The 53,678-nt window shown below is 60.3% G+C and carries 49 protein-coding genes and 2 pseudogenes (1 of these 51 cut by a window edge); 20 read left to right on the top strand and 31 right to left on the bottom strand.

Annotated elements, in window-relative coordinates; all coding sequences use genetic code 11:
- A pseudogene (locus tag B0G75_RS19815) lies at positions 1–193 on the top strand (hypothetical protein); the annotation flags it as partial.
- Positions 190–981 carry a DUF2182 domain-containing protein gene (locus B0G75_RS19810; RefSeq protein WP_106309087.1) on the top strand — a complete coding sequence of 264 codons (792 nt, stop codon included), beginning with the start codon at positions 190–192 and terminating at the stop codon, positions 979–981. The pseudogene B0G75_RS19815 and the gene B0G75_RS19810, both read left to right, overlap by 4 nt.
- Before the next feature lie 417 nt (positions 982–1,398).
- Here B0G75_RS19810 and B0G75_RS19805 read toward each other — a convergent pair whose 3' ends face one another.
- A complete protein-coding gene (locus B0G75_RS19805) occupies positions 1,399–2,322 on the bottom strand; it encodes a helix-turn-helix transcriptional regulator (protein ID WP_106309083.1) in 924 nt (307 codons plus the stop codon).
- A gap of 214 nt (positions 2,323–2,536) precedes the next feature.
- Here B0G75_RS19805 and B0G75_RS19800 point away from each other — a divergent pair, with 214 nt between their 5' ends.
- The 11 genes from B0G75_RS19800 (at position 2,537) to B0G75_RS19750 (ending at position 13,298) form a co-directional block, all read left to right on the top strand.
- Complete coding sequence (locus B0G75_RS19800) at positions 2,537–3,691, top strand: ABC transporter substrate-binding protein (protein ID WP_106309080.1); 1,155 nt, start codon at positions 2,537–2,539, stop codon at positions 3,689–3,691.
- Positions 3,688–5,241 (top strand): sugar ABC transporter ATP-binding protein, encoded by a 1,554-nt coding sequence (locus B0G75_RS19795; protein WP_106309077.1) that lies wholly within the window; start codon positions 3,688–3,690, stop codon positions 5,239–5,241. Before B0G75_RS19800 ends, B0G75_RS19795 begins: the two co-directional genes overlap by 4 nt.
- A complete protein-coding gene (locus B0G75_RS19790; protein ID WP_106309074.1) occupies positions 5,225–6,208 on the top strand; it encodes an ABC transporter permease in 984 nt (327 codons plus the stop codon). The genes B0G75_RS19795 and B0G75_RS19790 overlap by 17 nt, the downstream gene beginning before the upstream one ends.
- Positions 6,205–7,173, top strand: coding sequence for an ABC transporter permease (locus B0G75_RS19785; RefSeq protein WP_106309071.1), 969 nt, complete (start codon positions 6,205–6,207; stop codon positions 7,171–7,173). Before B0G75_RS19790 ends, B0G75_RS19785 begins: the two co-directional genes overlap by 4 nt.
- 60 nt (positions 7,174–7,233) lie before the next feature.
- Positions 7,234–8,304 carry a 2,3-butanediol dehydrogenase gene (locus B0G75_RS19780; RefSeq protein WP_106309068.1) on the top strand — a complete coding sequence of 357 codons (1,071 nt, stop codon included), beginning with the start codon at positions 7,234–7,236 and terminating at the stop codon, positions 8,302–8,304.
- A gap of 17 nt (positions 8,305–8,321) precedes the next feature.
- Positions 8,322–9,227 (top strand): NAD(P)-dependent oxidoreductase, encoded by a 906-nt coding sequence (locus tag B0G75_RS19775; RefSeq protein ID WP_106309065.1) that lies wholly within the window; start codon positions 8,322–8,324, stop codon positions 9,225–9,227.
- A 34-nt stretch (positions 9,228–9,261) separates the two neighbouring features.
- Positions 9,262–9,546: a YciI family protein gene (locus B0G75_RS19770; RefSeq protein ID WP_106309062.1), complete on the top strand. Its 285-nt coding sequence runs from the start codon at positions 9,262–9,264 to the stop codon at positions 9,544–9,546.
- A gap of 27 nt (positions 9,547–9,573) precedes the next feature.
- The gene (locus tag B0G75_RS19765) at positions 9,574–10,434 is read left to right on the top strand and encodes an intradiol ring-cleavage dioxygenase (protein WP_106309059.1); all 861 of its coding nucleotides are present in this window, start codon (positions 9,574–9,576) and stop codon (positions 10,432–10,434) included.
- Positions 10,431–11,525, top strand: coding sequence for a maleylacetate reductase (locus B0G75_RS19760; protein WP_106309056.1), 1,095 nt, complete (start codon positions 10,431–10,433; stop codon positions 11,523–11,525). Before B0G75_RS19765 ends, B0G75_RS19760 begins: the two co-directional genes overlap by 4 nt.
- A 106-nt stretch (positions 11,526–11,631) precedes the next feature.
- Complete coding sequence (locus B0G75_RS19755) at positions 11,632–12,702, top strand: SDR family oxidoreductase (RefSeq protein WP_106309053.1); 1,071 nt, start codon at positions 11,632–11,634, stop codon at positions 12,700–12,702.
- Positions 12,703–12,929: 227 nt separating this feature from the next.
- Entirely contained in the window at positions 12,930–13,298 is a 369-nt protein-coding gene (locus B0G75_RS19750) for a hypothetical protein (protein WP_106309050.1), read from the top strand.
- A 210-nt stretch (positions 13,299–13,508) separates the two neighbouring features.
- On the opposite strand, the gene B0G75_RS19745 is transcribed toward B0G75_RS19750, so the two are convergent.
- A complete protein-coding gene (locus tag B0G75_RS19745; RefSeq protein ID WP_106309047.1) occupies positions 13,509–14,798 on the bottom strand; it encodes an MFS transporter in 1,290 nt (429 codons plus the stop codon).
- Between the two features lie 48 nt (positions 14,799–14,846).
- Positions 14,847–16,274, bottom strand: a complete 1,428-nt coding sequence (locus B0G75_RS19740) for a M20 family metallopeptidase (RefSeq protein WP_106309204.1) — start codon at positions 16,272–16,274, stop codon at positions 14,847–14,849.
- A 134-nt stretch (positions 16,275–16,408) separates the two neighbouring features.
- Between B0G75_RS19740 and B0G75_RS19735 the strand changes: the two genes are divergently transcribed.
- Entirely contained in the window at positions 16,409–17,305 is an 897-nt protein-coding gene (locus B0G75_RS19735; RefSeq protein WP_106309045.1) for a LysR family transcriptional regulator, read from the top strand.
- A gap of 49 nt (positions 17,306–17,354) precedes the next feature.
- Here B0G75_RS19735 and B0G75_RS19730 read toward each other — a convergent pair whose 3' ends face one another.
- The 4 genes and pseudogenes from B0G75_RS19730 to B0G75_RS19715 all read right to left on the bottom strand — a co-directional run bounded on the left by B0G75_RS19730 (position 17,355) and on the right by B0G75_RS19715 (position 21,362).
- Positions 17,355–17,816 (bottom strand): hypothetical protein, encoded by a 462-nt coding sequence (locus B0G75_RS19730; protein WP_106309042.1) that lies wholly within the window; start codon positions 17,814–17,816, stop codon positions 17,355–17,357.
- Between the two features lie 54 nt (positions 17,817–17,870).
- Positions 17,871–18,636: pseudogene (locus B0G75_RS19725) on the bottom strand (pyridoxal-phosphate dependent enzyme).
- 717 nt (positions 18,637–19,353) lie between these two features.
- A complete protein-coding gene (locus B0G75_RS19720; RefSeq protein ID WP_106309039.1) occupies positions 19,354–20,031 on the bottom strand; it encodes a carbonic anhydrase in 678 nt (225 codons plus the stop codon).
- Between the two features lie 17 nt (positions 20,032–20,048).
- Positions 20,049–21,362, bottom strand: coding sequence for a DUF2254 domain-containing protein (locus B0G75_RS19715; protein WP_106309036.1), 1,314 nt, complete (start codon positions 21,360–21,362; stop codon positions 20,049–20,051).
- A gap of 688 nt (positions 21,363–22,050) precedes the next feature.
- Here B0G75_RS19715 and B0G75_RS19710 point away from each other — a divergent pair.
- Together B0G75_RS19710 and B0G75_RS19705 are read left to right on the top strand one after the other, a co-directional pair.
- On the top strand, positions 22,051–23,022 hold the full coding sequence (locus tag B0G75_RS19710) for a hypothetical protein (RefSeq protein WP_106309033.1): 972 nt from the start codon (positions 22,051–22,053) through the stop codon (positions 23,020–23,022).
- 181 nt (positions 23,023–23,203) lie between these two features.
- On the top strand, positions 23,204–23,476 hold the full coding sequence (locus tag B0G75_RS19705; RefSeq protein ID WP_106309030.1) for a hypothetical protein: 273 nt from the start codon (positions 23,204–23,206) through the stop codon (positions 23,474–23,476).
- Positions 23,477–23,654: 178 nt separating this feature from the next.
- Here the strand turns inward: B0G75_RS19705 and B0G75_RS19700 are convergent, their stop codons facing one another.
- From B0G75_RS19700 to B0G75_RS19685, 4 genes are all read right to left on the bottom strand, one after another.
- Positions 23,655–24,053: an RT0821/Lpp0805 family surface protein gene (locus tag B0G75_RS19700; protein WP_106309028.1), complete on the bottom strand. Its 399-nt coding sequence runs from the start codon at positions 24,051–24,053 to the stop codon at positions 23,655–23,657.
- Positions 24,054–24,087: 34 nt separating this feature from the next.
- A complete protein-coding gene (locus B0G75_RS19695; RefSeq protein WP_106309201.1) occupies positions 24,088–25,812 on the bottom strand; it encodes a SulP family inorganic anion transporter in 1,725 nt (574 codons plus the stop codon).
- Between the two features lie 276 nt (positions 25,813–26,088).
- On the bottom strand, positions 26,089–27,048 hold the full coding sequence (locus B0G75_RS19690) for a DUF2950 domain-containing protein (RefSeq protein ID WP_106309198.1): 960 nt from the start codon (positions 27,046–27,048) through the stop codon (positions 26,089–26,091).
- 9 nt (positions 27,049–27,057) lie between these two features.
- Positions 27,058–28,434, bottom strand: coding sequence for a DUF3300 domain-containing protein (locus tag B0G75_RS19685; RefSeq protein ID WP_258194572.1), 1,377 nt, complete (start codon positions 28,432–28,434; stop codon positions 27,058–27,060).
- Positions 28,435–28,828: 394 nt separating this feature from the next.
- Between B0G75_RS19685 and B0G75_RS19680 the strand changes: the two genes are divergently transcribed.
- Both B0G75_RS19680 and B0G75_RS19675 read left to right on the top strand, forming a co-directional pair.
- Positions 28,829–29,239, top strand: coding sequence for a glycine zipper family protein (locus B0G75_RS19680; protein ID WP_258194571.1), 411 nt, complete (start codon positions 28,829–28,831; stop codon positions 29,237–29,239).
- Positions 29,240–29,336: 97 nt separating this feature from the next.
- Positions 29,337–29,921 carry a hypothetical protein gene (locus B0G75_RS19675; protein ID WP_106309192.1) on the top strand — a complete coding sequence of 195 codons (585 nt, stop codon included), beginning with the start codon at positions 29,337–29,339 and terminating at the stop codon, positions 29,919–29,921.
- Between the two features lie 240 nt (positions 29,922–30,161).
- Here B0G75_RS19675 and B0G75_RS19670 read toward each other — a convergent pair whose 3' ends face one another.
- The 13 genes from B0G75_RS19670 to B0G75_RS19610 all read right to left on the bottom strand — a co-directional run bounded on the left by B0G75_RS19670 (position 30,162) and on the right by B0G75_RS19610 (position 45,664).
- Complete coding sequence (locus tag B0G75_RS19670; protein WP_106309022.1) at positions 30,162–30,419, bottom strand: RNA-binding protein; 258 nt, start codon at positions 30,417–30,419, stop codon at positions 30,162–30,164.
- Between the two features lie 73 nt (positions 30,420–30,492).
- On the bottom strand, positions 30,493–31,080 hold the full coding sequence (locus B0G75_RS19665; protein WP_106309019.1) for a membrane integrity-associated transporter subunit PqiC: 588 nt from the start codon (positions 31,078–31,080) through the stop codon (positions 30,493–30,495).
- Positions 31,077–32,696 (bottom strand): intermembrane transport protein PqiB, encoded by a 1,620-nt coding sequence (locus tag B0G75_RS19660; RefSeq protein WP_106309016.1) that lies wholly within the window; start codon positions 32,694–32,696, stop codon positions 31,077–31,079. The genes B0G75_RS19665 and B0G75_RS19660 overlap by 4 nt, the downstream gene beginning before the upstream one ends.
- Positions 32,680–33,963: a paraquat-inducible protein A gene (locus tag B0G75_RS19655; RefSeq protein ID WP_106309013.1), complete on the bottom strand. Its 1,284-nt coding sequence runs from the start codon at positions 33,961–33,963 to the stop codon at positions 32,680–32,682. The genes B0G75_RS19660 and B0G75_RS19655 overlap by 17 nt, the downstream gene beginning before the upstream one ends.
- Positions 33,960–35,486, bottom strand: coding sequence for an efflux transporter outer membrane subunit (locus tag B0G75_RS19650; RefSeq protein WP_106309010.1), 1,527 nt, complete (start codon positions 35,484–35,486; stop codon positions 33,960–33,962). The genes B0G75_RS19655 and B0G75_RS19650 overlap by 4 nt, the downstream gene beginning before the upstream one ends.
- A gap of 1 nt (position 35,487) precedes the next feature.
- Positions 35,488–38,706 (bottom strand): efflux RND transporter permease subunit, encoded by a 3,219-nt coding sequence (locus B0G75_RS19645; protein ID WP_106309007.1) that lies wholly within the window; start codon positions 38,704–38,706, stop codon positions 35,488–35,490.
- Positions 38,707–38,719: 13 nt separating this feature from the next.
- Positions 38,720–39,937 carry an efflux RND transporter periplasmic adaptor subunit gene (locus B0G75_RS19640; protein ID WP_258194577.1) on the bottom strand — a complete coding sequence of 406 codons (1,218 nt, stop codon included), beginning with the start codon at positions 39,935–39,937 and terminating at the stop codon, positions 38,720–38,722.
- Between the two features lie 117 nt (positions 39,938–40,054).
- Entirely contained in the window at positions 40,055–40,459 is a 405-nt protein-coding gene (locus tag B0G75_RS19635) for a hypothetical protein (protein WP_258194570.1), read from the bottom strand.
- A 215-nt stretch (positions 40,460–40,674) separates the two neighbouring features.
- Positions 40,675–41,052 carry a response regulator transcription factor gene (locus tag B0G75_RS19630; protein WP_106309002.1) on the bottom strand — a complete coding sequence of 126 codons (378 nt, stop codon included), beginning with the start codon at positions 41,050–41,052 and terminating at the stop codon, positions 40,675–40,677.
- A gap of 165 nt (positions 41,053–41,217) precedes the next feature.
- Positions 41,218–41,841, bottom strand: coding sequence for a response regulator transcription factor (locus tag B0G75_RS19625; RefSeq protein WP_106308999.1), 624 nt, complete (start codon positions 41,839–41,841; stop codon positions 41,218–41,220).
- Entirely contained in the window at positions 41,838–43,292 is a 1,455-nt protein-coding gene (locus B0G75_RS19620; protein WP_106308996.1) for a sensor histidine kinase, read from the bottom strand. Before B0G75_RS19620 ends, B0G75_RS19625 begins: the two co-directional genes overlap by 4 nt.
- A 697-nt stretch (positions 43,293–43,989) precedes the next feature.
- Positions 43,990–44,577 carry a YSC84-related protein gene (locus B0G75_RS19615; protein ID WP_106308993.1) on the bottom strand — a complete coding sequence of 196 codons (588 nt, stop codon included), beginning with the start codon at positions 44,575–44,577 and terminating at the stop codon, positions 43,990–43,992.
- 406 nt (positions 44,578–44,983) lie between these two features.
- On the bottom strand, positions 44,984–45,664 hold the full coding sequence (locus B0G75_RS19610; protein ID WP_106309186.1) for a hypothetical protein: 681 nt from the start codon (positions 45,662–45,664) through the stop codon (positions 44,984–44,986).
- Positions 45,665–46,049: 385 nt separating this feature from the next.
- Between B0G75_RS19610 and ppk2 the strand changes: the two genes are divergently transcribed.
- A complete protein-coding gene (gene ppk2, locus B0G75_RS19605; RefSeq protein WP_106308990.1) occupies positions 46,050–46,865 on the top strand; it encodes a polyphosphate kinase 2 in 816 nt (271 codons plus the stop codon).
- Between the two features lie 359 nt (positions 46,866–47,224).
- On the opposite strand, the gene B0G75_RS19600 is transcribed toward ppk2, so the two are convergent.
- The 5 genes from B0G75_RS19600 to B0G75_RS19580 form a co-directional block, all read right to left on the bottom strand.
- Positions 47,225–47,863, bottom strand: coding sequence for an alkyl hydroperoxide reductase (locus B0G75_RS19600; protein WP_106308987.1), 639 nt, complete (start codon positions 47,861–47,863; stop codon positions 47,225–47,227).
- A gap of 287 nt (positions 47,864–48,150) precedes the next feature.
- Entirely contained in the window at positions 48,151–48,459 is a 309-nt protein-coding gene (locus B0G75_RS19595) for a DUF4148 domain-containing protein (RefSeq protein ID WP_106308983.1), read from the bottom strand.
- Positions 48,460–48,709: 250 nt separating this feature from the next.
- Positions 48,710–50,083 carry an alkaline phosphatase family protein gene (locus tag B0G75_RS19590; protein WP_106308980.1) on the bottom strand — a complete coding sequence of 458 codons (1,374 nt, stop codon included), beginning with the start codon at positions 50,081–50,083 and terminating at the stop codon, positions 48,710–48,712.
- A gap of 223 nt (positions 50,084–50,306) precedes the next feature.
- Positions 50,307–50,759 (bottom strand): hypothetical protein, encoded by a 453-nt coding sequence (locus tag B0G75_RS19585; RefSeq protein WP_146142526.1) that lies wholly within the window; start codon positions 50,757–50,759, stop codon positions 50,307–50,309.
- The gene (locus tag B0G75_RS19580; RefSeq protein WP_219908288.1) at positions 50,756–51,157 is read right to left on the bottom strand and encodes a hypothetical protein; all 402 of its coding nucleotides are present in this window, start codon (positions 51,155–51,157) and stop codon (positions 50,756–50,758) included. The genes B0G75_RS19585 and B0G75_RS19580 overlap by 4 nt, the downstream gene beginning before the upstream one ends.
- Positions 51,158–51,605: 448 nt before the next feature.
- On the opposite strand from B0G75_RS19580, the gene B0G75_RS19575 reads away from it, so the two are divergent.
- Positions 51,606–52,331: a DeoR/GlpR family DNA-binding transcription regulator gene (locus B0G75_RS19575; RefSeq protein WP_106308974.1), complete on the top strand. Its 726-nt coding sequence runs from the start codon at positions 51,606–51,608 to the stop codon at positions 52,329–52,331.
- Between the two features lie 66 nt (positions 52,332–52,397).
- Here the strand turns inward: B0G75_RS19575 and B0G75_RS19570 are convergent, their stop codons facing one another.
- Positions 52,398–53,456 carry an ABC transporter permease gene (locus tag B0G75_RS19570; RefSeq protein WP_106308971.1) on the bottom strand — a complete coding sequence of 353 codons (1,059 nt, stop codon included), beginning with the start codon at positions 53,454–53,456 and terminating at the stop codon, positions 52,398–52,400.
- Between the two features lie 15 nt (positions 53,457–53,471).
- Positions 53,472–53,678: the end of a sugar ABC transporter ATP-binding protein gene (locus tag B0G75_RS19565; protein WP_106308968.1), read on the bottom strand. Its footprint extends 1,365 nt past the window's final position; 207 of the gene's 1,572 nt are visible here — the last part of the coding sequence; the start codon falls outside the window, past its right edge; its stop codon occupies positions 53,472–53,474.

Here is a 53,678-nt window from a genome sequence, read left to right as displayed (position 1 = left end):
TCCAGTGACGGGCGACGAGCACCGCGTCCGAATCGACCTGCCTCACGGGTTCGAATACGAACTTGCCGAGATCGGCTCCGGCACCAGCCGCTCGCGCGGAAACATCGCACTGGATCTCAAGGGGACTTATGCGCAGTTCGCGCGACTGCACTTGAATAACAAAGGGCCGATCCGGCATCGCGCTGCCGCATGAGCAGCGTCGGAAATGCCCTGGGACGTGAGCGCGTGATCACCGCGCTCGGCATCGTCGCCGTCGTCGCGCTTTCGTGGGCCTACTTGTGGACAGGCGCCGGAATCGGCATGTCCGCGCTTGAGATGACGGCCGTCGCGCTGTTCCCTCATCGACTGGCAGACGGCGGCGGGGGAATGGATCCGTCGCTGCCGACCGTGATCCTGATGTGGTGGGTGATGATGATCGCAATGATGACGCCCAGCGCGGCGCCGCTGGTCCTGCTATATCGACGCGTATTGCGGCACCACGCCGCCACGGAGGCCAGCTCGGCCGTCCCGTCGTTGTTTCTCCTGGCCGGTTACCTGACCGCATGGCTGGCATTCTCAATCTGCGCGGCATCGCTCCAGAAGGTGCTGCAACCGACCGGCCTCATTTCTGAAATGATGTTGTGGTCGAAGAGCGCGCTCCTATCCGCGATCGTTCTGGCCTCGGCGGGCGTCTACCAGTTCTCGCCGCTCAAGCGCGCCTGCCTGACGCAGTGCCGTTCACCAGTCAATTTCCTCACCGCGCACTGGCGTCCTGGCGTCGCAGGCAGCTTCCTGCTCGGGATGCGCCATGGAATTTACTGCGTGGGCTGCTGTTGGCTGCTAATGGCATTGTTGTTCGTCGGCGGCATCATGAATCTCATCTGGATCGCTGCGCTGGCGCTAATCGTTTTCGTGGAGAAAATCCTGCCCGGCGGTGAGCGGGTCGGCCGCGTGCTGGGCGTCGTGCTGATCGCCTGGGCAGGCGTCACCATGCTGATGTGATTGGTTTTTTTCTTTACACCCGGCCGTTTGAATGACCGAACAACTGCATCCGTTAGTAAATCAGCGCCCCTTAGCAAAGAAACCTCATTGTGAATACCCATACGTGCTGGCGCCGCTTTGGCGCGGTATGTAAATCGGTCCTCTGCCAGCCGCGGTGTCAGGTGCCCTACACAAGCCCGGTCTGGGCACGTCCGAAGAATGGTGCGGCGCCGGTTTGACGAAGCTCGGAGCTGAGAACTTTCGTCCGATTTGTGAACGGCCCCGCGGACCTGTTAATGGCTCGTCGCCGCGGTACTTCGCTGGCGACAGGACGCCAGGCGTCGATATTGCAGCGTACGCAAGCGACGATGGGACGGTAGGCATGTAACGTGGCAGCTCAACGGGGGGACTTCGAGCTCATTGGCCGCGTCCAATCGTTCAATAGGGCGCCTTTTTCGGCGGCCGCGCAACCGGTTTGCGGAAGGTTTCCAGGACCGTTGTTGCTTCGAAGGACTTCGTAGCTGAGCGTGTGCTCTTCATCAGCGCCTCGATGCGTTCTGCGGTATCCGTAGATGGTGCAGGGGTGTACACCATGATGCGAGTACCCGGAGCATCGGGCACCTCGAGCGACAGTGCATCCAGCTCAAGTACGCCCGCAACGGGATGCTCGATCACCTTTCGCCAGTCGCTGCGCTTGAGCACGTCGTGCTCCGCCCACCATTTGCAAAACTCGGAGTCGGTGTCATTCAGCTCCTCGACGAGATCTCGAAGGAATACTTCGCCGGAGGGACGGAGAATGTAGTCTCCGCGGAACTGTGCGAGAACGCATTTCGCATAGGCGTCCCATCCTCGAAATAGCTTACGGGCACCTTCCGCATGGAAGGTGAACCATAGGAGATTGCAACGCCCCGCCGGCAGATTTCTGAAGTCAGTGAACACTTTAGTTGCCGCCTCGTTCCACGTGACATAGTTCCAGTTCCCATCGACGACATAAGCCGGCATGTTGCCTAATTGCTTCAGCATCCGGCGCACGGTGTCGGTCACGTTCTGCGCGATCGGATAAGGCCCCGGCGGTGTGTAATGGTTCGCAAGTTCAAAGAGGTGTGTCCGTTCGTGCGGAGAGAGTTTCAATGCATTAGCTATGCTCTCAACGGTTCGAAACGACACGTTTACTTCGCGGCCTTGTTCGAGCCATGCGTACCACGTGACGCTGATGCCTGCCTTCTCCGCAACCTCTTCACGACGAAGCCCCGGGGTTTTCCGTCGTGGTCCGGATGGGAAATCGATGTCTTCCGGACGCAGGCGAGCTCGACGGGTCCGCAAGAAATCAGCCAGTTCGTTTAACCGCTGCTGCTTTTCCACCGATTCGTCTCCTTGAGTTTTCCTATTCCTGTTACTGCCATTACTAGTAATGGCAATTGCTAGTTTAGCGAAACGAACCGTGTCACTCTGAGCCCGTCGCTGGCGTTCACCATCCGGTGTTCGGTGAAACGATTATATGTCGTGATCCGAATGAAGACGAAAGGCCCGTGCATGAACGACCGGCAGGACGACAAAAACATTCACGGAGACATAAATGTATTTTTCGTTTCGCCTGATCCGCTCAACCGGGCTTGTCCTCGCTGCTGCAGTGATGATTCCGTCCATGAACGCACGCGCGGACTACGCAGGAGCTGCGCGAACCTTCCTTTTCAACCCCGCCGTTCAGATTCCTTTCTCCGACACCGCTAAATTCAAAAAGAAGCCGCCCTATGTGATCGGCTTCGCCAACGCGGGGCTTGGCGACAGTTGGCGCGTAGTCATGCAGCACTCGCTGATGAAGGCGGCGGCGGATCACGCCGATGTCATCAAGCAGGTCATCATCACTAACGGCAACATGGACGACGCGAAGCAGGCCGCAGACATCCAGGACCTGATATCGCGCGGTGTCGACTTGCTGATAGTCAGCGCGAACACCCAGAGGGCGCTTGATCCTGTCGTCTCGCGCGCGATGAAGCAGGGCATTCCCGTCGTGATGGTCGACCGCCGGATCTCTTCGGATAACTTTGTCTCCTTCGTGACCGGCTCGGATGCCATGATGGGGCGCGTGTGGGCGCAATGGATCGTCGAGAAGCTGCATGGCAAGGGCAACGTCGTCATGCTTGCGGGACAGGCGGGTTCGAGCGTCAGTGCCGACCGCGAGGCTGCGGCGCGGCAGGTGTTCTCGCAGTATCCCGACATCAAGGTACTCGATACGGTCTACTCGGACTGGAGCCCTGTCAAGGCCAAGCAGCAGATGCAGGCGATGATCGCCAAGTACGGACACACCATCAACGCGGTCTGGTGCGCCCATGGTTTGCCCGTCGCCGGGTCCATCGACGCGTTCATTGCAGCGGGCTTCAAGGCCGGCGAAATCCCGCCTCATACGACGGCGGACCTCAACGGCCCGCTCCAGCTTGCTTTGAAGTACAAGATTCCAATGCTGGAGATCGGTTATCCGCCAACCATGGGCCGCACTTCCATCGAGGTTGCGCTCAAGGTTCTCAACGGTCAGACCGTGCCTAAGATCTATGAGATCAGTCCGCAGATCGCGCTGACGCGCGGGGACGAGACGGCGTCAGTGCCGCATCCGGACCAGTACATCGATCAGATCGTCGACAGCAAGGGACCGCCCGATGTAATCATCGACGGCGGGATGGGCCCGGGTTACAACCCGGCGACCTTCAAGGTCAAGCTGCCGGGTGAGAAATGAACGGGCGCGCTGACGTTAGCGCCGGGGATCTGCTGGAGGTGATCCGGATCACCAAGGAATTCCCGGGCGTGAAAAGCCTCGACCAGGTGTCACTCGGTGTGCGCGCCGGTGAGATTCATGCGCTGGTGGGCGAGAACGGCGCGGGTAAATCGACGCTCACCAAGATCATGGCCGGCGTTTATGCGGCGGATTCAGGCGAGATTCGCTTCGCCGGCCGGCCGTTGCAATGGAAATCGGCCGCAGACGCGAAACGCCATGGCATTCATGTGATCCACCAGGAGCTGGTGCTGTTTCCGCAATCTACTGTCGCGGAGAACATCTTCGCGGGCGCCGAGCCGCGCACGCGGATCGGGCTACTCGATCATGGCAGGATGAATCGGGATGCACAGGCGTTGCTGGGCGAATTGGGCGTGCGGCTCGATTCCCGCGAGCGCGTTGGCAATCTCTCCGTCGCCGACCAGCAGATGGTCGAGATCGCCAAGGCCATGGCTGGCGAGACGCGCGTGTTGATCCTCGATGAGCCCACAGCGGTCATCGCGGGCAAGGAAGTGCAATTGCTATTTGCGCGCGTGCGGGCGCTGCGGGCAAAGGGCGTCGCGATCGTCTATATCTCGCATCGGCTCGACGAGATATTCGAGCTGTGCGATCGGGTGACCGTGATGAAGGACGGCCGCAAGGTCGCGACGCAAAGTGTCGCGAACACCACGCGCGATCAACTGGTACGTCTGATGGTGGGCCGCGAGATGAAGGACATCTATCCGGACAAGCCGGTCCTTGCGCCCGGCGTTCCGAATCTGCTGGAGGTGAACGGTCTGTGCGTGGGCAATCGCGTATTCGACGCGTCGCTCACCGTGCGTGCCGGCGAGATCGTGGGTATCGCGGGCATGGTGGGATCGGGTCGCACGGAGCTCGCCGCAGGAATCTTCGGTGCGCTAAGGGCGCATCGCGGCATCGTCGACATGGGCGGTACCCGGCGCACCCGCATGACGCCGCGAACCGCCATCCGCCTCGGGCTGGGTTTTGTCACCGAGGATCGCAAGTCCCAGGGGCTGCTCATGCTGCTCGATGTCGCCCAGAACGTCACGGCCACCACCCTTGAGCAGGTGTCGCGCTTCGGCCTGATGCGCCCGGCGCTGGAGCGCGTGGCGGCACAGGCAGCGATCAAGGAATACAGGATTGCTGGCGCCCATCCCGCCGGCGGCGTTGCCACGCTCTCCGGGGGGAACCAGCAGAAGGTGCTGATAAGCCGCTGGGTGCGTGTGTGCAAGCGCGTGCTCATTCTCGACGAGCCGACCCGTGGCGTCGATGTCGGTGCGAAAGCCGAGATCTACCGCGTCATGCGCGAGTTGACCTCGAGAGGTCTGGGAATCCTGATGATCAGTTCGGAGTTACAGGAGGTGATCGGCATGTCGGATCGCGTGCTGGTCATGCGGGAAGGCCGTATCAACGGCGAAGTGAGCGGCGAACAGATGACCGAGCACGACATCATGCGCCTTGCCACGGCCGAAACGTCACAAACCACAGGAGACGCGCATGAGCACGCTTATTGATCGAACCGGCGGCAGGGCAATCGGCATGCGGCGCCACGTGACGCAGAACGCCGCTCCCTTGGCGGGATTCTGTCTGCTGGTTTTGCTGCTGATCGCAGGCGCCTGTGCCAGCGACCGCTTCGCGACCCTGGGCAACCTGCTGAATGTTCATCAGCAAGCCACGGGACTCGCCCTCGTGGCACTCGGGCAGACGCTGGCCATCCTGACCGGTGGCATCGACCTCTCGGTAGGTTCGCTCATCAGCGCGAGCGCGACTCTCACGTCCGGCCTCGCGGACAACCCTCATGGCGGATGGACGAGCGCCATCGTTGTCGTGCTGCTGCTTTCGGTCGTAGTCGGCCTGATTAATGGCGGCCTCGTGCTGCGGCTCAAGGTCCACCCGCTGATCGTGACGCTCGGCATGGGCGCCGTTTTGCAGGGTGCGATTCTGTACTACTCGCTCGGGCCGGCCGGCAATGTTCCCGACGGCTTCGACTCGGTTGCCTACGGCCGCTTCCTGAACATACCGGTGACGGCGACGATCGTGGTACTGCTTTACTTTGCGCTGTCGTTTTTCATGCGCCGCACGCGCCTCGGACACTACATCTACATGGTGGGCGATGACGAACATGCGGCCAGCCTCACAGGCGTTCCCAAGGCGCGCGTGATCCTGTTCGTCTACGTCTTCTCCGCAATCTGCGCAGGCGTGACCGGTATTTACCTGGCCGCGCAATTCGGCTCCGGACAGCCCTATCTCGGCGTGAACTACACGCTGGCGTCGATCACGCCCGTGGTGGTCGGCGGCACCGTGCTCACCGGCGGCCGGGGTGGCGTGATCGGCACCCTGATCGCCGTCTACCTGCTGAGCCTTCTCAACAACCTGATCAACTTCGCCGGAATCGCGTCGCAGTACCAACTGATTGTCCAGGGTGCAGCGGTCATCATCGCGGTGTCGGTCAATGCGCAGCGCAAACGGGTGACAGCATGAGTTCGGTTCTCTCCAAACGTCCGTCGCTTGCACGCTATCTCTCGATAGATACAGCGCGCCGCTACGGCATCTATGTTTTCTTCGCGGTCCTGGTAATCGCCTCCGGGGTGTTTTCGCCTACCTTCCTGCGGCGCGACAATGTCCTGAACATGCTCATGCAGTTCGCACCGCTTGGCATCGTCGTCATTGGGCAGGTGTTCGTGATCCTCGTGGGCGGGCTCGATCTCTCCGTCGCTTCCGTGATGGCGACGGCTGCAGTCATAGCTACGGGCTTCGACGGCACGAACGCATCGGCACCCGCGATCTTCGGCGCGACCGTCGCCACGTGCATGTGCTCCGGTCTGTTGAATGGACTACTTGTCACAAAACGGCAGGTCTCGCCGTTTCTCGCAACGTTCGCTACGGCCGTCGTACTCGAAGGTCTTCGCTTCGCCTACACACAAGGCGCGCCCTCGGGCAACGTCCCGCCCGTTTTTCACGAAATGGGTACCGGCTTTGCCGCGGGGCTGCCGGTCAACATACTGATCCTGGCCGCGTGCGCCACGGTGTTCGGCGTGTTGCTGCATCGGTCCACGTTCGGGCGGCGCGTCTTCATGGTGGGCGGCAATTCGGAATCGGCGCGTCTGGTGGGTGTACGGCCGGATCTCGTGCGCATAGTCTGCTATGTACTCAGTTCGCTGTTGGCGGGACTGGCGGGGCTCATCCTGTCGGGTTTTGTCGGCATCGTCGACAACTGGGTCGGCAAAGGTTTTGAGCTCGATTCGATCGTTGCCGCGGTCATGGGCGGCGTCGCGCTGTCAGGCGGGCGCGGTACCTTGCCAGGCGGACTGATGGGCGCCGCGATTCTCATCATTGTATTCAATATCGTATTGCTGATCGGCATGCCGGTTCAGGCGCAGACCATCGTCAAGGGCGTGATCATCATCGGCGCATCGGCGTGCTATGTGGCCCAGCGGCGCCGCTAGCAGACCGGATTTCAGGAACGACGCTAGCGCTGGCGAGCGTCCAGGAGAGGAGAAACAGGCATGAGAGCAGTCAGGTTTCATTGTGCACACGACATTCGCGTAGAGAACGTGCCGGACCCGAGCGGTATCGGCGCAGGTCAGATGATCGTCAAACCGATGTGGTGCGGCATCTGCGGTACCGACCTGCATGAATACCAGGCGGGTCCGATCGTCGTCCCGACCGAGCCGCATCCGCTGACGGGGGCTAAGGCGCCGCAGGTGCTCGGCCACGAGTTCAGCGCCGAAGTGCTCGAAGTGGGGCGGGACGTGAAGAACGTGCGACCGGGCGACCGCATATCGGTCATGCCGCTGGCATCCTGCGGGCAGTGCTATTACTGCGTGCGGGGCCTGCGTCACCTTTGCACGAAGATGGGGTGTGTCGGCTTGAGCTGGGACGGTGGGGGCATGGCGGAATATACCGTTCTCAATGACTATCACGCGAACAAGCTGCCGGACAGCGTCAGCGACAAGCAGGGTGCCCTGATCGAGCCCGCGGCGGTTGCCCTCTATGCGGTGGATCGCGGCGGCGTGACGGTCGGCTCGTCTGTGCTGATCACGGGCGCGGGGCCGATCGGCGTGCTGGCGGCGCTCGCGTGCCATGCGGCCGGCGCCAGCCAGATCTTCGTGAGCGAACCGAACCCCGCCCGTGCCGCAAAGATGTCGGAGTTCGGCGTGACCACGCAGATTTTCGATCCCACGGAAGGCGAGTTGCCGGAGAGGGTTCGCGATCTGACCGAAGGTGTGGGGGTAGACGTGGCGATCGAATGTTCGGGCAACCAGCTTGGACTGAACGCATGCGTCGACGCCGTGCGGTCGGCCGGCGCAGTCGTTCAAGCCGGCTTGCACGTGGGGACCGCCACTGTCGATCCGATGAAGTGGTCGCTCAAGGACATTCACATTGAGGGCACCTGGTGTTATCCGGTCACCATCTGGCCGCGCATCATCGGCATGATCGCGAACGGAAAATTCCCGGTGGAGAAACTCATTCACGACCTGATCGACGCTGACGACGTCGTGGCCAAGGGCTTCGACGCCCTGAGCGACAAAGGTGGCGACAAGATGAAGATCCTGATCAACCCGCAGACGACCTGACAAGCGAGCACGCACGAATGACTGATCAAAACAACCTGAAAAAGCCTTCGATAGGCTGGATTGGCCTCGGCAAGATGGGCACACCCATTGTCCTCAACCTGCTCAGGGCGGGTTACGACGTGGTCGTGTACGACGTCGATCCGGGACGCCTCGGCGAACTCGCTACGCACGGCGTGAGGCCGGCGCCCGATATCGCGGCGCTCGCGGCATCGGCGCAACTCGTCTTTTCCATCATCCCCGATGACGCGGTTCTGTTGAAGGTCGCGCTCGGTTCCCTGGGTGTGTTCGCAAACCTCCCGGCGGGCGCCGTGTATGTCGACATGAGCACAGTGTCGCCGGCAGCGTCCGCAGCCGTTCGCGACGCCGCGAAAGAGCGGGGCATCGGCTATGTCGCGGCGCCGGTCTCGGGCAGCACCGTCCTCGCGGAGAAGGCCCAGCTCACCGTGTTCGCGTCGGGCCCCAAGGATGCGTTCGACGCTGCGCGCGGTGTATTCGAAGCGATCTCGGCACGCCAGTATTACGTTGGTGAAGACCAGCAGGCACGCTACCTGAAGCTTGCCATCAATCATCTGGTGGGATCGACCGCGGTGCTGCTTGCGGAAGCACTCACGCTCGGCAAGAAAGGCGGCCTCGACTGGACCGAGATGCTGACCGTGATCGGCGATAGCGTCGCGGCTTCGCCGCTCATCAAATACAAGCTCGACCCGCTCAAGCAGCGCGATTTCAAGCCGGCGTTTTCAGCGCGGCAGATGCTAAAGGATATGTCGCTGGTGGTGGATGCCGGCGAAGCCTCAGGTGTGCCAATGGCGGTCGCCGCCCTGGTACGCAAGCAGTTCGCCGAGTATGTGGACGCGGACGGCGCGGAACTCGATTTCTTCTCGATCGTGCGGGCGGTTGAATTGAGCTCCGGCTTGCACAATTGAGCGCCGCTCGCATCACAACTATCAGGAGTTGCATATGCATTACACCGTTTATTGCCTTGACCATGACGGCATGGTGGAACGCCGTCTGTCCCACTACGACGCTCACAAAGCCTATCTCGCGACGGCGCCGGTCAAAATGGTGATGTCCGGCCCGTTGCTTGCGGCGGACCAGGAGACGATGATCGGCAGCTTCTTCCTCTATGAAGCCGACGACATCCGCGAGGTTGTCCGCTTCAACACGAACGATCCGTTCAACGAGGCCGGCATCTGGAAGAGCGTCGACATCCGCCCGTTTCTCAAGCGCGTCGACAACCGCTGATCCATGCTTCACGACCGATCAATCGCCATGCGCAATCTCGACGAAAACACCATCACTGAAGCGGTACTCAAGCGCCACGAAGGGGCGTCCAATGTCCGTCTGAGGGCGGTTATGACGAGTCTCGTCCGGCATCTTCATGATTTCGCACGCGAGGTGCAGCTGACCGAAGAGGAGTGGGAAGCGGGTATCCGCTTCCTGACGGAGGTCGGCCATATCACGGACGGCAAACGTCAGGAGTTCATTCTGCTCTCCGACACGCTCGGACTCTCGATGCTCGTCACCGCAATGGCGAACAGGAAGCCCGTCGGGTGCACCGAGGCAACGGTCTTCGGGCCGTTTTTCGTCGGCGGCGCGCCTGTGCATCGCAACGGCGACGACATTGCCAACGGTGCCGGGGGCGAGCCATGTTTTGTCTCAGGCCGCATCATGGGGCTCGAGGGCGAAGCTGTGCCGAATGCGAGGATTGAGGTCTGGCAGGCAGATTCGGCTGGCTTCTACGATGTTCAGTACGAAGGCGATGCGCACCGGGCGCGGGCGGTGCTGCACAGCTTGTCCGATGGTTCCTATCACTTTCGCTCGATCGTGGCAGAGCCTTATCCGATTCCGCACGACGGACCCGTAGGCAAGCTGCTGGCCGCGCTTGGACGCCACCCGTGGCGTCCCGCTCATCTGCACTTCATGATCACGGCGCCCGGCTATGAGCGGCTCGTGACTCATGTGTTTCGCGACGGTGACCGCTACCTCGATTCCGACGCCGTGTTCGGCGTGCGCTCCTCGCTAGTTGCAGACTGGATTCACCATGAAGAGGGAGTGGCGCCCGACGGCACGCGCATGCAGTCGCCGTTCAGCACACTCGCCTTTGACTTTGTCCTGAACCGTTCATCATGACACCGAGCATCGCGACGCCATTCACCTATTCCACCCGCGCGACCCGCATTGTTTTCGGCGCGGGCTCGCTAGCGCGGCTCAGTGACGAACTCGACGAACTCGGCATCCGGCGCGCGCTCGTGCTTTCGACGCCGGAGCAACGCGCGCTAGCCGGGCGCGTGCGCGAACTGGGCGGAGGACGCTGCCATGCGATATTCGATCGGGCAGTCATGCACGTGCCGGTCGAAACCGCCGAAGCCGGCGTCGAGGCGGCACGCGATGCCGGAGCCGATGGACTGGTCGCGGCAGGAGGCGGCTCCACACTGGGATTGGCGAAGGCAATCGCGCTGGAGACCAGCTTGCCGATCGTCGCGATTCCCACGACTTACGCGGGCTCCGAGGTCACCCCTATCTACGGGCTGACCGCGAGCAGCGAGAAGAAGACCGGCAAGAGTCATCGCGTTTTGCCGCGCACGGTGATCTATGACGCCACGCTCACGCTGAGCTTGCCGGTGGGGCTGACCGCCACTAGCGGTCTGAACGCCATCGCCCATGCGGCTGAGGGCTTGTATGCGCAGGACATCAACCCGGTCATGTCGATGTTCGCAGAAGAGGGCGTGCGCAGTCTTGCGCGAGGCCTGGTATCGGTCTGCGAACGTCCCGACGATCTGGACGCTCGAGAAATGACGCAGTACGGTGCGTGGCTCTGCGGCACTGTGCTGGGCAACGTGGGCATGGCCTTGCATCACAAACTGTGCCATACGCTTGGCGGCACCTTCAATTTGCCGCACGCGCAGACTCATGCCGTGGTCCTGCCCTACGCCATGGCGTTCAACCTGCCGTCGGCGCGCGATGCCGCTCAGCGCTTGCGCCGGGCACTCGATATGAGCGATCCAGTGGCTGCGCTGTTTGACCTCGGCCGGGCCTTGGGAACGCCCCGTTCGCTTGCCGAGCTCGGTGTTCACGAGCGCGATCTCGACCGTGCCGCGGAAATCGCCATGCGCTCGCCGTATTTCAACCCCCGCGCACTTTCGCAAAATGGCATCAGGCAGGTACTGCAGATGGCGTTCGAAGGCGTCCGCCCGACCATGGCGTCGTTTGGTCCTCCGTAAAGTCCGGCTTGAATAGCCGACGGATACACCGTTTAACGCACGCGGCTGCAAGAGCACGAAGCAGGGCAGCCGTTTCCCAGATATCTCAACGAGTAACGTTCATTTCATGAAAAATCGAGCTCTTATCATCGGGGCCAGCGGCATCGCGGGCAGCAATCTGGCCGATCGACTGATCGAGGCCGGCTGGCGAGTCTACGGGCTATCTCGCGGCCGCACGCAAGTTTCGCCAGCGGTTCAGCCGATCATTGCCGACCTGGCATCGGCAGAGTCGGTGAGGGCCGCGCTCCACTCGCTCGACGTGACTCACGTGTTCTTTACCGCATGGGCGAGGCAGGCTACCGAGCACGAGAACATCCGTGTGAACGGCGCCATGGTCAGCAACGTACTCGACGCGCTGGAAGCCGGGCCGTCGAAACTCGAGCATGTTGCCTTGGTGACCGGACTCAAGCACTATCTCGGCCCCTTCGAGGCTTATGCAACAGGCGCCGTTCCGCAGACACCATTTCGCGAAGAGCAAGGCCGCCAGAACGTCGACAACTTTTACTACGAGCAGGAAGACCGCGTATTTGCCGCGGCACAGCGTCAGGGTTTCACATGGAGCGTTCATCGACCGCACACGATCATCGGATTCGCGGTTGGCAACGCGATGAACATGGGCACGACGCTCGCTGTCTATGCAACGCTTTGCAAGCAAGCAGGGCTGCCTTTTGTTTTCCCCGGCTCGGCGACGCAATGGAACAGCCTGACCGACATGACCGATGCGCGCCTTCTCGCCCGGCATCTCGAATGGGCCTCGACGTCGGAAGCGGGTCGTAATCAGGATTTCAATATCGTCAACGGCGATGTCTTCCGCTGGAAATGGATGTGGTCCCGTATCGCAGACTATTTTGGCGTCGAGGCGGTCGCGTTTGACGGAGAAGTGCGCCCTCTAGAAAGCCGCATGCGCGACGCGGGCACACAATGGAGGCAGATTGCCGCGCGCTTCGATCTCGTGGAGGCCGACATCGACAGGCTTGCATCGTGGTGGCATTCGGACGCCGACCTTGGACGTCCGATGGAAGTACTTACCGATATGTCGAAGAGCCGCAAGGCCGGGTTCCTGGACTTTCAGGCGACCGATGAGGCGTTCTTCGATCTGTTTGGCCGGCTGAAAGCACAGCGGATAATCCCCGCGTGATAGTTGACGGGACGCACATGGGGTCCGCCTCGTCGTCCGTCGTTCGAAGTATTCCGCCGATTCGGAGGCCCCGCCAGAGCAGCAAGATTCCGTGAATTCCTGGCCAAGTGCGAGATATGTTATTCGTTGGTAACTACGCTGAACGCTTCGGGCGCGCTACGCACACGCTATAGATCACAGATCGCTCGAAGTGAGCCAAACTTTTAGACAAAGTTAAGGGAGATTACATGGAGCACGCGAGCCGGTTTTCGGGCAAGGTCGCGATGCTCTCGGGGGTATTGAGCGGTTTGATTGTCGTCGTCCGCAACCATGTGTTGATCGGACTTTTTCTGTTCCTCTATGTCGCGGTGTCGTTCACGCTGTATGGACTGATCGTGTCGCATGTGAACGACAGCACTTCGTCGGAGCGCAGAATTACGACCAGTGCGATGCTGGTGATATTGTTTTCGATCGGCGGCGTAGGCGGACCGCCGATCGCCTCGTTTGCAATGACGGTCCTGACGCCCGCAGGCCTGTTCGTGTTCGATTGCCTCACCTCCATCGCGCTGGCGTTCGCGGCGATTCGAGTGCGCGTGGCCGCGCAGGAAGCGGGGTGATTGCTCTACGTACGGTAAAGCTCGTACCTCTAAAGCAAAGCAATCTGTCTATCGGCCAGACGGTCGATCATTTTTAAACTTCCATGCCACAAGTCGGACTCGAATATTCGTCGAACCTCGATAGTCAATTCACTCCTGAACGAACGCTGCTGCGTCTGCCGACAAGTTGACAGTGCCATCAGTTGCAAGCGCCAACGGTTCAGGTGCGCGTCAGCGCAGATTTAGCGTCTTGCGGCATCGCCACAACGCAACCAGGCTGATAACGCCGAGCAGCATCAGATAAAAGGCCGGGGCCAGCTTGCTGCCCGTTGCCTGAATCAGCGACGCCACAATCAACGGTGCGAAGCCGCCGAAAATAGTCACGCCAATGTTGTAGCTGATCGCCATGCCGGTCGCCCGTGTTTCGACCGGGAACGTCTCCGCCATCAAAGCGGGCAGGGCCCCGAAATAGACCGCTTTAAGCAACCCCACCCACGCCATCATCGCCATCAGTGCACCAAGGCTGGCATGCTCGCCGAGAACCTTAAAAACTGGGTAAATGGTCAACGTGAAGACAATGCCGGCCCAAGCCATCATGCGCACCCGTCCGACCCGGTCGGAGAGGTGGCCGACAAACGGTGTGACGAACGTGAGAATGGCACCTGTGAGCATCGTCGCCGTGAAACCGAAACTCTCGGGAAGATGAAGCTGGCGGACCGCGTAGGTTGGAATGTAAAGGATGACGTAACTGGTTCCGGTCGAAAGAACCAGCGTGCCAATGGCGAGGAGCATGCGGCCTTTCTGACGCGCAAACACCGTGCTGACCGGAGACTCTTCCGACTTCGCTTCCTGGAAACTTTGTCCTTCGTGGACGTGCTTGCGCAAATATAGGCCTACGGGTCCGATCAGGATGCCGAAGAAAAACGGCAAGCGCCAACCCCAGGATTCAAGCGCAGCCGTATCGAGCGTATTCGTCAGTATGACCCCGAACCCTGCTGCGAGCAGGTAACTCAGGCCTTGGCTTGCAAACTGGAAGCTGGCAATAAAGCCTTTTCGCTCCGGTGCCTGTTCGACCATAAAGGCGGTTGTGCTGCCGAATTCGCCTCCCGCGGAGAACCCCTGGATCATGCGCGCGCACACGACCGCGATCGGCGCCGCGACGCCGATCGTCGCGTAGCCCGGCATCAGGGCTATCATGGCGGTGCCTAGCATCATCATGACAATCGACACCATCATGGATGCCTTGCGGCCGCGCCGGTCCGCGTAGGAGCCGAGCACGAGCGCGCCAACCGGTCTGACAAGGTATGAAATACCAAATGTGCCAAGCGTTATCAAAAGCGACACGGTGGAGTTTGAGGCCGGGAAGAATGTTTTGGCGATGACGGTGGTGAAAAATCCATAGATCAGGATATCAAACCATTCAAGTGCGTTTCCAATCGAGGCGGCCATAATGATCCAGTAAAAGCTGGAACGCCTGGTTTCAATTGAAACGGTATCAGTCACAGTCGCGGCGGTGTGCATGTGATAGTCCTGGGGGATGGGAGGAGTATTCGCTTGGGCAAAAGGGATTCAGGCCATTTCGTCGATGACGTTCTGCCGTTGGCGTCGATTTCGAACCGTCGCGCCGGTTTCACCGAGATCCCAGAAGAGGCCTGCCATGATCTGCAGCGCTTCGCGCGCCACGCTTGCGAGCAGATGCTCATTCGGCGCGTGCTGGGAGCAGGCGCCATACGAATGGGGAATCCAGATCGTCGGCATGCCCAGGATATCCATAAAGACGTTGTTGGGTATTGAGCCGCCGAGATTCGGCAGCAGGTCCGGTTTCTTTCCAGTTGTTTGCCGCAGCGAGCCAAGTGCCCATTCGACCCATGGATCATCCGGCGGCAGGCGTGTCGCGCCCATCTGTTCGCCGATCTCGACCTCAACCATGCTGAAGCCAAGCCGGTCGAGGTGGCTTCGCAGGAACGTGGCGATGTTGTCGGCGTCGGTGCCCACCACATATCTGAGCTGGCAATGCGCGCGAGCGGTCGGGGGAATGGCGCCGACCGGATTGGCCGGGTTTCCGGTCGTGAACGCCAGTACCTCCAGCGCGTTCCAGCCGTAGACGCGCTCCTGGGCGGTCAGGGACGGTTCGCCCCAGTCGGGATCGATGGCCGGATCGTTTGGTCCGCCGCCCACGGCGATGTCTTCTAATACCTGACGTATGGCGTCCGGAATGCCTTGGGGGCGTAACTGCTCGACCAGAATCCGGCCACGCGCATCGACGATGGATGCAATCGCGTTAGCGAGCACTGTGCCGGGGTTGCGCAGCAGGCCGCCCCAATTGCCGGAATGATGGGCGCCGTCGCGCAGGTTGAGCGAGAGGGTGAAGTTGACGAGCCCGCGTGAGCCGAGATAAACGCAAGGCGTGCCGGCGCTGGCACGGGGGCCGTCGGAAGCGATCAAAAGATCGGCCGCGAGGGTTTCCTTGTGCTGTTCACAAAGCGCCTGAAGTCCGGGTGACCCCGCTTCTTCACCCATTTCGATGAGCAGCTTTACATTGAAGCCCAAGCGCTGGTTTCTTGCGGCCATCACCTGTTCGAGCGCAGCCAGGTTGATCGTATGTTGGCCCTTGTTGTCTGCGGTGCCCCGGCCGTACCAACGGTCTCCGTCTATGGTGATGTTCCACGGGCACATCTGATTCTTCCATTGGCCCGCGTATCCGCGCACTACGTCGCCGTGTCCATAGATAAGGACGGTGGGCAGGGCGGGATCTTCGATGCGAGCCGCGAGCAGGAATGGGCCGTAGCCTTCGACCGGGTTCGCCACGATGTGCGTTTCGAAGCTGAGTCGTTCGACCGAAGGGATCAGCTCGCGGCTCAGATAGTCCCATAGCACGGGCATACCCGAAGCTTCCTGACTCTCGGTCTCCATGCGGACCCTGCGCTGTAGATCCCGCAAGAAATCGCCCGAATCGAAATATGAAATGGCGTTGTCGATCGCTTGATCGCGTGTCATCATGCTCCTCACCAGTAGGCTTGTACGCTGCTTGTGATTGCTTCGATGAACCAAGCGTACGAAGCCAAAAGCCGCACCACAATTGACTTATTTGCGGACTCCCTTTTCCAAAAGCGCAAACCAGCGCGTCCTGCATGCACAGCGTCGCTCTTCGTTACTTTCTGGCGGTTGCAAACACCGGCTCGCTAAGCGAGGCGTCTGAGCAATTGCACGTGACGATCTCAGCGATCAGCCGGCAGATTGCAAAGCTGGAAGACGAAGTGGGGCATCCGCTATTCGAGCGGCAACCGCGCGGCATGGCGCTCTCCAAGGCCGGTGAACTTCTGGCCGCTCATGTACGCAGAACCCTGCTTGAGGGTGAGCAGGTGCTCGATGAAATCAAGGCGCTTGCCTCATTCGATCGAAGCACGATTCGTATCGCCTCATCGGAGGCATTTGCGCGGGACATGCTGCCGCACGTCATTGCCCGCTTTCTGGAGAAATCGCCGGGCACGCGCTTCGAACTGACGGTGACTGCGCCTCAGGAAGTGACACTGCTCGTGCGCAACGGAGATGCGGATATCGGCCTGACCTTTAGTGTCGCACGAGAGCCTGAGATTCGCGTCGAGTACGCGCGCAGCGCGCCGATCTATGCGTTGATGCAGCGTACCCATGAGCTGGCTGCTCGCAGCAACGTGTCGCTGGCCGATCTGCAGCCCTTTCCGATTGCGCTACTCGATCGGAGCACGACGATCCGGCAAACGTTCGACGTGACATCCAGTCTTGAAGGTCTGCTGTTCGACCCAGTCTTAACCTGTAATAACTCAAGCACGTTGTGCGTTTTTACGCAGATGTCGGGCGCTGTCTCACTGACGAGCCGGTTTACGGTGCAGGCGCGGCTTGAGCAGGACGGTCTCGTGGCGATCCCGATCGACCATCCCGGTATGACGCTACGCAGCGTACAGATTCAGACCTTGTCTGGGCGCATGCTGTCGGCTGCATTGAAAGAGTTTATCCAGCAGTTGATCGAGCAACTGCAGGACGAATCGTGAGCCGGCTAGTGCGAGGCGTGTCAGCGCGCCAGCTTGATGTCGAAATCAGTCAATAGCTGTCTCCCCACTTTTCCGTCAGCGAGGCGCGTAAGGCATCTTCCACGGTGCCGATCACCGCGACGAGTTGCGGCGCCTCGTCTGCGCCGGGATGATAGTGGGCGAAGAAAACCCGCTGCCCGATTACTCCGCCGAGCCACTCCAGTGCAGCTACCTCCGCGGAGCACAGCAACAAGCGGCTGTCGCTCGGGAGCCGATCGAGAGCTCGTTCCAGCGCGTTTTCCGGCCCGCGTGCGTCGCTTCGACCGCACTGGCGTGTGGCAAGCCATTCGGTGTGTGCTACCGCAGTATCGGATAGACGCAGCAAAGCCACCTGTGGTGAGCTTTCGAGGCGCGCCATCAAGGCCTGCTCGAAGCTGTCCGTCACACTGTCATCGGTGACGATGCATACCTGAGTGAGCCTGGAAGGCTCGCGACGCCAACGCCAGGCGCGCGTTTCACCACGCAATTGCATAACGTTCTCCGTTGCCCACGTCAGACCCGAATGTGTACTTCGCCTTGGGGCATATCAGCCGTTTCGGAACAGGAAGCTATAGCCGTTCAGCGCCGGTACACCGCCCAGGTGAGCGTAGAGTACCTTCGAACCGGTAGGGAACTCGCCGACCGCACCTTGTCGATCATGGCTTGCATAGACCTGCCTTCGTAGACCGGATCGGTCAACACACCTTCGAGCCTGGCGCACAGGCGGATACCTTCCATCGTCCCTTCGCTCGGCGAACCATACTCCGGGCCGCCATAGCGTTCTTCGAGCACGATATCCTTTGCTACGATGTCGCGGGTCCAGTTCGACCTTCTCGGCGGTTTGCTTCGCAATCCGATAGATCTGGTCACGCGTTTGTGCGGGCTTGGCCGAGGCGTCGATGCCCATCACACGGTCGACCCGGCCGTCCGCTGCGAAGCCGACCACCATGCCATGCGTGACATCTGGATGTTGCCCACACGGTCATACACCGCGTCGGAGTACTTCACCAGTTCTCCTGCACGAGCACGCATTTCATGCCCAGATGCGCGGCGACCGCGGCCACCTGGCGCGTCTGGTTCGACTAGATGCCGCCGATCGAAACCAGCATGTCGCGGCGTTGCTTGATCGCTTCGGAAATCAGGTACTCGAGCTTGCGGGTTTTGTCGCCGCCAAACGTCAGACCGCTGTTGCAGTCTTCGCGCTTCGCGTACAGGTCGACTTTGCCGCCCGCGTGCTGGCTCAGACCCGGCAACGCCTGGATGGGCGTCGGGCCGAAGGTGAGGGCGTGGCGGGGGAATTTCTTCAGATTCATGCATGGCTCCGGTCGAAAAAGAGTCTCAGCATCGACCCGCCCCAGCGCTCAATGCCTGAAGGGTGGTGCGGTGACGCTGCGGCAGCCAGCGCTGCGATGAAGTCTATGGTAGAAAAGTTTGGAAGAAACTGGGTTGCGAAGATTTTGGTGAATTGTGGTTTTAAATAGGCTGACGATATTTTTGACCTACATTTACTTCTTACGAGTAGTCTTGCTTGCAAGAAAATTTCGTACCTCTGTGCCGAAGGCCCGCCAGACAAGCCCGGAGATCAACCTGCCGCACGCTCAGCGCAAGGCGGTCCGCTGCCTGACCTCGCTTCAGACGCCGCTCGCAAAACGGCCTGTACAACCTTCAACCGGTCCAGCTCGGTCATCGACATGGTGATCGTCCCGGATGCGTTCATGGCCAGCGCTCCTCAAGGCATGCGGGCCGCCAGCCTGAACCCGCAAACACGACATTTCAATTTAGCGGAAACACGACATCTGAACTTTGGACTAACCACATATGTTGATAATTTATATTATGTCAAATGGTCGAGCCGACTGACCTAAATGTACTTGGGCGCTTTGAGTTCGTGAACTGAAGGAAGCGCGAGTCACAGGCTTTCATAGCAGCCCCGCAGCGGGCGCCGATCGTTTCTATGAACTGGCAACGTAAGCAATACTTTGCATATCGATTCGACTTTACTCCGCGAACCATACTGCAAACAGAACCACTCACCGTGCCCGTGCGGCAAGCCGCTCAATGATCCGATCAGCCATCGCGCGGTCGATGACTTCGAATGAGCGGCTCGTGCGCAGGTAGGCATACATGTCGCCAGTCGCGATGTCGAACCACCAACCGCTTAGCACCAGCGCCCCAGCAGTGACCTGCTGGCGCACAATCGGGTAAGTCATGAGATGCTCGAGTTGCACAAGTACGTTGAGTTGCGACAATTGATCGTGCGGTTTCAGCCTGTCATCGAGTGGACCTTCGTGTTCGAGGCGAAACGCCGCGGTGTTGGCGTGGCACAGCCATTTATCGAGGTTCGGCGTTTTCAGCTTGGCGTTGCGTGTAGACACGGCTTTCATCGCACCGCACTCGGAATGCCCGCACACAACAATATTCGCGACTTTCAACACCAGCACTGCATACTCAATCGCGCTCGCCTCGGAGAGGTCCCCAGTAGAAACTCCCTCTGCGGTTGCTGGCGGTACCAGGTTGCCGACGTTGCGCATCGTGAACAGATCACCCGGATGGGTGGAGGCAAGCAGATCGGGTACAACCCGGCTGTCCGAGCACGTGATGAAGAGCGCATCAGGCGCTTGCGCGAGCGCGAGTTTGCTGAACTGCTTCGCGTATTGCGGCAGCATTTTCTCGCGGAATTCGACGATGCCCATTATGAGTTTGCGCACGGCTTGCCTCCGAACGGCTAGTTGTTCGCCGGCGAGGCTGCCGAACCTCCAAGCCCTTGCGAGTCAGGGATACGTGCCAACGCCAGGTCCTCCGGAAACGGATGCTTCAACGCGATCGCGCGATCGAGCAGCATCAGCTCGACGCGCAACGCGTCATGGCGATGCTCCGGCAGCCTCTCGATGAGGTTCTCTATCGCCGCGCGCAGACGCCGCGCGATTTGAACGCTGCCCGCGCCGCACTGTCGGATCTCGCGGAAACTAATGTGCACGAAGTCTTCCCATTTGGGCGTCCACAAGATCACACGCACCCTTCCCGACCTATCCACTATCTCTTCGATGTGCAAAGACCGTTTACCGACCACCCGCAATAACCGGTGCAACTGATCGATCGCAAGCACCGCTGTGGTGGGATCGTTGATGGCTGCCGACAGCGCTTTCAGCGCAATATCCACCAGGATGCGAAACGCGAACATAGGGTCCTGCTCCATCGTGCGCTCCGTTCCGAAAGCAACAAGCGCGCGCAGCCTGCCGTCGTCGATTGCGCCAGAACTCCCGTACAAATAGAACAACGGTTCGTCCGCCGCGACGAAGTCGCCGACTTGCGGCACGAATTCAATGACTACGTCGGCGCGCCTTGCCTTGGCCACCAGCATTTCCAGATTCAAGGCCAGAACGATGCCGGACTTGCCGTGGTGACGAACAATGCGGTCCGGCACGTCTCGCTCTTTGTCACGTTTCGCGGGAGTCGCGCCGTCCGCAGTCGGGGCTGGATAAACGCTCTCGAGGACCGCGATCCCTTGCTCCCCGACGCGAGCTACAAGACTTACGGGACGCAGAAATTTCGCGGCGTAATCAATCAGGAAAAGGAAAGCGACGACCGAAGCGAATCCAAACAGCGCCGCAATGAACACCTGAAGCTGATGTACCTCGTTTTCCCCCATCCACGCCAGCGTTCTATTTGCAAACAGCAGGGTGAAAACGAATAGTCCCGAGATGCCACGAATGATGTTGTCGCGCAGCAGTGTCGTCGCGATGATCCGCGGGGTGTACTGACCGCCAGCGACCTGGATTGCGACGAGCAGCGAACCGAACGTAAACACCAGAAACGCCATGTCTGCGGAAACGATATCACCGAGCAACGACCGCGCCCCAGTCATGGACAGCCCAAGAAAACCGGTTTTAGGATCAAGGCTCCCCTGCCTGATCATCCACCTGCCCACCATCTCGGTCACAGGCTTCACCACGGCATAGATCGCGACTGCGATGAGCGGCACGGTCCACAGCGAAGATCTCAGATAGCTCTTCAAACTGTACCAGCGATTCCAGCCCATGCCTGCTATCTCCTTACGATTCATATTGCAGCGGACATTCAGACGTTCGCGCTTCGCCAGGTGTCACGCAGAGGAGGCTTACCAACCGGGCACCCACCGCTATCTCCACCTCACGGTGGCTTGGTCCGGTCGTCGGCTGGGGTGACCCGTCGGTGTCCAGTCCAACGCTGCGGGAACGTCCATGAGTCCCTGCTCTATCCGCGGAGCGCGACCGGCGGACACGTGAACCTCCCTGACACACTATGATCCCTGAACTTCAAGCCGGTCAATGAGACCTTAGGCCCACAGGATAGGGACGTCGAGCCTCTCAAGAGGACGCGCCGATGACTGGTGTAATGGCAACTGCAACGGCAGACGGCATCGTACGCGAGCAGGCACGCCATGCTGAGCGCAGCGCCGCGCTAAGGCCTCAGCTACCGTAACCGGCGCCGAAATTCTATCGGCTCGTTCGGCGATACAATTGAGCGGGCTTCGATGTAACCTGCTCCTGGTGCTGCGAACGGTTGAGCGGTCGTTACGCGCTAGGTCGGTTGTCTGGAACTATTGTGCTGGCACGGAATGGCGGTCTGGTGGAAGACAAGCAGAACGATCTAACTGACAGGAGTGTGTCATGCTCGTTCGGGACGCTGTGCGGCAGCTTGCGATTGTACGGACATTGGCGAGGTCGCTTGAAAAGCCCACGCTCCGGATGCATCGGTCCTGCCGCGCAGCATGGGTGTGCGGCGCCCTGACCTTCGCCCTGCTGCCGTGCTCGTCGAATGCGCAGACCGCGCCGAGCCAGTCGACGGGGAGTGCCGTGGTCGGTGGCAATGTGAAGCAACATGCCAACGCTGTGCTCTCCATCATGACCTACACGACAGTGCCCGATGTTACGACCAGTAACCTGTCGGTCAATAACGGCACTACGGGCAATCCCGGCTTCGGTCAGACGCAGTTCGGGGGCGGCTTCACTATCAGCAAATCCTTCCCGTTGTACCTGGAGGGCACACTCGCCTACAGCCGTTACGATCCGACCTTTATCGCTACGAATGGCGCCGAGCAGCGTGCGGTGCCGACAAGATGGAACACGTTCAGTGGCACAGTGGGAGTCGGCTGGGATTTCCGGATCACGGATGAACTGGTGTTCCGTCCGATCCTGAACGGTACGATGGGACGTGTTTCAAGCGATCTGAAGGTGGGGCAGTCGATCTTCAATCACGTCACTGACAGCAATCTACAGTTTCTCGAGAATGGCTCGCTGGACGCGTACGGCTATGGTGGCTCACTCGTGCTCGACTACGAGCGCTACCGCGAAGACTACGAAATCGATGCCGAACTGCGTGCCACCGACATCTACCTGCGCAGCTTCGGCGGTTCATCGGAGGCAGTTCAGGGATCGGCCATGGCGCAGCAACTGAGCCTGTGGACACGCTGGCGGGCCCCTACCGGCTGGCACGCGCTGGACCGGCCGATCCGCTACGTGCTGGAAGCCGCGTACTCGCATTATTACGGCGACAGCGCCGGCGTGCTGGGGTTCAACGACCTCACGTCGTTGGGAGTCGGGCTTGAACTCGATAGCAGCAAATATCCCATCATCATCACTCGCACACGCGCGATGGTGCGGTACGTGTTCGGACACAACGTGCATGGCGTTTCATTCGGATTTGCAATGAGTTTCTAGCTCTTTTGGACCCTCGCCCCAGATGCCGGCTTGCCAGCAGTACATCGCAAGCGCCTCGCCGACTCTGCGCACAGCCTGCAGGCTGTCTAACCCGTCTCATTGGACCAAAGTCCTATATAACATTTCGCTCAACCTGTATAGGCTGAAATCCGCTGCCTGGTAGACCAACGTGGAGTTCTTCATGAAAAGCACCATTGCGGCCGTCATTACGGCTTCCGCTGCACTGTTGTCCCTTCCTGGCGCCTGGGCTCAACAAAGTTCCGGCGCGAGTTCATCGACAGCCTCTCAACATCCTGATGAGATCGTCAGGATGCACCAGCAGGTTGCCGCAGCGAATCGCGAATACAACCGTGAGGTCGCGGCTGCCAAAAAAGTCTACGACCACAAGAAAGCGGAAGCGAAAAAGAAGCGCGACACCGCGGTTGAAGCCGCCCAGCACGGCACGAGTCAGTAAAAGTATTCTTTTTTTTCAATTGCTCGCGTGTCTGCGGGACTTTCTCACGTTCGCAATCACGATGTTGGCCCCGAATCGGTCGCCTTTACGCGGAGAACGGCGCACGGGCAGTAGCGGCAGCCCCCTTCCAAACGCGGGACGACGGCCGTTACGCTACCTGAGTGCACTGCCAAAGCGCTCATTGCCTGAGGATCGTCCAGGGGCCGCTGCCCTGTTTGCAGACAGTCGGCGTCCAGCTTTGCGTCTGGCCTTTTGCAATCGCGACAAGCGTCGTGGTGCGGCAAGTTCTATCGCCCTCCTTCGAGGTATCGTGCGGAGTCACCGTGCCCCTGATCGAAACGGAGTTGCCGGTGCCCATGTTGTTCCATTCCATCGATTCGCCATCTTTCTTTGTTTCGAGCGCGGTCTGCGCTGCATCGTTGAGCGCTTTACGGTCAGCGTCCTTCATAAAGCTCACCGGCGTGTCTTTCAGGAAGTTCAGATTCGCGGCATGGCTAAAAGTCGCGCCGGCCAGCAACACGGCGGCGGCGAACCGGCGCGCGAACAAATGTACGGCAATGTGGGAATGCGCTTCCATAGATCACCTCCGTTGATAGCGGTACCGTCACATATCACGTAGCGGCGTGTGGTGCCACATCGGGGCCATCGGCAATATTCCCCTGCGACTGAAACTCGTCGACGAGGTCCGCCACCGAGCCGCGTCGACCGATATGGCCAAAACGATCTTCGAGTCCCTCGGCACGAAGCATGTCCCGCACCCCCGCGTGTGCGGCAACCACTTTCATCGCCGTGCCGCCGGCCAGAAGCGCGTCGTGCAACACCTTCAGCATCCGCGCGCCCGCGAGGTCGACAACCGGCGACGCGGACAGGTCACAGATCACCAGTTCGACTGGCTCGGAAGCTGTGCGGATTCTCCGCCAGACGGTCTCGCGCACGTGCTCGACATTAAAGTAAAGCAGCGATGCCTCGACGCGCACGGTCAGCACATGCGCAATCGGCTCGTTCTCGGCGTGCCGCTCGATGTCCGAGAAAATGCGCGTGCCGGGGATACGCCCTAGCACCGCCACATGGGGATGCGCGGCACGCCGGATGATCAGGAGCATCGAGACGATGACCGCGACGATCACGCCATTCAGAATTCCCAGCATCAGCACCGCCGCGAACGCGACCATGGAGATGGCGAATTCAAAATGGCTGACGCGCCAGACATGGCGTAGCTCGCCGATATCGACCAACCCCTTCACGGCCACCAGTACAATGGCCGCCAGCACGACATTGGGCAAGTTGGCGAGCAGACCTGTCAGGAACATGAGACAGAGCCCGATGGCAATCGATGCGAATACGAGCGCAAGCGGTGTCTTCGCGCCCGCCTTGTCATTCACCGACGATTGAGAAAGTCCGCCTGCGACCGGATAAGCCTGGAACAATCCGGCAGCCAGATTCGCGGCTCCCAGAGCGAGCAGTTCCTGGCGCGCGTCGATCTCGTAACCGTGTGCCTGCGCGAGCGCTCGCGCGGCCGAAACGCTTTCGACGTACGCCAGCAACAGGCACGCAAAAGCGAGTGGAATGACTCCATCGACATCGCGTATCCGCAGCCCTGGCAGGCGGAATTCCGGCAACCCTTGAGGCACGGCGCCCACCAGCTTGAATCCAGAACCGGCCAGCGGCGTGACGGACAACACGACAATCGACGCGATCACGACGAAGAGAGCAACCGGACGCCCCGGCAGATATTTTTCGCCGAGCAGCAGCAACGCGATGCAGACCAGACCAAATCCGAGCACGACGAGATTGGTCTGCCCTAGCTGCCCGCCGAGCACGGCAATCCGCTCGAAGAACGACTCTCCGCCGCCCTTGACCCCGAAGAGTTTAGGCAGTTGTGTCATCGCGATAGTCAACGCCGCGCCCGCCTTGAAGCCGAGCAGGATCGTCTCGCTGATGAAATTGACCAGTGAACTCAAGCGCAGCAGCCAGGCCACCAGACACATGCCGGCGATCACCACGGCCGTGAGCGCTGCTATCGAAGCCCAGCGCGCCGGATCGCCATTGGCCATCGCCGCGACGGTCACGCCGACCAGCATCGAGATCGCCGAAGTCGGACCGATCGCGAGTTGGCGCGACGAGCCGAACAGTGCGTAGAAGAGTCCCCCGACGAGATAACCGTAGATGCCGTATTGCGGGGGTAAACCGGCCAGCAACGCGTACGCGAGCGAAACCGGAATCCCGTAGGCCGCGAGCGTGACTCCAGCTGTCGCGTCCTTGACGAGCCATCGAGGCTGATAGGCTCCAAGCCATTGTGCGGGCGGAAACACGTTGCGCCACCCGCGCGCGGGCATCTGGTCCGTCACCGGCTCGGTGACGCTGGATTCATCGGTCAACGTAGCGCCTCGCAGACGGAAGCAAGCTCGACAGCAGCACGGCCGCACGCCGTTCCACGATCCGGGGCGCGATGCCCCGGACCGGCCCATGCTGCTCCTCAAGCATAGTCGGTGGTCGGCGCGGTCCACATCGGACTTTGGTCCTAGATGCCTGCGTAGCCGCGCTGTCGTACTGTCGTATCGTCGAAGACGCCGGCGACCCACTGGAGCCGGGCATCAAGCGCGGCGACCGCCTCAATAGGGATCGTTGACGCGCTGCCATGTTTGATCCGGATCGAACACGGTGACGGGCGGCGCGTTCGCGCCACGATCTTTCTGGTAAATCACCCCATTGTTGTTGACCACGAAAGTCATCACACCGCTCGTGCCATATACGGCTGGATAGGCGACCATCGCAAAACCGGCCAGCATGTGCCCGTTGATGATGTAGCTAAAGGCGCCGCCCGCCGCGTTCTTGCCTTGCCGCGTCAAGATGCGGAAGTGATATCCCCGATAAGCGTCGCCCTTCTGGTGGCCTTTCAGATACGCCGAGCTGGCGGCGATCAGCGGTCCGAATGGACTGGCTTCCTCACCGCTGCTCTCGTCCGTCTGCCAGTAAAGGCCGTCCTGCCTGCCGGGCGTGCTGGCAAGTTTTTGCGCGTATTCCAGCAGGCCGTCATTGGTTCGATCACGTGACGCATATTCCCGCTGTGCGTCGACATAGGCGCGCAGCACGTGGATTGCCTCGCGTTCGTTTGCGCCGATACGGCGATTCAGGATTTCCTCCTCGCCGAGTTCCGTGGCAAACCGCCAGCTACCCTTCTCCTTCACGATGGGGATCGGCATCGGCCACGCCTCGCCGCCGACCAGCAGAATCCGCCGATCCGGTCCGGCTTCATCGAGGACATGGAAGGCATCTAGTTCCGCGCTCGCCTTGGCCCAATTCGCTTCGTTCTCCGCCTGATCCGGCGACACCACCAGGCGCTTGTGCGCCTCGCCAAAAATGGCGACCAGCGTCGCTTCATCGCGGGCCTTGAGCGCCTCGGACAAAGCGGTGACCGCCTGCTCCGGCGTCGCGAACGTGCGTTGCGCGGCGGCAAAGGCACCAAGCGGAACCAGCAATGCGAGAACTATCGCGTATAACCCGCGCCATATTGCCAGGCCGAGCCGCAATTCCGCGCGCCGGTTCGTGCCGGTCCTGATCGGGTCAGTCATTATCATCCCCTATCGCCGTCCACCACCGCGGCCACCACCGCCGCCACGGGTGAACCCGCCGCCACCGCCACCGCCGCGCCCGCCTCCCGATGAAAATCCACCGCCGGAATGGCCGGAAGCCCGGCCATGGGAGTCGGAGAACGACTGACGACTCGCCGCGCCCCGTGAACTATCCGCCTGTGCGTCGCGCGCCGATCCGTAGCCGCTAAACGCATCGCCCCCGCCTCTTTGCGAGGCCCCCGTGCCTTGGTCCCGCGTGCCTGCCGAAACGGGGCGCTGAGCACCCTGGTCTCTCGTGGCCGGCGTAGCCGGGCGTTGAGCCGCTTGCTGGCGTCCTCCTGAGGCCGCATTACCACCTCCCGCGGCGCCGCGGACCGGTGCATCGCCGACCCGTTGCATGCCGGCGGCGCGGCCTGTCGTGCCGCTGACCTGGCCTGGCTTCTTCTCGGATCGCCATGCGGACGATTGCCCTCCCTGCCCTCGCGTGCGGTTGACATCGCCCGTGTTGATATTGCCTCGCTCGACATTCCTTTCCCGATCGCTTCGCTCGACGTTCCTCTCCCGGTTGATGTTGATGTTGTTATTGCCGCCGCCTCCGTAATGAGCCTCATAGTGTCCGCCATTCCAGGCCGCGCCAATCGCCGCTCCCCATATCAGGCCCGTCGCGAGCGCCGCACCCGGAGCGTAAGGATAGTAGTAGGCCGGATAAGGTGCGGGCAGGTACGCGTAAGTCGGAGGCGCGCCGGCTACCACGACGGTGGTGGGGTTGTATTGCGGCACGTAAATCACCTGCGGGTCGGCCGGGACGATCTTGATCACCTCCTTCTCGACCACCACGACCTGCTTGTCGTCGGTTTTGAGCTGACCCGCCGCCTGCGTTTGACGCCGGAAGCGCTGCACCGCCTCCAGCACCGCGCCCTGATCGGCGACGACGGCTTCGCCAACGCTGATCGTCCAGTCGAGATCCGTACTCATTCTTTTGACGACTTCGGGGTAATTCAGCAAGGCCTTCACGGGATCGTGCCAGTTCTCGTTGACTTTGAGCGACTTGTCACTTTTGCGCTGATCGAGGAAGCGATCCGCCTGCACGATCTCCACCGGATAAGTCGCGGCGGGAAGAATGATGGCGACGAGATCGTCGGGATATAACGCAATGGGTCCGACAAGTTTGTCGAGCGTCGCAGCGGGAACGGCGGCCGCGCCGACGTCAGCCGCGGGGGCCTGCGCAATTGAGACCGTCGCGGAAGACATGACGTAGAGCGCCAGCATTGCGACGATAACCGCATGGATCGAGATCCGGGGCAACTTGAGTTCCTGCACGACGACCGCTCGCGGCCACCTGTCGGGCGCCCACTCAAACGGGATGATCCGTTCAAAAGCACGCATAACGCGGTCCATTGTTGCTTCCCCTCACTCTTCACACTCAAGCAGGCTTGCGACCTTTAAAAGACAGTTATCCGAAGCAATGGAAACGGGACGCACGTGCTCTACAAACATTTTGGACCCGACGCGTGCCCTGTTGCAAATACGACCTTGGTCCGATTGCGCACTGCATGCCTGAGACGCAATGATGAGAGCGAAGATGCCATCGCTGCCGACACCTCGCCGAGCGCTCGATCCTGGCAGGACTCAACAGCCTGCGCCAGCTTCGATTTCACGCTCGCCCAAAAAGGCAGCCGGCGGTCCGCATAGGTGTGGACTTACGCAAGGAGTCGTCGTGATTACGTTGAGAAAGTACATTCTTCTCGCCGCTTTAGCCGGTTCGATGTCATGCGATGGTATGGCGCAATCGAAGCCCATTGCCTATCCCGCGAAAGGACAAAGCCCGCAAACGCAACAGCAGGATGACGGCGCATGTTATTCCTGGGCCAAGAACAACACCGGCGTGGATCCGGCGGCGATGGCCAACGCCCCGCCTCCGCCTTCCGGACCTGCAGTGGGCGGCGGTGAGCGCGTTCAGGGCGCCGCACGTGGCGCTGCCGGAGGCGCAGTCATCGGAGCCATAGCGGGTGACGCGGGCAAAGGGGCGGCGATCGGAGCCGCAACCGGTACGATGGTCGGCGGATCGCGTGCGCGGCAGAACCGGCGCGCAGCCGCGGCATCGACACAGTCACAGACGCAGGGTGCGATGGACACATTCAATCGCGGCTATGCCGCGTGTATGGAAGGTCGTGGCTACTCCATCAAATGAACTTTAGCGTGTAAGCACGGTAATGCGCCCCGTCATGAAAGACCGGCGGCCATTCGGCCCTAAGTCAATGTGCGCGCAGGCGTTCAAGGAGAGCAGCATGAGAAACAGCAGACTCATCGTCGCAGCCGCGTTCGTGTCTCTCGCTGCTACGGGTTTCGCCCAGACAGAACCACAAGTGGCGGTCAACAGCGCGCCCGGCAAGGTAACCATGCAGGGCACGGTGAAGACGAGCTCGACTGTGGTGGGTATCGAACCGGCCACGCGAACGGTGTGGCTAAAAGACGCCAAGGGCAAGGTCGTGCAAGTCGTGGTGAGTGAGGAAGCACGCAACTTCGACCAGCTCAAGATCGGCGACGTCGTCACGGCGCAGTATTCGCAGGCCGTTACCGTCACGCTCAAAAAGGGCGGCGCACCCCTTGCCGTCAACGAGAGCCAGACCTTGGAGCGAGCGCCGATGGGCGCCAAACCCGGCGGCTCTGCAAGCAGGGAGATAACGGTCATGGCCAATGTGACCGCCGTCAACCACCAGACCGGCGCGATTACGTTGAAAGGCCCGCAAGGCAATTCGGTGGAGCTTATCGTACAGGATCCCGACCAGCTCAAACTGATCAAAAAGGGGGATCAGTTGGAAGTGCTCTACAACGAAGCCGTGGCAATTTCCGTCGAACCTCAAGCCAGGTAGCCACGCAGGGTTGATTGCACAGTTCAACCGGAGCCGAACGGACAATGGAAGATTTGGCAATCCACCCCGCAGCCGCAGCGCCAGATAAGTCGGCCCCAAGTAGATCTTGCCCGAATCGTGCTGCCTGGCTACGCGCTTCCCTCCCCCCTCATTGGCTCAGCAGCGTCCCGCTAATGGATCGTGTAACGGATGAGTGGCAAAAACCGTCCGACGCGGGTCCACTATGCGGCTCCTGGCGTTCTACGATTCATCGCGCTCCGGAAGAAGCAACGCGGTGATCGTGCGGCCTTTCCAGAACAGGTTGTGAACGCGCGATTGCAGCACGCGCAACCCGTCCGCCGTCACGTCGTCGAAACTCACCAGCGCCGCGGGCCGGGAGCCCGCGCCCGGGATACGGCGGATCGTACTGAACTGAGGGAAGCCATACCGTACAAGGAACTCCCCCATTTCCTCATCGGAGACGCTTTCTTCCACGTTGCCCAGCATCAGTTCAGCCATGATATTTGCTCCTCGAGCGTTACCCTGCGCGCGGCGTTGCACCACGACGTCGATGCACGATCCGCACGCCGCGTCACCGGGCCGGACTCGCCTGCAGCGCCGCCGCGATATCGCGGCTCACCGACGCCAGCGCGCGATCGTGGGCGGCGACGAGCGCTTCGAAGCCCGGGCCGGACACTGCCTCGCGCGCAACAGAGCGGCCCGTGACGGGACGGCCTTGACCGGGCGGACGCACGGCCCATAGCACGTCGACGGTGACGTCCCGCCCCGGTGTGGACTCGAAGCGCATCACGTCGATACGTACACGCCATACGCCAGGCGGCTCGCGCGTCAGATCGAACACCGAGATCTGCGGTGAGTTCAGCAGCACGGCAAGGTCGGCGGCAATCACGCCACCGATGTCGCCGCTCAACGGTTGTGCCCAACGGGCGAATTCGTTGATCTCGACCTCGTTGTCTCCCACCCGGGTCACGATTTGCGGCCGGTCCACCAGGTCCGGTATCGTAACGGGCCCGATCACGGCAGCAATTGAGCCCGTTGCGCCGGAGTTGGCGAGAGAGCGGTCGGCGCTCAGCGTGTAGAAACTGGCCGATGGCGATTTGCATCCGCCGAACCAGCCGGTGACAAGTGCGAGAATCAGATATGCCGTCGCGTATCTCATGGCTTGTCCTCAGACTTGCCGCGCACGAGCGCTTCCGGATGCCGGGACAGATAGTCGGCCAGCGTACGCAGCGTCGCTGCCGTCCGGGTCATTTCGTGCATCGCCTGTTCCGTGGATTGCTGCAGCGACGAATCCGGTTGCAGCGCGGTATTCGCGGAATCGAGCACGGTTTGCGCCGACGTGAACGTGTCACGCGCCTTCGGGACGACCTCGCTATTGAGTTGGGAGATCATCGAGTTGGTCGTGCGTAGCGTCGTACGCGCATCGTTGCCGATCGCCTCGAACGGAACATTGTTGAGCTTGGTCAGCAAGCGTGTAACCGAGTCTTGCAGCGACTGAAGCGTGCGAGGTATGGCAGGCATTTCCGGCGGCGACTTGCTCCAGTCAATCTTCGCCTTGGGCGCATCCGGGTAATAGTCGAACGCGACGTAAAGCTGACCCGTCAGCGGATTGCCGCTCTTGAGCTGGAAGCGGAATCCATGTTCGACCAGATAGTCAGCCATTCCGCGTGGGTCGTCGCTTAGACGGCCTCCGGCGCGCCCGTTCTGATAGCGTGACGTAAAGCGCTCGGGATAGATCTGTATTTCGACGGGAATGCTGAAACGATTTTGTGCCGGCTCGAAGCGAGTATAGATCGCCGTCACCTCGCCGATGACTACGCCGCGAAAATCGACCGGCGCGCCAACCGTCAGGCCTCGCACCGAATCCATGAAATTAACGACGTATTTATCGACGATCCGATCGTGCTGTTTCATCGCGTCGGCGCGCGTTGCGTAAAGTTCGAATTGCGCATTGGCAGCGGCGTTGGTCACTTCCTGTGACTCCGGCGGTGACTCGAAAGCCACGCCGCCGATGATGATGGAAACGATCGACTGGGTTTCGACACGCAGGCCGTTCGTATCGAACGCCATGTCTACCCCGCTTGCGTGCCAGAAGCGCGTATCGGTCTTCACGAACTGGTCGTAAGGCGCATTGACGAACGCCTTCACCGTGACGCCTTTGCCGTCCGGGTCCAGTTGGTAAGAAGCAATCTGGCCGACCCGGAGTCTGCGGAAATAGATGGGCGTGCCCACGTCCAGCGAGCCGAGACCCGCACCCTTCAAAATGAACTCCCGCCCTGGCACGTCGCTCGCAAACACAGGGGGCTCTTCGAGCCCGACGAAATCACGCCGCGCTTTCTCTGCATTCCCGACATCGACGTCGATGTACGACCCGGAGAGCAGCGTGCCGAGCCCCGAGACCGTGCCGCCTGAAATGCGCGGGCGCACTACCCAGAACCGGGTGTTCTCGACCAGCAGACTCGCCACGTCGCGAGCCACCTCTGCCTTCGCCACGACGCGCTTATGATCCGGCGAGAGGTTTACGGCCTCGACCACGCCGATATCGACGTCCTTGAACTTGACCTTTGTCTTTCCGGCTTCAAGGCCCTCGCCGGTCTTAAAACTGATGGTGATATTCTCGCCGCGTTCCAGGATCGCTTTCGTAGCCAGCCATCCGCCGATCAGCACCGCCACGATCGGCACGAGCCACACCAGTTGCATACGCCAGCGCGAGCGTGGAATCGAATCCGCCGGGGGGAGTTCGGGAAGATCCGGCTCGTCATTGGGTCTTGACATGAGCTCTCTCCGCTGCATCCCAGATGAGGCGCGGATCGAAAGCCATCGCCGCCAGCAGTGTCAGCACGACCACCGCCCCGAACGCTATCGATGCCGGACCGGCCTCGATCGTCGCCAGCGCCTTGAATTGCACCAGCGCGACGAGCATCGTGATGACATAGATATCGAGCATCGACCAGCGCCCAACCAGTTCGATGGCGCGGTAGATTCTGGTGCGCTGCTCGGGAAGCCATTGCGAGTGAAGCTGGGTGGAGACCGCCAGATACGCAAGGCCAAGGATCTTGAGCATCGGCACCACGATGCTTGCGATGAACACGAGAGCGGCAAGCAGCCATGAACCGGACACCCACAGATAGGCCACGCCGCTCATGATCGTGTCTTTCTGCGCCCCGAAGAGCGAACTCGTTTTCATCACGGGCAGCACATTGGCGGGGATATACAGCACGATTGCCGCCGACAGATACGCCCACGTCCGCGAGATGCTCGCTGGCTTGCGCATATGCAAGCGCGCTCTGCAACGCGGGCAGCGCTGCTCGCCCGATCGCGCCGGATCGCGTACCAGTAGCCCGCACTCTTCGCACAGCACGAGTCCGCATGCGGAGGCCGTCACCGCCGTGCGGTGCTGCCCGAAGGGAGGCAGCCGCCACGCGCCGTCGGCATTTTTGCGGGCGCAGATGCGCGACCATATCTCGCGCGGATCGAAGGTCGCCGACGCCGCGGCGAGCAACAACATCAGCACCACGAACGACCACAACGCCGTGCCCGGCACGACCTTCGCGATGTGCGTCAGCTTGACGAGCGCGACCAGCAGACCGAGGATCAGCACCTCGGTCATGCCCCACGGCCGCGCCAGTTGAAACAGCCGGAAGCCCTCGACCGCGTGCCACGGCACACGTCCCAGACGCAGCGGCACGAGCAGCCACAGCATGGCCACAACCTGCAGCGTCGGCATCAGAATCGTCGTCAGGAAAACCAGCGCCGCGAGCGGCCAGGTGCCATGCGTATAAAGCACGCGGACCGAGCCGGCAAGGGTCGTTTGAACAAGATTGCCGTTGACCGCTAAACCGACGATAGGAAACACGTTCGAAATGACCAGCATCACGGCGGACGCGAGGGTAAAGGCCAGGGCACATTCGGGCCCGTTCGTACGTTCCCTGCCGAGCTCCGCGCGACAACGACGGCAACGCCACGAGCCGCCGGGCGGCAGAGGCGCTGCCAGCTGGAGCATGTCGCACTCCTCGCAAGCAATGATTTCCCGGCGTGTCATCTCGCCTCCAGCGCGACCGCTGGGTCGCCCGTCGGCGCCGTGCCACGCGCGATGGGCGCGGTCGGTGTAGTGTCCGGCTGCGGCGTGGCCGGTGCGGGCGGTGGAACCGACAGTTTCTCAGCGGCGAGAACCCAGCCGCCGCCCATCGCTTTATAGAGGTTCACATACGACGTCAGCTCCGCGCCTTGGATCTGCGTATAGCTCAGTTCTGCGTTGAAGAGGCTTCGCTCGGCGTCGAGCACTTCGATGTAGCTCGTGTAACCGCCTTCATAACGCAGACGCGCGAGCCGCGCGTAGGTGTGCAGCGCCTCGACCTGGTTGGCCAACACGGCCAACTGCTCGCGCGTCTTCTGCACGGAGATGAGCGCGTCTTCGACCTCCTGGAATGCCACCTGAATCGCTTTCTCATAAGCGAACAGCGCTTCCTGCTGACGCGCCTCGGCCTGCCGCACCTGCCCGGAGATATTGCCCGCCGTGAAGATAGGCTGCGTCACGCTGCCGGCAAAAGACCATACCCGCGCCGGCCCGGTGAAAAGATTCGAGAACTGCGAGCTGACCGTGCCAAACAGCCCGGTCAGCGAGATGGACGGAAAGTAAAGCGCCCTGGCCGCGCCGATCAGCGCGTTTTCCGACACCAGGGCCTGCTCGGCCTGCAGCAGATCCGGACGGCGCTCCAGCAAGTCCGAAGGCAGTTCGTTCGGGATCTGCGGCGAGCCCATCATCGACAATTCGCGACCGCGCAGAATTGCGCCCGGGTTTTTGCCGATCAGCACGGACAACGCGTTTTCCTGCTGGCCGATCTGCGTTTCGAGCTGCGGGATGGTGGCTTTCGCCGCCTCGTATTCCGACTGGCTTTGCGCCAGCTCCATTTGCGACACCTCGCCGCCCCTGAAGCGCAACGTGAAAACCCGGACCGATTCGTCGCGGCTTTCCACGGTCGACTTCGCGATCTCAAGTTGCCGATCGAGACTGCGCAAGTTGATGTAGGCGGATGAAACGGCGCTGACCAACGTCAGGATGGTGGCCCGCCGGCCTTCCTCGCTGGCCAGAAGGTTAGCGCGGGCAGCCTCGGTCTGGCGGCGAACCTTGCCGAAAAGATCGATTTCCCATGCCACCGACACCGTCGCCTCGAACTGGTTGTAGATCGGGCTGACACCGTTCGGTACCGGTATTCCAGTCGCCTGGGACGCGCGCTGGCGAGATGCATTCGCACCCGCGCCCACCTGTGGAAACAGCGCGGAACGCGTCGTCACGAACTGCGCCTGAAACTCGTCGACCCGCGCGGCCGCGACCTTGACATCGCGGTTCTCCAGCAATGCGGTTGCGATCAGCTGGTCGAGCACCGGATCCTGAAACTGCTCCCACCACGTCGTGTTGGCAATCTCGGCGGCCTCGCCCTGCGCAAAGCGATATGTTGCCGGCACCTCCACCGTGGGCCGCACGTAATTGGGGCCGAGCAGGCACCCGCCCAGCGCAAGCAGCGTGGCCGAAGCGAGCAGGCGCGCCAAAGCGGTCGCGTTCATGTCAAGGGCTCTCTTGCGACGGCGCGTGCGGCGGCAGGCCGGGCTCCGCGGCGCCCGGCTCCCGCGCCGTTCCGGCTGCGCCGGGGTCGGACTTCTGCTTGCCGCCGCTGGAGCGAGACGACATCGACTCAAGCAGGTAATAGAACATCGGAATGAAGAATACGGCGATGGCCGTCGCGCCGATCATGCCGCCAATCACTCCCGTGCCGATCGAATGGCGGCTGTTGGCCGACGCGCCCGTCGCAATGGCGAGCGGCACACAGCCGAGAATGAAGGCCAGCGACGTCATCACGATCGGACGCAAGCGCTCTTCCGCCGCAGTCATGGTGGCGTCGAACACCGAGGCGCCGGTCTCGCGGTTCAGCACCGCGAATTCGAAGATCAGGATCGCGTTCTTGGCCGCGAGCGCAACCAGCATCGTCAAGCCGATCTGGAAGTAGACGTCGTTACTCAGGCCGCGTAGCAGAATGGCGAGCAGTGCGCCAAAGAGCGCGAACGGGACCGCCATCAGCACGCCGAACGGCAAGCTCCACTTCTCGTACTGCGCGGCGAGGATGAGGAACACCATCACCAGGCCGAACACGAAGACGAGCCCCGACGTGCCGCCCGATTGCCGTTCCTCGTAAGCCTCTCCGCTCCAGGCGACGTCGTAGCCGGCCGGCATTTGCGTCGCCAGTTCCTCCAGGGTGGAGATGACCTGACCGGAGCTGAATCCGGGAGCGGCGTTCGCCGTGATTTTGATCGCGGGAAAATTGTTGAAGCGCGTGACCAGATCGGGACCCACGACAAACTGGTAAGTGGCCACCGACGTCATCGGCAGCATCTTGCCGGTCTTGCTGCGCACGAAGATCTGATCGAGGTCGCTGGGCTTTAACCGGTACGACGGCTCAGCCTGCAAAATCACTTGCCAGAGCCGGCTCGATCGGTTGAACTGCGAGACGTAGAGCGAGCCGAACATCGTCTGCATCGAGCTGTACGCGTCTTCGACGGGCACGCCGAGCGTCTCGGACTTGTCGCGGTCCACCTGCACCAGCAGTTGCCGCGACGAGGCGTTGAACGTCGAAGTCACACCCGCGAGTTCCTGACGCTGCTTCGCCCTCTGAACGAAGTCTTGCGCAACCTCCGCGAGTTGCGCAATGCTCGCATCGCCCTTGCTCTGAATCCACACTTCCGTGCCGCCGGTCGTGCCGAGACCAGGAATCGACGGCGGGTTGACGGGAATCACCACGCCCTCTTTCACGTTCGTGAAATAGCGGTACGCATCTTGCAAGACTGTTCGCGCGTTCTGCGTGCGGATGTTCGCCGAAGAGTAGCGTTCATCGAAACTCTTGAAACCGACAAAGAAAGTGCTTGCGTTGTTCTTGTTCTGACTATCAAGCAGGCTAAACCCGTCGACCACCGTGATGCTGCCGACTGCCGGCTGTTTGATGAAGTAGTCGGTGACCTGTTGGGACACTTCTCCGGTACGGTCGAGGCTCGCCGCGTCCGGCATAACGACAGCGCCCAGCAGATAGCCCTGGTCCTCCGGCGGCAGGAACGCGGAGGGAATCGACCGCACCATGAGCACCGCGAGTACGATCATGGCTACGAAAAACACGAGGGCGAAAATCGATCGCTTGATTACCAGCCTGACTGCTCGCGAATAACCCGATGTCATGCGTGCGAACTGTTTATCGAACCAGCGGAAGAAGCCCTTCTTCTCGTGGTGGGAACTCTTCAGCAGCAACGCGGCGAGCGCCGGCGACAAGGTCAGCGCGACGATGCCGGACAGCACGACCGATATCGCAATCGTAATGGCGAACTGCTTGTACATCTGGCCTGTGATGCCGCCGAGAAACGCCACCGGTACGAATACCGCGCACAGCACCAGCACAATGGCGACGACCGGTCCCGCAACCTCGTCCATTGCCTTTTTGGAGGCATCTTTGGGATTGAGCTTGAGCACCGTAATGTTTCGTTCGACGTTCTCGATCACGACAATTGCGTCGTCGACCACGATCCCGATGGCGAGCACCATCCCGAACAAGGTCAGCATGTTGATCGAGAACCCCAGCGGAAGCATGAACATGCATGTGCCGACAATCGAGACCGGGACCGCCACGATCGGAATCAGCGTCGCGCGAAGACTCTGCAGAAACACGAAAACGACGATAACGACGAGCACCAGCGCTTCAAAGAAGGTGTGAACGACATCGGAAATGGAGGACCGGGTGAACTCGGTCGTATCCATGGCGATTTCATAAGTCATGCCTTCCGGAAACGATTTCTTCAGTTCTGCCAGCGTTGCGCGAACGCTCTTCGAGACATCGAGTGCATTCGCGCCCGGCTGCTGATAAACAGCGAGGACGGTCGCGGGCTTGCCCTGGAACCGGCTGCGGATGGAGTAATCTTTTTGCCCAAGTTCGGCGCGCCCGATGTCCTTGATCCGCACGATTGCCGCCCCGCCATTCGCTGCGCGCACGATGATATTTTCGAACTCGGACGGCTCGGTCAGACGGCCAGTCGTCGTCACGGCAAAGGACTGCTCAACCGATTTTCCGGTAGGCGACTGCCCGATACTGCCCACGGCGAACTGCTGATTCTGGTTCGCCACCACGCGCTGAACGTCCGCGGCTGTCACGCCCAATTGCGCCATCCGATCGGGCTTCAGCCAGATACGCATCGCGTAATCCGGATTGCCGAATATGCTGGACTGATTCGCGCCCGGCACCCGCTTGATCGCGTCGAGCACGTAGACGTTGGCGAAATTCGCGATGTAGACCGAGTCATACCGGTCGGAAGGTGAATAAATTGCAATCACCATCATGAAGGCCGACGACTTCTTCTGCACCTGAATGCCCTGCGCCTGGACCGATTGGGGCAGTTGCGGCAAGGCGAGATTCACGCGGTTCTGCACGTCGACTTGAGCCAGCTCCGGGTTCGTGCCGATCTGGAAGTACGCATTGATCGTCAGGTTGCCCGTGGACGAACTCGACGAGTTCATATAGATCATGTTGTCCGCGCCATTGACCTGCTGCTCGATCGGCGCAGCGACATTGTTCGCCACAACCTCCGCGTTCGCGCCCGGATAGGTGGCGGAAATGGTGATCTGCGGCGGCGTGATGTCAGGATACTGCGCGACCGGCAGGGAGAACATCGCCAACGCGCCGCCTAGCGTAATGACAATCGAAATGACCGACGCGAAAATCGGCCGATCGATGCAGTAGTGCGAGATGCTCATATCGGTCGGCCTTTCATTGGGTCGCACCGCTGCCGGTTCCTTGCGCCTCGGACTCCTTAGCCTGCGTGGAAGGTGCAGGTGCCGGCGCCGCACTTTCAGACCCGGCAGGTCCGGGCGGCGCTGCGCCCTTCTCGGGGGATGGGCCTTTGACGATCTTGAGTTGCGCTCCCGCTGCGACACGCAGTGCGCCATCCACCACGATGCGCTCGCCCGGCTTGAGTCCCTCGGAGACGAACCAGTCGTCGCCTTGCCAATCTCCCACTTCGACGACCCGCTGGTGCGCTTTCGACTGGTCGTCGACGACCCAGACAAAGTGACTCTTCGAGCCTTGCAATACGGACCTCTGCGGCACGAGAATCGAGTTGGGCCTGATGGCCCCGGAAACGCGCGCTTTGACGAACTGACCGGGGCGCAACGCTCCCTTCGGATTATCGAATACCGCCCGCACCAGAAAGGTCCCCGTTTCGGTGCTGAAAGCGGGGTTCGCAAAGTCAATACGGCCGACCTGCGAGAACACCGATCCGTCGGCCAGAATCAGCTTGACGACAAAATCGTTGTGCTCGGGGAATTTCAGACGACCTGCAGCAATCTGGTCCCGGTACTTCAACATCTCGTTTTCGGAGATGCTGAAGTTCACCCACATCGGGTCCAGTTGATAAACGTAGGTCAGCAAGCCGTTGGAAGTCGCCGTGACATAGCTGCCGTCCTGCTGACGTGCAAAGCTCGACAGACCCGCGAGGGGGGACTTGATTGTCGTATAGCCGAGATTGAGTTGTGCCGTATCCACTTCCCCCTTTGCCGCGATCACTGCGGCAGCGGACTGCTTTTCGTTGCCTATCGCGTCGTCGAGATCTTTCTTGCTCAACGCGTTCTGAGCAGCGAGCGGCTCTACCCGCGCCAGGTTCGCCTTGGCAACCTGGTAGCGCGCCTGCTGCTGCGCGAGTTGTCCTTTGGCGGTTTGGAGCGCGGCCTCGAACGGCTTGCGGTCCATCTGGAACATCGTCTGCCCCGCCTTGACGAGCTCCCCCTCAACGTACAGGCGTTTGTCGAGAAAACCGTCCACGCGTGCACGAATCTCGACCTCGCGGGAACTCTGGGTCTGAGCGGTAAAGTCGAAATCGACAGGCGTATCCTGCTGTACGACGGTCGTAATGGTCACCTCCGGCGCGGCCGCAGTGGGCGCGGCAGGTTGCTTTTTGCAGGCGGCGAGCAAGGTCATCGCCGCTGCCATCAGCAGCAGAGCGCGCCACGAACGATGAAAGACAATCGATGTGTCCGCAGGACTGAGACAATGCGGCCCCCGCGCGGAATGATGGATGGCGACAGTTTTCATTGCGCGCCCGCCTGATCACAAGACCGTACAGTTGCCGAAGAGCACCAGCGCATCGTCGCTATTGACGATCGTCAATGTCATTGATCCGTCGGTCGAATCGAGCACCATGGTCCACCCAAATCCCATCTCCGTACCGTCCATGATGATCTGATTGGCGTCTTTGCTGGCGATGCGCATGGGCGTCGTTCGCGCGGGTCCGACGATCACCTTCTTGTCGAAGTCGAGCGAAATAAACCGGGGCGCTCCAATATCCGCCGGCAACGAACGGTTGCAGGTTAGTCCCGGATCGCATGAATGCGCGTCGATCGTCGCGCAGAGGAGTCGTTTGCTGCCGTCGAAGTCGGCGGCCCACGTGTCGAGTGCAATGGCGCTGAGCAGAATCGTGATAGCAGAGGCGAGTAAGGTTGACTCTAATTTCATCACGTACTCCCGCGTTTTCTTTGAGCGCTGCTCGCGCAGTGAACCCGCGCGCGACGACGGCCGGCGAACGCGTCAGGTCGTTTAGCCGCGCCCACTCGAAACGGCTGGTCGTTCGAGTGACGCGCTGATGTAGGTCAGTTTGGTAGCTGAAATTCAGAGAGGCAATCGGACCTTGGTCTCATATCGCCCGGCCGGGAACAGATGCTTCAAGGGCGCTACGGCCTGTTCACCGCCATTTCCACAGCCTTGATCAGGATGGCGGCATTGAACGGTTTTCGTAGATATGCGGCAGCGCCTGACGCGAGCGCGGTCTGCCTGACGGAAAACTCGTCGTACGCGGTGATCATGATGACCGGCAGGCCCATCGGCGCAATTTGACGCTGAACTTCCAGTCCGCCTGTGCCAGGCATCTGGATGTCGAGAATGACGCACGCAGGCCGGTACGACGGAATCGCCGAGAGTGTATTCAAAAACTCGTCGCCGCTCGAGAACGTCTCCGCCTCAATGCCTGAGGCGCGCAGCAGACGCTTGATGGCTCGGCATACCGATTCATCATCGTCGACTATGGCAACGATCTGATTGGAGTTGACCATTTTGAATACGCGAAAGCGCCGTCGCTCCTCGAGAAAACCCGTTCGGAGTTCCAGCGTAACGTGAGATTTTAAAGCGAGATATAGGACCTTGGTCCACTAGCGGCGTCAACAGGATGGAATTGCGCCGGCGTCCCTCCCGCGCAATCCCGATCGGGCAATGCAAACTTATAGGTCGTCGGCTGCGTCCATGCCGACCTTTTCCGCGAGCCGAACCAGGTGGGCAATCGATCGCGCCTTCATCTTCTTCATCACCCGAGCGCGGTGGATCTTGATGGTCTTTTCAGCCGCGCCAAGATCGCTGGCGACCTGTTTGTTCAGACGCCCTGTCAATAAAAGCGCCATGACTTCTCGCTCGCGGTGCGTGAGATGATCGACCCGTTCCTGCAGTTCAGCCTTTTCGCTCCTCTTCGCCCACTCCATGCAAGCGACCTTTAGCGCGCGGTCCACCGCGGCAAGCAGGAGAGATTGGCATACCGGCTTTGGCAGAAAATCGAGAGCACCACCCTTCATTGCTTCAACGCTCGACCCGACATCGCCGTGCCCGGTCAGAAAAACGATAGGCAAGAGCTGATTGAGATTGCGCTGCACTTCAAGCCCCGACATTCCCGGCATCTGCAAATCGAGAATGAGGCATGCAGGTACGCTGGCGAGGTCGGCTCTATCCAGAAAGGCTTCGGGGCTGTCAAAAGTTTCAACCAGATAACCGGATGCGCGAAGCAGTCGGGAGAGCGCGCATCGCACCTGCTCGTCGTCGTCCACGATGAAAACGCGAGCGACGTCCGGATTCATGACGACCCGCGGTGACCCCTTCGTATAGCCGCTTTCTGAGGCAGCACTATGTGAAACGACGCTCCCTTGCACTCGTTGTTCTCCGCCCATAACCAGCCTCCGTGTGCTGTCACTATCGTGCGGCTGATGGAAAGACCAAGACCGAGTCCCTGAGGCTTCGTCGAAAAGAATGGCCTGAATATTTTATTCATCTTGTCGACGGTCAGCCCTTGACCTCGATCCTTCACCGTAATCTGTACTCCTCCCCCGGCTCCCTTTCGCACCGTTGTTTCGACGATGCGTTCATCTGGATCGCAATCCTTCACCGCGTCGAAGGCGTTCAGCAGCAGATTGAGCAACACCTGCTGCAGTTGCACCCTATCGCCGAACAACGTCTCCAGATTGTCGGCGATGTCGAATTCCGTGCGAACTTCCCGCGCTGCTGCATCGCTATGTACGAGCAGGGCAATGTCCCGGACCACATCGCCAACATCTACCGGCTGCAGTTCCAGGTTACCTTTTCGTACCATCGTCCGGATCTTCTGGATAACTTCGCTCGCGCGGCGATTATCCAGAATGATATCGCCCAATGTCTCACGGAGTTCTGCCGTATTGATCTTCTCCGATTCAATCAATTTCTGCGCCGCTTGCGCGTTGCTCAAGATAGCGGTAAGCGGCTGATTCAGTTCGTGTGCGAGAGAGCTTGCGAGTTCTCCCAAAGATGAAACCCGCACCAGATGAGCCATCTCCTTGCGGCTTTGATCGACTTCGCGGCAGGCCACGAGCCCTGCTATGGCAATGATCTGCAGACCCTGATCAGACGTGCTGCATCTGGTGGTATCGGCTTCCACGTGAAAACCTTCCCCGTTGCGCCGGCGCGCAACCAGCATCTGTGTCGTTGCCCGATCGGCGCTCCTGTGACGGGTGCCACGGTCTTCGGCCATGGAATCGCAACCCTGCCAGGCATGAACCGGAAACAGCATCTCGATCGGTGCGCCGGTCAGTTCTTCACTGGTGTAGCCGAACAGTTCTATCGCTCTGGCGTTCGCAAAGACTATCTGATTTTTCCGATCGACCGTGAGCGTCGCGACCGGCAACACTTCAAGCGCGTCCCGCAAATGAATTCTTTCGTCCAGAATCCCGCGCTTGCCGCAACGTTCTGCTTGCAGACCTGCCGCGCTTGCGCCTGCATGTGCGTGCCGCCCCGGCTTTGCATTGGCAAGCTCGCGCTCGTTGGCGGCAATCCACTCTTCCGGCTGATCCGCAACATCGCCGAAAAGCGCTAATGATTTGGCGCCCGGCGTTCTCAGCCGCCAATATCCTCGTTCCCGAGGCGAACGGGCGCTGATGGGGGACGCACGCGAGCGGCGGTGGACACCTTGAGGCGAGCGCAGTCGGGCCACGTAGCAGGCCATGGCAATACCGACCATGCCTTGCACCAGGTCTTTGCCACGCACGATCAGATTGATCACCGGTATCTCCGTCACCAATGTTGAGTGCATGTCCTAAGTCGCCGTTTCGCCACGTGCGGTTTCGGTCAACTATACTGATTCTTAGCGTTGAACTCGGAGCATCGGTAACTTGAAAGCAGTATAGGACCTCAGGCAAGGATGTGAAGGTTTATGAAAGACTTTTTTGAGAATTTCAATCCTTGCCCGACGCGTACCGTAAGGTCATTCACTAGCACTTATCTGAACGTTGAAAAGCCTTGCTAATGCAATGTAGCGGTACATCTCCTCCCGCGAATCGAGTAAGGGCCTGCATACATGCACATATGCCCTCGCCGGGCACAGCGATGAGAATTCGCGTCATATAGCGATCGGCGGACAATATCCAGACAGCGACGGGCCGGAACGTCTAAAGGACTATTTAGATATATCCCGTGCGTCGGCCTATTCCACCAGCGGATGCACAACAAGCTTCTTATCCGGAGAAAATCTGTGGGCAGTGCGCGAATCAGATTATTAGCCTCCTGATAAGATCGCCCCCACCACGCCATCAATAGCGAATCATTGCACGCGCAAAATGATAATAAAGACGTGCCGACCTGATCAGATCACGAACGTGGATCGCATCGTATCGCGCCGTCCGCTGTGCAGAGGATCGAATTAATGTGGCACTCCTTAAGCATGCTGATTAACTTTTGATGTCAGAGCGCGTAGCGCTAGCTTACAGGTCAAGTTTGGTCACCTTCGTTCCGGCGAGCGACAGATCGGCCATCAGACCGACGTTGGTCAAGACGAGCGCAACCACTTGCGAGGTCGCTGATGTTGTATCTATCGCGCCGTTGGCACCCATTTTCGCGATCGAGACTCCTGTGTCGGCTCCAGCCGACCACCCCGCCGAATTGCGGAACCCGTCGAGCGCGGATTGCGTCATGAAGAGGAATATGACCGCGGTCGACTGGACGCCCGCCTGGAGTCCAAATGAAGCGGAGGTCGTGTTGTAGTAGCCGACTGTCGCGCCACCCACTCGCAACGCGCCCTCGCCGTGCTCGGCGCCGACAATGAAGGCCGCCTTTTTCACCGATGGGAAGACCAGCACCCCTTGGGCCTTCGAGACCAGTTCACTCGAACCTCGTACCGTCGTGGCCAATCGTGACAACGTGCCGTCCACGGCTGAATTGATCTCTTGCCGCTTTGCCGCGTCAGTTTCGGGACTCTTGCCGCTGCCGGATGTCGCGGTGCACCCCGTCAAAGTCAAACTCGCGGCGGCGGTTGAAATCGCGATCGTTTGCATAAAATTCCGTCTGTTCATTATCGACCTCCATTGTGGTTACAGTGCGGACCGCCAGCCCGATTTCTGGCCGCTTTGTTCCTTGCCCAATCGCGATCCAACGGTTGCCCGCAATGTGGCTCGCCTTACTGGCTCATCCAGCGAGCAACACAGCGCTGCACAATGACCCGTGAAGTCCTCGCCGCGGCTACCGCTCCTGTCCACATCGCACAGACGAGCAGTCCCCCGCGAACATGCAAACCGTCGCGTCTTCGGTGAATGGACGCGTCGATGGCGACGCCTCCGATTACATAATGTCACGATGCGACAATCCGAGAATCGGACCTTGGTCTTACGCTGGCAACCTGATCGGTGGTAGCGGCGTGGTGAGCCGATCATGTGAGGTTGTAGTCGACCCGGCACGCGGCCCGGGAGAGCCGCGCCCGCTTTATCCTCCCAACGCAATGATCGCCATGGTCAGCAGTACGCCGAGCGCTGCCATGGCAAATCCGGCTTTCCATTCACCGAACCCGGAATAACGGCCCAGCGCTATTCCGCTGCCAAACAGGATGGCGATCGTCAACGCACGCGAGACGATCAAGGCAATCGGGACGTTGCTGAACACGATGAACGGTAAGGCAACCGGGAACGTCGAGGAGACCACGATCAGAAAGATGGCCACCGCTCCGACCATGTCAGCCCGCAAAAAGCGCGGTCGGCGCGGTAAATCCGGGATGGCGGCAATGCGCCCCCGGATGAGTTCCAGTTCCGTATCGGCAATCAACGGCGCGACCCACCTGGGCAATGCGTCACGAAGCGCGCGAACTCCCGCCGCCGCATCCGGCTCATGTCTCAGGGTCAGCGCAAGCCTAAGCCGGCGGCCGCGATTCGTCAGCGTGCGTACCAGAAACATGACCGCATCTGCGAGGCCCCACGCGAGGTTGCAGCCAAGCGCCGTATAAAACATTTTCCGCCCGGCATCTTCGCCAGCTGTGACGGCCGACACGGCGCCGACAAACGTTAGCGCCATAAACAGGCCAAAACACAATTCGCACACCCGATCGACGGTGTCCAGAACCGGCTCGCGGGCGTCGATGTTTCCCTGATCCATCAGACCGATAGCGTACATGAGGTCTCTCGCCGCGGTTGGCATGTGTTTATCGTTCCCCTGGCCGAACGCACTCATGGCATGTCGACACGCGGCGGCGGGCGAATGCCGCCAGAGGGTGAATTTTCGTCGCGCCGATCACAAACGCGGCAGCAGTCCCAATGCTGTTCCGGCGATGACAAGTACCTCTTGGTTAGTGGCGATGGCGCTGTTCGAATCAGCACGTGGACATAGCATGGCGACGACCGTTGGATCGACGATCCAATGGCGGACTCTAGCAAGATACTGCGCGCGTTTCAGCGACGATATTGGACCAAGGTCGTATGGCCTTCCAGTGTCCGGCGTCCTACCCTGCTAAAGGATCATGGGAAAAACATGCAGGTCACGTCCGCGCGGAGATATGGGAATGGCGAAGACTCGGGGGAAAGAAGTGCCTTCCGCGGAGGGCACCGCCCTCTCTTACAAGGAATACCGGAAGGCGTTGTTCCATCTGCACGTTGAACTGGTCAAGCTCCAGGAATGGGTCGTGCAAACGGGAAGCAAGATCTGCATCGTGTTCGAGGGACGCGATGGCGCCGGTAAGGGCGGCACGATCAAGGCGATTACCGAACGGGTGAGTCCGCGGATATTTCGCGTGGTTGCGTTGCCTGCGCCAAGTGAACGCGAGAAGAGCCAGATGTACTTGCAACGTTACGTGCCGCACCTGCCGGCCGCGGGAGAAGTTGTGATCTTCGATCGCAGCTGGTACAACCGCGCGGGAGTCGAGCGAGTGATGGGCTTCTGTTCCGACGAGGACGTCGAGGCCTTTTTCAAGGCGGTGCCGCTTGTCGAGCGTGCGATCGTCGATTCAGGGGTGATCCTGCTTAAATACTGGCTGGAGGTCAGCCCCGAAGAACAGACGCGCCGGCTCGAAGCTCGCATCCATGACGGACGCAAGGTCTGGAAGCTGACGGAGATGGATCTGAAATCCTATAGCCGATGGCATGACTACTCCCGTGCACGCGACGCGATGTTCGAGGCGTCGGACACCGACATCGCTTCGTGGCATGTAGCCAATTCGAACGACAAGCGGCGCGTGCGGCTCAACATCATCAGCGACATGCTTGGAAGGATTCCTTACCAAGAAAAGCCGCGCAAGAAAATCACGCTGCCGAAGAGACAAAAACCCGATGGCTATAAAGATCCGGACTATCCGTTCAAGTACATAGCCGAGCCCTTCTGACCCGGAGCCTCACGAGACTCGGAGACGGCAAATGCTGCAACTCGACGCCGGACATCCGGTTGTCCATCCTGTTGCGCGGCGCGTCAAGCCGTGAGGTAGTAGTCCTGGAACTGATCTTTCAGCTGGGCATGAAAGCGCCCGCGCGCCCGCGTGTGTACCCGGTTCAGAAGCGCTTATCAATGCGATGCGGACGTGACGCCCGTACGGGCTTGTTGAGCCTTTGCGATCGGTGCGGCTGTGATTCGACGTTCGGCTTGCCGCAATCAACAAGCAGCGTCCCGCGCCGAGACAGGTTTCGTCGATTCCGAGTGGCCACGCGTTTTGACACGCTTGCCACCGACGTGACCTGCAGCTCAGTGCTACCGCTTGCTCGCCGCGTGCAGTGCTGCTCTCATGCTCAGTTCTATGTCGTGAAGTTTCGCGCCGAGCTCCACAAAGCTGCTGCGCCCCTCACCGAATACCTCACCGTTCATGTAGATCGTCGGCACAACGCTGATACCACGCGCCGACACCTCACCTTGAAAAATTCCTCCGTCGATCGTAATGTTGTGAATCCGTGGATTGATTACCGTCATCATGTTCAGCCCTTGCACGACGTCCACACAGCTTTTGCAAGATAGCGAAATATAGGTCTCGAAATAATAGTCACGCTCTAGCGCTCGAATCTGTTCAATGGTCGGACGGTCGGCTATTACGGGATGTCCTCCCACCTGGAGTATTGCAAGGACAAAGGACGAAAATTCAGGCCCTGTTGGAGTGGCGGCAAACTGGATACCGGCCTTTCCTCCCGCCTGCCTGATTGAAAATGATGGCTTGCGTGGGTTGCCCTGCTGCTCCTCGATTACCGTCACCAGATCTGTCAACGACGCGATTTCGTTCAACATCGTCAGCATCTCGTGCGATTGTTGACCACCGCCCTGCGACACGACCAGTTCGACAGGTCGGCGAATGTTTCGCATATACGTCTGCAGTTGTGACGTGAGGCTGACGTTTAACATGTTTCGATTCCATGACGACTTCACAAGTTTAGTCAAGAAGCGCCAGGAGTTGAAAGAAATCTGAACAGAAGGTGCAGCGCCGATCTGCCATCGCAAGCAGGAGGGTGTCAGGCAATGCTCCCTCGAGCGTCGGTGCGTTTTGGTGCGCTGCCGCACATATTTAAAGTGTTCGCGAATCGTTTGATATCGGTGGCGGTCTGTAGCTCACGGGATCAGCTGCGCTGCAATGCGACAAGCGGTTGCTGCGCGCCAAGGCTGAGGAGGTTCGTTGTGGCTCCGGGGGCTTCTCACTTGGGTTGCAACTGCTTGCACTCCGTTTCGAACCAATGGTCGACCTGGCGCTGCGCCGCGTGTAGATTCGCTGGGTAGTGCGGGTCGTTGTGCCATGGTGATGGGTTGTAGCCCGCTTTCCTCAGGGCCGAAAGCTCGCTTCGGTGTTGCGACTTCGTCCGAGGCGCGTTGCTTTTAATCTCGGCCAGGTCACGACACTCCGTCGGGCTCAGATGTGGCCCGCTTTGTGTGGCGCCGGCGGCATATCCGGTCAGCAGCAGCGCCAACGCAGCAACCGTCGAGCAGGTTTTCGTGAGCTTTTCCATAGCGCATCTCCACGCGTCCGATTGGTCGTACGCGAACAGCGACGCCGCCAGTCGCGCGTGACTTCCACGTTTATTTTGCCTTAGTCCAGTCGCTAGAAGAAGGCGCACTGTGCCAGGAGAACGATCGTCGACCGAAAGTTTGGTGTGAAAGGCATCAACCGACGCCACCTCGACCGTTTGCGGTAGCCAGGCGCAATCCCGGCGGCGCCGACATCGTCACACCGCCGCCGACATCGCCACACCGCCGCTCTCAATGCTTCCCATACACAGAAAGATATTCCGCCAGTCCCGTCCACTGCGGCGAACTCAGCAATTGCGGATGATCCCTTGCCACCTGCAGCGCGACATTATGAAAACCCTGCGTCGTATCCGACACGCCCGCTTGCACCGGGCCGTTGAATGCGGCCGCCGCGGTCTGTATCGGCGCACCCGCCAACGCGGGCGGAGGTTGAACCACGGGCTGACTATTCAGAGCGCTCGACAACGGATCGAGCTGCGCATTCCGAGTGCTGACAGCAGCGGAATACTGCTTCTGCGAGTCGAACTTCTCCGCAAGCATATGCAGCACTGCAGTGTGGTCGAGTTTTCCCGAGTAGACGCCGCCCGGCGTGACGTACGGCGACACCAGAAAAGCCGGCACGCGCAGACCGGTGGTCTTGAAAGAATATCCCGCGATGTCGGCCGCGATGCCCAAAGGCGCGACATGATCGAAGAATCCACCGTGCTCGTCGTAAGTCACGATCAACAGCGTCTCTTTCCACCTGGTCGGATTCGAAATCAAGGTCCGGTAGATATCCGCAATGAACGCCTGCCCTCCGGCCATCCCCGTTGGACAATGATCGTCGTTAGCGGTGTTATGAGGACCGTCGGTATATTCCGGCTCGATGAAAATCACTTTTGGCAAAATGCTGTTGCCTTGCCAGTCACGAGCAAACCTCGAATACCGCCGGAAGTTTCCGCCGGCATCGTTGACCGGCAGTGTCAAGGACAGCAGGATTTCCGGAAGCCATTCCTTCATCAGGCTGAAGAACGGAAAGAAGCTCCCCGACTGATAGACACACCAAGGTATGCCGCGCTGGCGAAGCCAATCGTACGCAAGTGGCTGAGCGGGCAGAAAGCTCAGCCCTTGCACGTTGTCGCTGATAAGGCTGGTCCCCGCCATCGCCATCAGGCGATTCGCCTGAGTTCCCGAGGGCAATGGAGCAAACCAGTTGTCGCACACGGTGAAGTGTTTCGCGAGAAAGTCGAAAGTGGGCACGGTGCGAGCGTCGTAATAACCCATCACGTCGGCCAGATTCGACGCCGCCGGTTTGCGGGTTGCATAGCTCTGCACGAATCCGCCGAGTTCCGGGCATCCTCCCGGCGCACACGGCGTGTTGATCTGCGTGGCGATCGGGGCGCGGTCGTGAGGCGGATCCGAGATGGCGGGCCCGCTCGGACCCAATGCGTGGATGGGATATTGCTTGCCGTTGTATACGTTGATGAAGTTCGCCTGCCACGCCGGATCTGCGGAAAGGCCGTTGACCTGGCTGCCGTTCAGGCTCAGATATCCGAGTGCGTGATCGAAGGAGCGGTTTTCCATCATGACGATCACGATGGTGTCAATCTGGTCCAGAGCAGACATTGAAGCTCCTTGTGCACCTGGCATTCAGCGCAAACCGATTCGTATCGGACAAGGTAGACGAAAACCATGCCTTTCGCGTCTCAGGTAATTCCCCAGGAGCAACGGGAACGACGCCGGGCCGATATCGCGCGACGGACACGCAGGAGTCGCGCGTCGCGCCTGCCTGATCTTCAAAAACGCGACTCGAACGAGTTGATGATGCAGCGCGCTCTCGCAAGCTACCTCAAGGCGTGCAGTTCGAGCCCAACCTCACCTTGCGCTTATCCAGTTGCAAACGGTTGCCGCTCAGTTTGACCTTGCCGGAAAACGAATCGCTCTTCCACTGGATCTTGCAGGTCGACGCATCGATCGCATAGACCACCTGCTCGCTGCCCGAATACGTGGAGACGAGAAGCTGCTTGCCGTTCGTATAGAGGGGCCGTTCGACGATACTGACGTTCGGGTCCACGGCGCACGATGCGCCGCCCGCCCGGCTTAGCGTAACCGGACCGAGCCAGGCCGTCGGACTATCGGTGCCGTCGCTCTGGCCCAGATCGATGGACAGGTCGCCTACGCTGACCTTGCCCGTGCCGGGATTCACTTCGCCGTAATGACACGGTTGCGCGACGGCAACCGGCGCCGCAATCAACAGGCCGGCAACGGCCATGACCGCTCGCGTGATAAGACTCTGCTTCATGGTTTGATAGCGTAATACTGGACGTTCGCGAGATCCGCATGCGTCCAGGAAAAGTTAATGGCGGTGTTTTTCCGTCCGACGCCGCCATATCGGCCCCAATAGGCGAGCGGATAAGGTTTCGATTGGCCCGGCATGATAATCACGACATGGCCGTGATGCGTCGCCTTCAATCCGGCAACCACCAGATAGCCGAGCCCGGCATAAGCGACGGCCTTATCGGCATCCGAGCCGAGTTGAGTCCATGGTGCACGGCCGATCTTGTCGATAATGCTATTCGCATCACCTGTCAGCGTTATATCGAGGTCCGCCGCGACGGCCTTCAGGAAGCCGCTGCAATCGGCTTTCCACTGTGTCCAGTGGTTCTCACACAGGGTTTTGATGTTTTGTCCGTCAGCCATTATCGTGATCCGTTTTGCATGTGACGTTGTCAGTTTTTCTCCTGCCGCGAAAAGCCGTGACGTGAGCGTTCGGATTATAACGAGGCTTACGGAAATGTAAATGAATGAATGCCGTATGCGGTGCGGATTAAAAAATGGTGCATCCATTCTGAATGCAATCGTATTCCGCGGCGATTCAAGCGGGTTATCAATAAATGCCTCGCTTCATTTAACAAATTGGCGCAAAGAGATTCAGTACTTGTGCGGTTGGCCTCAGGCGAGAGCTATCCGTCGAATGACTTCGGCAACATCCCGGAGCACGACAGCGCCGAAACAATAAAAACGTATGCCTCCAATCCTCCCAAACAGCCGATATCCCACTCGCCGTGCGCACCACCTCTTGTTATAATTATTTCACCAAATCGAACAAAACATAACGCCCCTCCACACACTGCGCGACAGGAGCTCCATGCTGAAACCCGACCGCCTCCGCGCCCTTGCCGATGCACTGGGCAGGCAAAACGTGATGCGCCTGCGCGACGCCGCCGGCCTGCTGGGCGTTTCGGAAATGACTGTGCGGCGCGACATCGCAGGCAGTCCCGAGCGATTCACGTATCTCGGCGGCTATATCGTCAGCGCGACCGACGTCCCCAATAACGCCGGCTACTCGCTCGAAGAAGAGAAAGACCACTTCGCGCAGGCCAAGGCCGAGGCGTCGGCGATCGCGGCGGGACTCATCGGCAACAACGAGACGCTGTTCATCGACTGCGGCACGACGCTCACCACACTGGCCAGGCTGATTCCGGTCGAGCGGCATGTCACGGTGGTGTGCTATTCGCTGAACGTCGCGGAGATTTTGCGGCGCAAACCCAATGTGCGGATGATTCTGCTGGGCGGCGTCTATGTGCCTTCGTCCGATTCGTTCGCGGGCGAGGAAAGTCTGGAGATGTTGCGCCGCATGGGCATCAACAAGGCGTTCATTTCCGCCGGCGGCGTGGACACGGCGCGCGGCGTGACGTGCTGGAATTTTCATGAGGTCGCGCTCAAACAGGCGGCCATGGCGAGCGCGGTCGAGCGGCATCTGGTGGTGGACCAGAGCAAGTTCGGCGTGGTTAAAGCCGTGCGTTTCTCGCAAGTAGACGACTTCGACTCCATCATCACCGAGAAAGGCCAGGAGCATCGCAAGCGCCGCTAGGTGCGCTTGCTCACCTCTGCATTTTGCGACCCCCGGCGAACAACGCGGAGGCCGCAGCTTCGATCTTCAGTTCTTGCGCTGCAAGGCGAACAGCGTCCCGGCGATCAGAATGAACGCGCCGATAATCACCTTCTGCCAGGTGCTCGGCACGCCCACCAGAATCAGCACGCTATTGATCAGCGTGACCAGCACCACGCCGAGCAATGTGCCGGCCACCGTCCCCGTGCCGCCCGTAATGCGCGCGCCGCCCAGAATCACAGCGGCGATCACATCGAGTTCCGTGCCTACCAAATCGAACGGATTGGCGAGCCGGTTGTTCGACACGTGCAGAATGCCCGCGATGCCGGCCAGCATGCCGGTATAGCCGAACACGAACAGATGGATCGCGCGCAGGTTGTAGCCGAGCCGCTCGGCAATCGCGAGGCTGCCGCCCATCGCATAGACGCCGCGTCCCATCATCGTGCGATTCAGCAGCCACCACGTCACCACCGCGGCTGCCACCAAGGCCACCACCGACACCGGCAACACGGCGCGCAAGCCGTCAGCGGTGTGATAGAAAAAAAGCGGAATGCGGCCGAAATGATCCATGCTGTGCGGAATGTTCATAAAGAACGTCGTGCCGATGAACGTCAGCAGCAGCCCGCGATACAGATACTGCGTGCCGATCGTGACGATCAGCGAAGGCGCCTTCAGCCGATGCACCAGCAGTCCGTTCACAATGCCGAGCACGACGCCGCCGAGTGCGCCCGTGATCAGGATCAGCGCGAACGGCGCATCCGGCCACCATGCGAACACGGCCTTGGTGATGCCGTACATCGTCAGCGCGGCAATGGCCGTGAAGGACACGTCGATCCCGCCGGAGGCCAGCACGACGAGCGTGCCCAGCGCGAACAGCGACATGGTGGTCGCGGAATGCAACAGGTCGAACAGCGTCGCCAGTTGAAAGAAACGCGGATTGATCGCACCGACAATCAGGCACGTCACCGCGATCAATGCCAGGGTGAACCATTCGGGATTGCGCGCGAGCTTGGTCCGCAAGCTCGGCGGCTTGACCTCGGGGGCGACTTCGACGACGGTCGGGGTGGTCATGGTCTGGTTCAGGCGCGAATCGATGCGCGAGTTCATAAATGGGAACGTCCTTTATGCGGCTTCCGAAAGCAGCGCGTGATACAGATCGGCTTCGCTCAACGTGTCGGCCTGGTATTCGCTGGCCACACGCCCTTTCTTCATCATCAGGATGCGGTCGCAGTTCTGCAGCAGTTCGGGCAAGTCGTCGCTGATCAGAATGATGCCGATGCCGCGTTGCGACAGGCGCTGCATGATGCGGTAAATGATGTCCTTCGATCC

Origin of the sequence: Paraburkholderia sp. BL18I3N2 (genome assembly GCF_003001875.1) — a bacterium.
Taxonomy (GTDB): domain Bacteria; phylum Pseudomonadota; class Gammaproteobacteria; order Burkholderiales; family Burkholderiaceae; genus Paraburkholderia; species Paraburkholderia phytofirmans.
The sequence above is the reverse complement of the archived record's forward strand: the minus strand, read 5'-3'. Positions and strand labels throughout refer to the sequence as shown.

Bases quoted from the DNA above. Each gene is read 5' to 3' on its own strand.
- B0G75_RS19770 (WP_106309062.1), top strand. From the start codon at position 9,262: ATGCATTACACCGTTTATTGCCTTGACCATGACGGCATGGTGGAACGC.
- B0G75_RS19700 (WP_106309028.1), bottom strand. From the start codon at position 24,053: ATGGAAGCGCATTCCCACATTGCCGTACATTTGTTCGCGCGCCGGTTC.
- B0G75_RS19810 (WP_106309087.1), top strand. From the start codon at position 190: ATGAGCAGCGTCGGAAATGCCCTGGGACGTGAGCGCGTGATCACCGCG.
- B0G75_RS19740 (WP_106309204.1), bottom strand. From the start codon at position 16,274: ATGACACGCGATCAAGCGATCGACAACGCCATTTCATATTTCGATTCG.
- B0G75_RS19570 (WP_106308971.1), bottom strand. From the start codon at position 53,456: ATGAACTCGCGCATCGATTCGCGCCTGAACCAGACCATGACCACCCCG.
- B0G75_RS19665 (WP_106309019.1), bottom strand. From the start codon at position 31,080: ATGAGATACGCGACGGCATATCTGATTCTCGCACTTGTCACCGGCTGG.
- B0G75_RS19575 (WP_106308974.1), top strand. From the start codon at position 51,606: ATGCTGAAACCCGACCGCCTCCGCGCCCTTGCCGATGCACTGGGCAGG.
- B0G75_RS19615 (WP_106308993.1), bottom strand. From the start codon at position 44,577: ATGAACAGACGGAATTTTATGCAAACGATCGCGATTTCAACCGCCGCC.
- B0G75_RS19640 (WP_258194577.1), bottom strand. From the start codon at position 39,937: ATGGCAGCGGCGATGACCTTGCTCGCCGCCTGCAAAAAGCAACCTGCC.
- B0G75_RS19600 (WP_106308987.1), bottom strand. From the start codon at position 47,863: ATGTTAAACGTCAGCCTCACGTCACAACTGCAGACGTATATGCGAAAC.
- B0G75_RS19790 (WP_106309074.1), top strand. From the start codon at position 5,225: ATGAGCACGCTTATTGATCGAACCGGCGGCAGGGCAATCGGCATGCGG.
- B0G75_RS19660 (WP_106309016.1), bottom strand. From the start codon at position 32,696: ATGTCAAGACCCAATGACGAGCCGGATCTTCCCGAACTCCCCCCGGCG.
- B0G75_RS19690 (WP_106309198.1), bottom strand. From the start codon at position 27,048: ATGACTGACCCGATCAGGACCGGCACGAACCGGCGCGCGGAATTGCGG.
- B0G75_RS19590 (WP_106308980.1), bottom strand. From the start codon at position 50,083: ATGTCTGCTCTGGACCAGATTGACACCATCGTGATCGTCATGATGGAA.
- B0G75_RS19785 (WP_106309071.1), top strand. From the start codon at position 6,205: ATGAGTTCGGTTCTCTCCAAACGTCCGTCGCTTGCACGCTATCTCTCG.
- B0G75_RS19680 (WP_258194571.1), top strand. From the start codon at position 28,829: ATGGCGCAATCGAAGCCCATTGCCTATCCCGCGAAAGGACAAAGCCCG.
- B0G75_RS19730 (WP_106309042.1), bottom strand. From the start codon at position 17,816: ATGCAATTGCGTGGTGAAACGCGCGCCTGGCGTTGGCGTCGCGAGCCT.
- B0G75_RS19610 (WP_106309186.1), bottom strand. From the start codon at position 45,664: ATGTACGCTATCGGTCTGATGGATCAGGGAAACATCGACGCCCGCGAG.
- B0G75_RS19595 (WP_106308983.1), bottom strand. From the start codon at position 48,459: ATGGAAAAGCTCACGAAAACCTGCTCGACGGTTGCTGCGTTGGCGCTG.
- B0G75_RS19670 (WP_106309022.1), bottom strand. From the start codon at position 30,419: ATGGCTGAACTGATGCTGGGCAACGTGGAAGAAAGCGTCTCCGATGAG.
- B0G75_RS19735 (WP_106309045.1), top strand. From the start codon at position 16,409: ATGCACAGCGTCGCTCTTCGTTACTTTCTGGCGGTTGCAAACACCGGC.
- B0G75_RS19755 (WP_106309053.1), top strand. From the start codon at position 11,632: ATGAAAAATCGAGCTCTTATCATCGGGGCCAGCGGCATCGCGGGCAGC.
- B0G75_RS19780 (WP_106309068.1), top strand. From the start codon at position 7,234: ATGAGAGCAGTCAGGTTTCATTGTGCACACGACATTCGCGTAGAGAAC.
- B0G75_RS19625 (WP_106308999.1), bottom strand. From the start codon at position 41,841: ATGAATCCGGACGTCGCTCGCGTTTTCATCGTGGACGACGACGAGCAG.
- B0G75_RS19760 (WP_106309056.1), top strand. From the start codon at position 10,431: ATGACACCGAGCATCGCGACGCCATTCACCTATTCCACCCGCGCGACC.
- B0G75_RS19635 (WP_258194570.1), bottom strand. From the start codon at position 40,459: ATGAAATTAGAGTCAACCTTACTCGCCTCTGCTATCACGATTCTGCTC.
- B0G75_RS19705 (WP_106309030.1), top strand. From the start codon at position 23,204: ATGAAAAGCACCATTGCGGCCGTCATTACGGCTTCCGCTGCACTGTTG.
- B0G75_RS19710 (WP_106309033.1), top strand. From the start codon at position 22,051: ATGCATCGGTCCTGCCGCGCAGCATGGGTGTGCGGCGCCCTGACCTTC.
- B0G75_RS19630 (WP_106309002.1), bottom strand. From the start codon at position 41,052: ATGGTCAACTCCAATCAGATCGTTGCCATAGTCGACGATGATGAATCG.
- ppk2 (WP_106308990.1), top strand. From the start codon at position 46,050: ATGGCGAAGACTCGGGGGAAAGAAGTGCCTTCCGCGGAGGGCACCGCC.
- B0G75_RS19685 (WP_258194572.1), bottom strand. From the start codon at position 28,434: ATGCGTGCTTTTGAACGGATCATCCCGTTTGAGTGGGCGCCCGACAGG.
- B0G75_RS19765 (WP_106309059.1), top strand. From the start codon at position 9,574: ATGCGCAATCTCGACGAAAACACCATCACTGAAGCGGTACTCAAGCGC.
- B0G75_RS19580 (WP_219908288.1), bottom strand. From the start codon at position 51,157: ATGGCTGACGGACAAAACATCAAAACCCTGTGTGAGAACCACTGGACA.
- B0G75_RS19745 (WP_106309047.1), bottom strand. From the start codon at position 14,798: ATGCACACCGCCGCGACTGTGACTGATACCGTTTCAATTGAAACCAGG.
- B0G75_RS19695 (WP_106309201.1), bottom strand. From the start codon at position 25,812: ATGCCCGCGCGCGGGTGGCGCAACGTGTTTCCGCCCGCACAATGGCTT.
- B0G75_RS19585 (WP_146142526.1), bottom strand. From the start codon at position 50,759: ATGAAGCAGAGTCTTATCACGCGAGCGGTCATGGCCGTTGCCGGCCTG.
- B0G75_RS19715 (WP_106309036.1), bottom strand. From the start codon at position 21,362: ATGGGCTGGAATCGCTGGTACAGTTTGAAGAGCTATCTGAGATCTTCG.
- B0G75_RS19645 (WP_106309007.1), bottom strand. From the start codon at position 38,706: ATGAGCATCTCGCACTACTGCATCGATCGGCCGATTTTCGCGTCGGTC.
- B0G75_RS19800 (WP_106309080.1), top strand. From the start codon at position 2,537: ATGTATTTTTCGTTTCGCCTGATCCGCTCAACCGGGCTTGTCCTCGCT.
- B0G75_RS19775 (WP_106309065.1), top strand. From the start codon at position 8,322: ATGACTGATCAAAACAACCTGAAAAAGCCTTCGATAGGCTGGATTGGC.
- B0G75_RS19655 (WP_106309013.1), bottom strand. From the start codon at position 33,963: ATGACACGCCGGGAAATCATTGCTTGCGAGGAGTGCGACATGCTCCAG.
- B0G75_RS19750 (WP_106309050.1), top strand. From the start codon at position 12,930: ATGGAGCACGCGAGCCGGTTTTCGGGCAAGGTCGCGATGCTCTCGGGG.
- B0G75_RS19675 (WP_106309192.1), top strand. From the start codon at position 29,337: ATGAGAAACAGCAGACTCATCGTCGCAGCCGCGTTCGTGTCTCTCGCT.
- B0G75_RS19795 (WP_106309077.1), top strand. From the start codon at position 3,688: ATGAACGGGCGCGCTGACGTTAGCGCCGGGGATCTGCTGGAGGTGATC.
- B0G75_RS19650 (WP_106309010.1), bottom strand. From the start codon at position 35,486: ATGAACGCGACCGCTTTGGCGCGCCTGCTCGCTTCGGCCACGCTGCTT.